The organism is Agromyces sp. GXQ0307 (genome assembly GCF_044769845.1).
Lineage (GTDB): Bacteria > Actinomycetota > Actinomycetes > Actinomycetales > Microbacteriaceae > Agromyces.
Window position 1 is genome coordinate 568,848 of the sequence record NZ_JBIZVY010000001.1, and the last position, 55,380, is coordinate 624,227.

General features: G+C 72.9%; 53 protein-coding genes (2 of these 53 running past the window's edge). 23 read left to right on the forward strand and 30 right to left on the reverse strand.

Annotation, left to right across the window (positions count from 1 at the left end; genetic code table 11):
* The 7 genes in view from pucL to aceB are tightly spaced (at most 59 nt apart) and all read right to left on the reverse strand, a layout consistent with a single transcriptional unit that may run on beyond the window.
* A protein-coding gene (gene pucL, locus ACIQH8_RS02635; RefSeq protein WP_400994421.1) for a factor-independent urate hydroxylase crosses the window boundary here: on the reverse strand, positions 1-735 show its 5' portion. It extends 165 nt beyond the left edge of the window; the window shows 735 of its 900 coding nt (coding positions 1-735); it begins with the start codon at positions 733-735; its stop codon lies beyond the left edge, outside the window.
* A 2-nt stretch (positions 736-737) separates the two neighbouring features.
* Positions 738-1,103 carry a hydroxyisourate hydrolase gene (gene uraH, locus ACIQH8_RS02640; RefSeq protein ID WP_400994424.1) on the reverse strand — a complete coding sequence of 122 codons (366 nt, stop codon included), beginning with the start codon at positions 1,101-1,103 and terminating at the stop codon, positions 738-740.
* The gene (gene uraD, locus ACIQH8_RS02645; RefSeq protein ID WP_400994427.1) at positions 1,100-1,594 is read right to left on the reverse strand and encodes a 2-oxo-4-hydroxy-4-carboxy-5-ureidoimidazoline decarboxylase; all 495 of its coding nucleotides are present in this window, start codon (positions 1,592-1,594) and stop codon (positions 1,100-1,102) included. The genes uraH and uraD overlap by 4 nt, the downstream gene beginning before the upstream one ends.
* The gene (gene allB / locus ACIQH8_RS02650; RefSeq protein ID WP_400995683.1) at positions 1,591-3,024 is read right to left on the reverse strand and encodes an allantoinase AllB; all 1,434 of its coding nucleotides are present in this window, start codon (positions 3,022-3,024) and stop codon (positions 1,591-1,593) included. Before allB ends, uraD begins: the two co-directional genes overlap by 4 nt.
* Before the next feature lie 14 nt (positions 3,025-3,038).
* Complete coding sequence (locus ACIQH8_RS02655) at positions 3,039-3,914, reverse strand: bifunctional allantoicase/(S)-ureidoglycine aminohydrolase (protein WP_400994429.1); 876 nt, start codon at positions 3,912-3,914, stop codon at positions 3,039-3,041.
* A gap of 59 nt (positions 3,915-3,973) precedes the next feature.
* Positions 3,974-5,230, reverse strand: coding sequence for a DUF6986 family protein (locus tag ACIQH8_RS02660; protein WP_400994431.1), 1,257 nt, complete (start codon positions 5,228-5,230; stop codon positions 3,974-3,976).
* Positions 5,231-5,233: 3 nt separating this feature from the next.
* Entirely contained in the window at positions 5,234-6,829 is a 1,596-nt protein-coding gene (aceB, locus tag ACIQH8_RS02665; protein ID WP_400994434.1) for a malate synthase A, read from the reverse strand.
* A 157-nt stretch (positions 6,830-6,986) separates the two neighbouring features.
* Between aceB and ACIQH8_RS02670 the strand changes: the two genes are divergently transcribed.
* The 3 genes from ACIQH8_RS02670 to xdhC are packed head-to-tail and all read left to right on the forward strand — an operon-like array spanning position 6,987 to position 11,686.
* Entirely contained in the window at positions 6,987-8,396 is a 1,410-nt protein-coding gene (locus ACIQH8_RS02670) for a xanthine dehydrogenase small subunit (protein WP_400994436.1), read from the forward strand.
* Positions 8,393-10,834 carry a xanthine dehydrogenase molybdopterin binding subunit gene (gene xdhB / locus ACIQH8_RS02675; RefSeq protein WP_400994438.1) on the forward strand — a complete coding sequence of 814 codons (2,442 nt, stop codon included), beginning with the start codon at positions 8,393-8,395 and terminating at the stop codon, positions 10,832-10,834. The genes ACIQH8_RS02670 and xdhB overlap by 4 nt, the downstream gene beginning before the upstream one ends.
* Positions 10,835-10,846: 12 nt before the next feature.
* Positions 10,847-11,686: a xanthine dehydrogenase accessory protein XdhC gene (xdhC, locus tag ACIQH8_RS02680; protein ID WP_400994440.1), complete on the forward strand. Its 840-nt coding sequence runs from the start codon at positions 10,847-10,849 to the stop codon at positions 11,684-11,686.
* 64 nt (positions 11,687-11,750) lie between these two features.
* Here the strand turns inward: xdhC and ACIQH8_RS02685 are convergent, their stop codons facing one another.
* The 3 genes from ACIQH8_RS02685 to ACIQH8_RS02695 all read right to left on the reverse strand — a co-directional run bounded on the left by ACIQH8_RS02685 (position 11,751) and on the right by ACIQH8_RS02695 (position 15,309).
* Entirely contained in the window at positions 11,751-12,554 is an 804-nt protein-coding gene (locus ACIQH8_RS02685) for a phosphatase PAP2 family protein (protein WP_400994442.1), read from the reverse strand.
* 65 nt (positions 12,555-12,619) lie between these two features.
* A complete protein-coding gene (locus ACIQH8_RS02690; RefSeq protein WP_400994445.1) occupies positions 12,620-13,891 on the reverse strand; it encodes a multidrug effflux MFS transporter in 1,272 nt (423 codons plus the stop codon).
* A gap of 227 nt (positions 13,892-14,118) precedes the next feature.
* Complete coding sequence (locus ACIQH8_RS02695) at positions 14,119-15,309, reverse strand: ROK family protein (RefSeq protein ID WP_400994447.1); 1,191 nt, start codon at positions 15,307-15,309, stop codon at positions 14,119-14,121.
* A 144-nt stretch (positions 15,310-15,453) separates the two neighbouring features.
* Here ACIQH8_RS02695 and ACIQH8_RS02700 point away from each other — a divergent pair, with 144 nt between their 5' ends.
* The 6 genes from ACIQH8_RS02700 to ACIQH8_RS02725 all read left to right on the forward strand — a co-directional run bounded on the left by ACIQH8_RS02700 (position 15,454) and on the right by ACIQH8_RS02725 (position 22,033).
* A complete protein-coding gene (locus ACIQH8_RS02700; protein ID WP_400994449.1) occupies positions 15,454-16,749 on the forward strand; it encodes an ABC transporter substrate-binding protein in 1,296 nt (431 codons plus the stop codon).
* Positions 16,749-17,747: a carbohydrate ABC transporter permease gene (locus tag ACIQH8_RS02705; RefSeq protein WP_400994452.1), complete on the forward strand. Its 999-nt coding sequence runs from the start codon at positions 16,749-16,751 to the stop codon at positions 17,745-17,747. Before ACIQH8_RS02700 ends, ACIQH8_RS02705 begins: the two co-directional genes overlap by 1 nt.
* Positions 17,747-18,649, forward strand: coding sequence for a carbohydrate ABC transporter permease (locus ACIQH8_RS02710; protein ID WP_400994454.1), 903 nt, complete (start codon positions 17,747-17,749; stop codon positions 18,647-18,649). The genes ACIQH8_RS02705 and ACIQH8_RS02710 overlap by 1 nt, the downstream gene beginning before the upstream one ends.
* The gene (locus ACIQH8_RS02715) at positions 18,646-21,069 is read left to right on the forward strand and encodes a glycoside hydrolase family 3 N-terminal domain-containing protein (protein ID WP_400994456.1); all 2,424 of its coding nucleotides are present in this window, start codon (positions 18,646-18,648) and stop codon (positions 21,067-21,069) included. Before ACIQH8_RS02710 ends, ACIQH8_RS02715 begins: the two co-directional genes overlap by 4 nt.
* 77 nt (positions 21,070-21,146) lie before the next feature.
* Positions 21,147-21,551: a RidA family protein gene (locus ACIQH8_RS02720; RefSeq protein WP_400994459.1), complete on the forward strand. Its 405-nt coding sequence runs from the start codon at positions 21,147-21,149 to the stop codon at positions 21,549-21,551.
* Positions 21,548-22,033, forward strand: coding sequence for an SRPBCC domain-containing protein (locus ACIQH8_RS02725; RefSeq protein WP_400994461.1), 486 nt, complete (start codon positions 21,548-21,550; stop codon positions 22,031-22,033). The genes ACIQH8_RS02720 and ACIQH8_RS02725 overlap by 4 nt, the downstream gene beginning before the upstream one ends.
* A gap of 44 nt (positions 22,034-22,077) precedes the next feature.
* Here the strand turns inward: ACIQH8_RS02725 and ACIQH8_RS02730 are convergent, their stop codons facing one another.
* Positions 22,078-22,584 (reverse strand): MarR family winged helix-turn-helix transcriptional regulator, encoded by a 507-nt coding sequence (locus ACIQH8_RS02730; RefSeq protein ID WP_400994463.1) that lies wholly within the window; start codon positions 22,582-22,584, stop codon positions 22,078-22,080.
* 163 nt (positions 22,585-22,747) lie between these two features.
* Here ACIQH8_RS02730 and ACIQH8_RS02735 point away from each other — a divergent pair, with 163 nt between their 5' ends.
* Positions 22,748-23,998: an MFS transporter gene (locus ACIQH8_RS02735; RefSeq protein ID WP_400995685.1), complete on the forward strand. Its 1,251-nt coding sequence runs from the start codon at positions 22,748-22,750 to the stop codon at positions 23,996-23,998.
* 18 nt (positions 23,999-24,016) lie between these two features.
* On the opposite strand, the gene ACIQH8_RS02740 is transcribed toward ACIQH8_RS02735, so the two are convergent.
* Positions 24,017-24,301, reverse strand: coding sequence for a hypothetical protein (locus ACIQH8_RS02740; RefSeq protein WP_400994466.1), 285 nt, complete (start codon positions 24,299-24,301; stop codon positions 24,017-24,019).
* A gap of 71 nt (positions 24,302-24,372) precedes the next feature.
* Complete coding sequence (locus ACIQH8_RS02745) at positions 24,373-25,080, reverse strand: hypothetical protein (RefSeq protein WP_400994468.1); 708 nt, start codon at positions 25,078-25,080, stop codon at positions 24,373-24,375.
* 171 nt (positions 25,081-25,251) lie between these two features.
* On the opposite strand from ACIQH8_RS02745, the gene ACIQH8_RS02750 reads away from it, so the two are divergent.
* A complete protein-coding gene (locus ACIQH8_RS02750; protein WP_400994471.1) occupies positions 25,252-26,397 on the forward strand; it encodes a sensor histidine kinase in 1,146 nt (381 codons plus the stop codon).
* Complete coding sequence (locus ACIQH8_RS02755; RefSeq protein WP_400994474.1) at positions 26,394-27,113, forward strand: response regulator; 720 nt, start codon at positions 26,394-26,396, stop codon at positions 27,111-27,113. Before ACIQH8_RS02750 ends, ACIQH8_RS02755 begins: the two co-directional genes overlap by 4 nt.
* A gap of 27 nt (positions 27,114-27,140) precedes the next feature.
* Here the strand turns inward: ACIQH8_RS02755 and ACIQH8_RS02760 are convergent, their stop codons facing one another.
* Positions 27,141-28,175 (reverse strand): LacI family DNA-binding transcriptional regulator, encoded by a 1,035-nt coding sequence (locus tag ACIQH8_RS02760; protein WP_400994476.1) that lies wholly within the window; start codon positions 28,173-28,175, stop codon positions 27,141-27,143.
* Positions 28,176-28,299: 124 nt separating this feature from the next.
* On the opposite strand from ACIQH8_RS02760, the gene xylA reads away from it, so the two are divergent.
* A complete protein-coding gene (xylA, locus tag ACIQH8_RS02765) occupies positions 28,300-29,490 on the forward strand; it encodes a xylose isomerase (RefSeq protein WP_400994479.1) in 1,191 nt (396 codons plus the stop codon).
* A gap of 44 nt (positions 29,491-29,534) precedes the next feature.
* A complete protein-coding gene (xylB, locus tag ACIQH8_RS02770; protein WP_400994481.1) occupies positions 29,535-30,947 on the forward strand; it encodes a xylulokinase in 1,413 nt (470 codons plus the stop codon).
* A 103-nt stretch (positions 30,948-31,050) separates the two neighbouring features.
* On the opposite strand, the gene ACIQH8_RS02775 is transcribed toward xylB, so the two are convergent.
* Both ACIQH8_RS02775 and ACIQH8_RS02780 read right to left on the reverse strand, forming a co-directional pair.
* Positions 31,051-32,118 carry a DUF1648 domain-containing protein gene (locus ACIQH8_RS02775; RefSeq protein ID WP_400994483.1) on the reverse strand — a complete coding sequence of 356 codons (1,068 nt, stop codon included), beginning with the start codon at positions 32,116-32,118 and terminating at the stop codon, positions 31,051-31,053.
* Positions 32,115-32,468 carry a GntR family transcriptional regulator gene (locus ACIQH8_RS02780; protein ID WP_400994485.1) on the reverse strand — a complete coding sequence of 118 codons (354 nt, stop codon included), beginning with the start codon at positions 32,466-32,468 and terminating at the stop codon, positions 32,115-32,117. The genes ACIQH8_RS02775 and ACIQH8_RS02780 overlap by 4 nt, the downstream gene beginning before the upstream one ends.
* A 186-nt stretch (positions 32,469-32,654) precedes the next feature.
* Between ACIQH8_RS02780 and ACIQH8_RS02785 the strand changes: the two genes are divergently transcribed.
* Positions 32,655-32,924 carry a hypothetical protein gene (locus ACIQH8_RS02785; RefSeq protein ID WP_400994488.1) on the forward strand — a complete coding sequence of 90 codons (270 nt, stop codon included), beginning with the start codon at positions 32,655-32,657 and terminating at the stop codon, positions 32,922-32,924.
* Positions 32,925-32,997: 73 nt separating this feature from the next.
* Here ACIQH8_RS02785 and ACIQH8_RS02790 read toward each other — a convergent pair whose 3' ends face one another.
* The 12 genes from ACIQH8_RS02790 to ACIQH8_RS02845 all read right to left on the reverse strand — a co-directional run bounded on the left by ACIQH8_RS02790 (position 32,998) and on the right by ACIQH8_RS02845 (position 46,369).
* Entirely contained in the window at positions 32,998-34,095 is a 1,098-nt protein-coding gene (locus tag ACIQH8_RS02790; protein WP_400994490.1) for a glycerate kinase, read from the reverse strand.
* Positions 34,092-34,814 carry a ThuA domain-containing protein gene (locus ACIQH8_RS02795; protein WP_400994492.1) on the reverse strand — a complete coding sequence of 241 codons (723 nt, stop codon included), beginning with the start codon at positions 34,812-34,814 and terminating at the stop codon, positions 34,092-34,094. Before ACIQH8_RS02795 ends, ACIQH8_RS02790 begins: the two co-directional genes overlap by 4 nt.
* A gap of 34 nt (positions 34,815-34,848) precedes the next feature.
* Positions 34,849-36,882 carry a beta-galactosidase gene (locus ACIQH8_RS02800; RefSeq protein ID WP_400994494.1) on the reverse strand — a complete coding sequence of 678 codons (2,034 nt, stop codon included), beginning with the start codon at positions 36,880-36,882 and terminating at the stop codon, positions 34,849-34,851.
* A 133-nt stretch (positions 36,883-37,015) separates the two neighbouring features.
* The gene (locus ACIQH8_RS02805) at positions 37,016-38,305 is read right to left on the reverse strand and encodes an ABC transporter substrate-binding protein (protein ID WP_400994496.1); all 1,290 of its coding nucleotides are present in this window, start codon (positions 38,303-38,305) and stop codon (positions 37,016-37,018) included.
* Between the two features lie 134 nt (positions 38,306-38,439).
* Complete coding sequence (locus ACIQH8_RS02810; protein ID WP_400994498.1) at positions 38,440-39,111, reverse strand: hypothetical protein; 672 nt, start codon at positions 39,109-39,111, stop codon at positions 38,440-38,442.
* Between the two features lie 10 nt (positions 39,112-39,121).
* A complete protein-coding gene (locus ACIQH8_RS02815; RefSeq protein ID WP_400994500.1) occupies positions 39,122-40,045 on the reverse strand; it encodes a carbohydrate ABC transporter permease in 924 nt (307 codons plus the stop codon).
* The gene (locus ACIQH8_RS02820) at positions 40,042-41,037 is read right to left on the reverse strand and encodes a carbohydrate ABC transporter permease (RefSeq protein ID WP_400994502.1); all 996 of its coding nucleotides are present in this window, start codon (positions 41,035-41,037) and stop codon (positions 40,042-40,044) included. The genes ACIQH8_RS02815 and ACIQH8_RS02820 overlap by 4 nt, the downstream gene beginning before the upstream one ends.
* Positions 41,038-41,109: 72 nt before the next feature.
* Positions 41,110-42,411 (reverse strand): ABC transporter substrate-binding protein, encoded by a 1,302-nt coding sequence (locus ACIQH8_RS02825; RefSeq protein ID WP_400994504.1) that lies wholly within the window; start codon positions 42,409-42,411, stop codon positions 41,110-41,112.
* Positions 42,412-42,529: 118 nt separating this feature from the next.
* Positions 42,530-43,501: a hypothetical protein gene (locus tag ACIQH8_RS02830; protein WP_400994507.1), complete on the reverse strand. Its 972-nt coding sequence runs from the start codon at positions 43,499-43,501 to the stop codon at positions 42,530-42,532.
* Positions 43,498-44,604: a Gfo/Idh/MocA family protein gene (locus tag ACIQH8_RS02835; protein WP_400994509.1), complete on the reverse strand. Its 1,107-nt coding sequence runs from the start codon at positions 44,602-44,604 to the stop codon at positions 43,498-43,500. The genes ACIQH8_RS02830 and ACIQH8_RS02835 overlap by 4 nt, the downstream gene beginning before the upstream one ends.
* Positions 44,601-45,344 carry a cupin domain-containing protein gene (locus tag ACIQH8_RS02840; protein WP_400995688.1) on the reverse strand — a complete coding sequence of 248 codons (744 nt, stop codon included), beginning with the start codon at positions 45,342-45,344 and terminating at the stop codon, positions 44,601-44,603. Before ACIQH8_RS02840 ends, ACIQH8_RS02835 begins: the two co-directional genes overlap by 4 nt.
* Before the next feature lie 2 nt (positions 45,345-45,346).
* Positions 45,347-46,369 carry a PmoA family protein gene (locus ACIQH8_RS02845; RefSeq protein ID WP_400994512.1) on the reverse strand — a complete coding sequence of 341 codons (1,023 nt, stop codon included), beginning with the start codon at positions 46,367-46,369 and terminating at the stop codon, positions 45,347-45,349.
* Between the two features lie 226 nt (positions 46,370-46,595).
* Between ACIQH8_RS02845 and ACIQH8_RS02850 the strand changes: the two genes are divergently transcribed.
* From ACIQH8_RS02850 to arfB, 4 genes are all read left to right on the forward strand, one after another.
* On the forward strand, positions 46,596-47,264 hold the full coding sequence (locus ACIQH8_RS02850; protein ID WP_400994514.1) for a hypothetical protein: 669 nt from the start codon (positions 46,596-46,598) through the stop codon (positions 47,262-47,264).
* Positions 47,265-47,295: 31 nt separating this feature from the next.
* Positions 47,296-47,871: a helix-turn-helix domain-containing protein gene (locus ACIQH8_RS02855; RefSeq protein WP_400994516.1), complete on the forward strand. Its 576-nt coding sequence runs from the start codon at positions 47,296-47,298 to the stop codon at positions 47,869-47,871.
* Positions 47,868-48,398 carry an SRPBCC family protein gene (locus ACIQH8_RS02860; protein ID WP_400994519.1) on the forward strand — a complete coding sequence of 177 codons (531 nt, stop codon included), beginning with the start codon at positions 47,868-47,870 and terminating at the stop codon, positions 48,396-48,398. Before ACIQH8_RS02855 ends, ACIQH8_RS02860 begins: the two co-directional genes overlap by 4 nt.
* Positions 48,399-48,501: 103 nt before the next feature.
* Positions 48,502-48,939, forward strand: a complete 438-nt coding sequence (arfB, locus tag ACIQH8_RS02865) for an alternative ribosome rescue aminoacyl-tRNA hydrolase ArfB (RefSeq protein ID WP_400994522.1) — start codon at positions 48,502-48,504, stop codon at positions 48,937-48,939.
* A 358-nt stretch (positions 48,940-49,297) separates the two neighbouring features.
* Here the strand turns inward: arfB and ACIQH8_RS02870 are convergent, their stop codons facing one another.
* Positions 49,298-50,380: a M24 family metallopeptidase gene (locus ACIQH8_RS02870; protein ID WP_400994525.1), complete on the reverse strand. Its 1,083-nt coding sequence runs from the start codon at positions 50,378-50,380 to the stop codon at positions 49,298-49,300.
* Positions 50,377-51,405 (reverse strand): LacI family DNA-binding transcriptional regulator, encoded by a 1,029-nt coding sequence (locus ACIQH8_RS02875; RefSeq protein ID WP_400994527.1) that lies wholly within the window; start codon positions 51,403-51,405, stop codon positions 50,377-50,379. Before ACIQH8_RS02875 ends, ACIQH8_RS02870 begins: the two co-directional genes overlap by 4 nt.
* Positions 51,406-51,549: 144 nt before the next feature.
* Here ACIQH8_RS02875 and ACIQH8_RS02880 point away from each other — a divergent pair, with 144 nt between their 5' ends.
* The 4 genes in view from ACIQH8_RS02880 to ACIQH8_RS02895 are tightly spaced (each overlapping or abutting the next) and all read left to right on the forward strand, a layout consistent with a single transcriptional unit that may run on beyond the window.
* Positions 51,550-52,473 (forward strand): NAD-dependent epimerase/dehydratase family protein, encoded by a 924-nt coding sequence (locus ACIQH8_RS02880; protein WP_400994530.1) that lies wholly within the window; start codon positions 51,550-51,552, stop codon positions 52,471-52,473.
* Positions 52,470-53,468, forward strand: coding sequence for a 5-dehydro-4-deoxyglucarate dehydratase (locus ACIQH8_RS02885; protein ID WP_400994533.1), 999 nt, complete (start codon positions 52,470-52,472; stop codon positions 53,466-53,468). The genes ACIQH8_RS02880 and ACIQH8_RS02885 overlap by 4 nt, the downstream gene beginning before the upstream one ends.
* Complete coding sequence (locus tag ACIQH8_RS02890; protein WP_400994535.1) at positions 53,465-54,574, forward strand: mandelate racemase/muconate lactonizing enzyme family protein; 1,110 nt, start codon at positions 53,465-53,467, stop codon at positions 54,572-54,574. Before ACIQH8_RS02885 ends, ACIQH8_RS02890 begins: the two co-directional genes overlap by 4 nt.
* Positions 54,574-55,380, forward strand: the 5' portion of a protein-coding gene (locus tag ACIQH8_RS02895; RefSeq protein WP_400994538.1) for an aldehyde dehydrogenase (NADP(+)). It continues 753 nt past the right edge of the window; only the first 807 of its 1,560 coding nucleotides appear in the window; the start codon lies at positions 54,574-54,576; the stop codon falls past the right edge of the window. The genes ACIQH8_RS02890 and ACIQH8_RS02895 overlap by 1 nt, the downstream gene beginning before the upstream one ends.

Below are 55,380 nucleotides of genomic sequence, written 5' to 3' on the forward strand. Positions count from 1 at the left end.
CGGCATCGAGAAGCGGATCTCCGCGATGTCATCGTGCGCCTCCAGCACCCGACGCCCCATCGCGAAGAGCGTCGCCTGCAGCCCGGCCGAGTAGCCCTCGGCGAACGCCTCGAGCAACAGGGCCCGCACGCTCGCGTACCTGGCGTCGAAGTCGACGTCGGCGTGGGCGTAGCGCCAGCGAGCCGAGACATCCGTCGCCAGGATGCGGTCGTGGGTCTCGGCGAGCGTCGTGTACCGGTCGTGGGGGTAAGCCTCGAACCCGGAGCCCGTGGTCTTCATGACCGTGAGGTCCCGGAGCCCGGCGATGACATGACGGTCGGCGCCGTCCGCGACGACGACGGCGGTGCGCACCTCGTGACCCGACCGGACGAAGGCGTGGTCGTGTTCGGCGCCGTCGACCACGATGCGCTGCCAGGCGAAGCGTTCGGCGGCCCAGCGGCCGCCGGTGACCCATTCGAACGACGAGACGAAATGGTCGGCCAGTCGCAGCAGGAACGCCTCCGGCGAGCCGATGCCGTCGCGTGCGAACGCGAAGATCGTGTTCTTCTGCGTGTCGGTCGGCACGACGTGGGCGTTGTCGCCCTCGAGGTGGGCCGCGGCGAAGTCGCCGCGCAGCTGCGAGGTCACGTTCAGGTCGTCGATCTCATGACGTGCGCTGTCACGAGCGACCTTGACGACGCGCACCTCGGCCTTGCCGTACTGGTTCGCGCCGAGGACGATGGCGGGTTCGGACATGGTCAGCTCCCTCGATAGGTGGAGTAGGCGAACGGGCTGAGCAGCAGCGGGGCGTGCACGTGGCGGCCGTCGTCGTCGACGCGGAAGGTCAGGACGACCTCGGGATAGAACGTCGGCGTACCGCGACCGGCGAACCACGCCGCGGTGTCGAACCGCAGGCGGTAGTCGCCCGCTGCCGGTTCGTCGGGGCCGATGCGGGAGACCCGGCCGTCGGCATCCGTCACGGCGGTGTCGAGCTCGCGCCATCCGTCGCCGTCGTCGCGCACCGAGAGTGCGACGGCGACGCCCTCGGCGGGCCGGCCCGACGTGGCGTCGAGCACGTGGGTCGTGATGCGCGACCGCGAGGGCGCGGCGTCATGGCTGCTCATCGGAGGAGTCCCTTCAGTCGGAGGACGGCGATCTGGCGGAGCTGGTCGGCGACGACGGGCTGCTCCTCGGCGGGCGTGTGCCCGAGGCGCTCCGAGAGCGCGTCGAGGATCTCGCGCGACGAGCGTCCGGCGGCGCGGATCAGGAAGACCCGCCCGAACCGCTGCTCGTACGCGAGATTGCCCTCGGCGAGCGCGGCGGCGACCTCGGCATCGGTCGGGTCGACACCCGCCTGCTCGGCGCGCGACATCGCCGCGCCGGCGCCCGCACCGGACGGCCGCTCGCCGATCCGCGGATGGTGGGCGAGCGCAGCGTCGACCTCGGCGGGTGTGAGCGGGCTCGCTGCGACCTCCGCTCGCGCGAGGAGGTCGTCGACGGAGCCGTAGGGGCGGCCGTCGGCGAGTTCGGTGCACCACCGGTCGACGTCGAGGCAGGGCCGGAGGAAGGCGATCGCGTCGTCACGGCGAGCCCGGTTGAAGGCGTCGAGTGTCATCGCCCGGCTCTCCCGCCTGCCCCCGCCCGGCGCAGCAGCCGTCCGCGCGCCACCGTGCCGTCGACCTCGCGCCCGGCCAGGTAGGTCGCCCGCACGACGCCGACGAGCTCGCGTCCGGCGTACGGCGTGATCGGGTGCCGATGGTGCAGCGCCGCGGCATCCACCGTGAACGCGTCGTCGGGCGCGAGGATCGCGAGGTCGGCGTCCGCGCCCTCGGCGATGGCCCCCTTGCCCTCGCGCGCGAGGCCCACGAGTCGCGCGGGCGCCGCCGACATCCACTCGACGACGCGTTCGAGGCGGACGCCGCGACGGCGCGCCTCGGTCCACACGACGGGCAGGGCGAGCTGGAGGGACGCGATCCCGCCCCACGCGACGCCGAAGTCGCCGTCGCCCGCGAACTTGACGGCGGCGGGGGCCGGCGAGTGGTCGGAGACGATCATGTCGATCACGCCGGCCTCGAGCGCGCTCCAGAGCGCGTCGCGGTTCGCCGCTCCGCGGATCGGCGGGCAGCACTTGTAGGCCGTGGCGCCGTCGGGCACCTGCTCGGCCGTGAGCGCGAGGTAGTGCGGGCAGGTCTCGACCGTGAGCCGGACGCCGTCGGCGCGCGCGCGGGCGACCGCGTCGAGGGCGGCCGACGAGCTGAGATGGAGGATGTGCGCGCGCGTGCCGGTGCGGCGCGCGGCGTCGATCACGGCCGCGATCGCCGCGCCCTCGGCGGCGTCCGGCCGGGAGGCGAGGAAGTCGACGTACGCGCGGCCGTGCGGGTGCGGTGACGCGCCGATGACCGCGGCGTCCTCGGCGTGCACGATGACGAGCGGGTCGTCATCGGCGTCGCCCCCGGCGGAGCCCGCGCCGCGCGCGAGGACGCTCATCGCCCGCTCCATCTGCTCGGCCGTGACCGGGGGGAACTCCGCGACGCCCGAGTCGACGAGGAAGCACTTGAACCCGAACACGCCCTCGGCGGCGAGCGGCAGCAGGTCGCTCTCGTTGTCCGGCACGATCCCGCCCCAGAACCCGACGTCGACGAACACGCGCCCGGACGCCCTCGCCCGCTTCACGGCGAGCGCCGAGACCGACGTCGTCGGCGGGATGCTGTTGAGCGGCATGTCGACGATCGTCGTGACCCCGCCCGCCGCGGCGGCCCGTGTCGCGGTCTCGAACCCCTCCCAGTCGGTCCGACCGGGCTCGTTGACGTGTACGTGCGTGTCGACGAGTCCGGGGATGAGCACCTCGTCGTCGGCGAGGTGCACGCGGTGGGCCGCCCTGAGCGAGGCGCCCGGTTCGGCGATGCGCGCGATGCGCCCGTCGAGCACGGCGACCTGGGCGGGTGCGAACGCACCGTCGACGAGTACTCGGTCGCCGGTGAACACGAGGTCGAACACGACGGATGCCTCGGCGCCCCCGATGGAGGGGGCGTCGCCCGGCGGCATCCGCTCGCCCACGCTCAGCCGCCCGCCTGCGAGCCGCCGCCCGGCGCGCCCGCCGGCCAACCCGCGCCGCCACCCGGCCCGGTCAGCCGCACCTGTCGGTTGACGTCCTTGTACAGCAGGTAGCGGAAGGGTCCGGGCCCGCCGGCGACGCAGGCCTGCGGGCAGAACGCGCGGAGCCACATGAAGTCGCCCGCCTCGACCTCGACCCAGTCGCCGTTCAGTCGGTAGACGCCCTTGCCCTCGAGCACGAACAGCCCGTGCTCCATGACGTGGGTCTCGGCGAACGGGATCGACCCGCCCGGCTGGAACGTGACGATGTTGACGTGCATGTCGTGCGCGAGGTCGTCCGGGTCGACGAAGCGCGTGGTCGCCCAGGCGCCGTCGGTGTCGGGCATCGGCTGCGGTGCGACGTCCGCGTCGCTCGTGACGAACGACGCCGGTGCCGCGATGCCGGGCACCGGCTCGTACGCCTTGCGGATCCAGTGGAACGAGGTCGCCGATTCGCCCTCGTTCGCGATGGACCAGGTCTCGCCCGCCGCGAGGTACGCGTAGCCGCCTGGGCCGAGCGTGTGCCGCGCCCCGTCAAGCTCGAGACGCAGCGAACCGGAGGTGACGAAGACGACGCCCTCGACCCCCGCCTCCGCCTCGGGCCGTTCGGCACCCCCGCCCGGCGTGATCTCGACGATGAGCTGCGCGAACGTGGTCGCGAACCCCGCGATCGGCCGGGCGAGGATCCACGACCGGGTGCCCGTGAAGCCCGGCAGGTTGCTCGTGACGATGTCGCGCAGCACGCCCTTCGGAATCACCGTGTAGGCCTCGGTCACGATCGCGCGGTCGGTGAGCAGGTCGGTCTGCGCGGGCTGTCCTCCCGGCGGGGTGTAGTAGCTCATGGGACCTCCTCGTCCGTGGATGCCGGAAACGGAATGTGCGGGCCGTCGCCGGCATCCGCTCAGTTCGTCATGCGCCTCGGGTTCGCGAGCGCAGCGAGGGTCGACGCCTCGAGCCCGGTCGCGGTCGCCACCTCCTCGACGGTGATCGCGCCGCACCGCACGCCCCGCAGCACGAAGCCGGCCAGCGCCCGAACCGTGGCGGGCTCGTCGAGCACGGCACCCGCCGTGCGGTCGTGCACGTGCCGCAGTCGTGCGGACGCCTCGAACCAACCGTCGCGGTAGTGGGCGTAGGTCGCGAGGAACCGGGTGGGCAGCTGCGCCGGGTGCAGGTCCCAACCCTGCGGGAAGCCGCGTTCGAGTGATCGCCGCACGAGCCGCGCATGGAGGCGCCACGCCTCGTCGGCCCGGTCGCCGTTCGGCAGCACGTTCGACGAGCCGTCGGAGAGACGGATGCCGGTGCCGGCGACGGCGAGCTGCATGACCGCCTTGGCGTGGTCGGCGGACGGGTGGGCGAGCGACTGGTGCGGGGCGGCGATGCCGAGCGCCGCAGTGTAGTCGTAGGTGCCGAAGTGCAGGCCGCTCACCCGGCCCGGCGCCGCGTGCGCGATCCGGGCGACCGGGGCGAGTCCGTCGGCGCCGAGCACGAGTTGCGGGGTCTCGACCTGCACCTCGAACCGGAGCCGGCCGTCGGCCAGCCCGTGCACGCGCTCGAGCTCGGCCGCGACCTCGGCCATCGCCTCGACCTGCGCGAGGGTCGAGGCCTTCGGCAACGTGAGGGCGAGGCCGTCGGGCAGGTCGCCGTGCTCGACGAGCGCGGTCACGAACAGGTCGAGCGTGCGGATGGCGCGGGCCCGCGTCGCGGCCTCGAACGACTTGAACCGGATTCCGATGAACGGCGGCGCGGTGCCGGCATCCATCGCCGCGCCGACCTGCGCCGCTGCGCGCAGGACGTCGGCGTCCTCGACGGTGTCGCCGCGATCGCCGTATCCGTCCTCGAAGTCGATGCGGAGGTCCTCGACGGGTTCGACCTCGAGCTTCCGCTCGACGAGCCGGGCCACCGTCGCAGCGAGGTCGGGCCGGATGCCGACGCCGATCGCGAGCGCCTCCGCTCCCCCGGCCGAGTCCGCCGCCGCGAGCGCCTCCGCGCCCCACACGGCCGGCAGGTCGTGGGTGACGGTGTCGCCCGGCACGTACACCGTGTGCACCGGCTGGCGCGACCCGTCGTCGCCGGGATAGGCCGTCGCGAGGAGGCGATCGGTCTCGGCGAGCCGGTCGTCGATCGACGCCGACAGGGTGGGAGGCAGCGCGGTCCGCACGGGTCAGGCCAGCAGCTCGTAGGCGGGGAGGGTCAGGAAGTCGACGTACTCGTCGCCCTGGACGAGGTCGGCGACGAGGCGGGCCGCGGGCTCGTAGTGGGCGACGTACGGTGCGGGCGGCTCCGCGGCGCGCAGCGCCGCGACCTCCTCGTCGAGCACCTCGCGCACGAGGTCGCGGGTCATCGTGCGACCGGTGTCGGCGAGCACCACGTCGTGCCGCAGCTGCTGCCAGACCTGCGAGCGCGAGATCTCGGCCGTGGCGGCGTCCTCCATCAGGCTGTGCAGGGCGACCGCGCCGTTGCCGGCGAGCCATGCCGCCGTGTAGGCGACGCCGACGGAGAGGTTCGTGCGCAGGCCCGCCTCGGTGACCGAGCCGCCGGTCGAGGCGACGTCGAGCAGCTCGGCGGCCGTGACCTCGACCTCCGGCCGTTGCCGGTCGATCTGGTTCGGCCGGTCGCCGAGGACGCCGTCGAAGACCTCGCGGCACACCGCCACGAGGTCGGGGTGCGCGACCCACGAGCCGTCGAATCCGTCGCCCGCCTCACGGGTCTTGTCGGCGCGGACCTTCTCGAAGGCGACCGCCGTGGCCTCGGGGTCTGCGCGGTTCGGCACGAACGCGGCCATGCCGCCCATCGCGACGGCCCCGCGCCGGTGGCAGGTCTTGACGAGCAGTTCGGTGTAGGCGCGCATGAACGGCGCCGTCATCGCCACCGAGGCACGGTCGGGGACGATGAACTCGGGCCCGGCGTCGCGGAACACCTTGATGATGCTGAACAGGTAGTCCCAGCGGCCGGCGTTGAGCCCGGACGCGTGCTCGCGGAGCTCGTACAGGATCTCGTCCATCTCGAACGCGGCGGGGATCGTCTCGATGAGCACCGTGGCGCGAACGGTGCCCCGCGGGATCCCGAATCGCTCCTGCGCGAACAGGAACACGTCGTTCCACAGGCGCGCCTCGAGGTGCCCCTCGAGCTTCGGCAGGTAGTAGTACGGGCCGGCACCGCCCTCGATGAGGAGCGGGGCCGTGTGCGCGAAATGCAGTCCGAAGTCGACGAGGGAGCCCGACGCCCGCTCGCCGTCGACGAGGACGTGCTTCTCGGGCAGGTGCCACCCGCGCGGGCGGGTGACCACGGTCGGCCGCCGGACGTCGTCGCGGAGCGAATAGCCCTTGCCCTCGGGCGAGGTCCAGGCGAGGGTGCCCCGAGCCGCGTCCCGAAGGTTGCGCACACTGCCGACGACGTTCTCCCAGGTCGGGCTCGACGCGTCCTCGAGGTCGGCGAGCCAGACCCGTGCGCCGGAGTTCAAGGCGTTGATCGCCATCTTCGCCGGCGACGCCGGCCCGGTGATCTCGACTCGGCGGTCGGCGAGTGCCTCGGGCGGAGGCGGCACCCGCCAGTCCGCGTCGCGGACGTCCCGGGTCTCCACGAGGAAGTCGAGCGATCCCCCGCGCGCGATGCGCTCCCGACGGTCGCGTCGTGCGGCGAGCAGGCCGCGCCGTCGGGCGTCGAATCGGTGATGCAGCTCTTCGACGAATGCGAGCGCGTCCTCCGTGAGGATGTCGTCGCCGTCGACGCCGTCGGCATGGACGATCTCGATGGTCATGGGCTGCCGCTCCCTTCCGCTCCCGTGCGGGGTGGTTGCTCCAGGCCTCGCCCTCATCTTGGCGCAGAAGCGCGCGAGTCGGAACCGTGCTGCGCGCATGAGCGCACCGGAGGCCCGGGCACGCGCGCGGCGTAGACTCCGGACAGAGGGAGCCAGCATGGACATCGTCGTCACCGTCAACGGCCGGCCGCGGGATGCCTCGGGCGTCGCGGCCCACACGACCGCGCTCGACTGGCTCAGGTCGATCGGCCTGACCGGCGCGAAGGAGGGCTGCGCCGAGGGCGAGTGCGGCGCATGCGCGGTCCTGCTCGCCACGCCCGACGGCGACGGCGGCACCGCATGGACGGCGGTGAACGCCTGCCTCATGCCCGCGGCGGCGCTCGACGGCCAGGAGGTGGTGACGGCCGAGGGGCTCGGCACCCCCGAGCACATGCACCCGGTGCAGGCTGCGCTCGCGGAAGCCGGCGGTTCGCAGTGCGGCTACTGCACACCCGGCTTCGCCTGCAGCATGGCGGCCGAGTTCTACCGCGCGCCGACCTCGTTCGACCTGCACGCGCTGAGCGGCAACCTCTGCCGCTGCACGGGGTACCGGCCGATCCGCGACGCGGCGCTCGGAATCGACACGACGCCCGCCGCGGGCGACGCGCTGGCCGAGCGACGCACGCGGCCCGCACCCGCCGCCCGAGCGACCCGCCTCGCCGGCAACGGCGACGGCGGCCGATTCGTACGGCCCGAGACACTCGACGAGGCCCTCGCGCTGCTGCACGTCGAACCCGACGCCGTCGCGATCGCGGGCTGCACCGACTGGGGCGTCGAGGCGAACCTGCGCGGGCGCCGCGCGCCGCTCACGGTCGCGATCGACCGGCTCGACCTTCTGCGGAGCTTCGAGGAGGACGACGCCGGGATCGACCTCGGCGCCGCGCTCACGCTCACCGAGGTCGAGCGGGCCCTCGCCGGTCGGGTGCCGCTGCTCTCGGCGCTCTTCCCGCAGTTCGCGTCGCCGCTCATCCGGAATCGCGCCACCCTGGGCGGCAACCTCGGCACCGCCTCCCCCATCGGCGACGCGCCGCCGGCGCTGCTCGCCCTCGAGGCGCGGCTCGTGCTCGCCTCGCCCGACGGCGAACGCGAGGTCGACCTCGCCGACTACTTCACGGGCTACCGTGAGACGGTCCGCCGGCCGGGCGAACTCATCCGCACCATCCGGATCCCGCGGCCGACCGCGAACCTCACCGCCTTCCACAAGGTCGCCAAACGCCGGTACGACGACATCTCGAGCGTCGCGGTCGCCTTCGCGATCGACCTCGACGAGGAGCGCGGCACCGTGGCATCCGCGCGCATCGGGCTCGGCGGCGTCGCGGCGACACCCATCAGGGCCCGGGCGACGGAGGCCGCGCTCGTCGGCCGCGAGTGGAGCGAGGAGACCGTCCGGGAGGCGGCATCCGTGCTCGCCGGCGAGGGCACGCCGATGTCGGACCACCGAGCGAGCGCCGAGTACCGGTCCGCGATGCTCGGGCGGTCGCTCCTGCAGCTGCATCGGCGGTCCGCACGCGAGGGGGTGTCCGCATGAGCGACCTCAGCCGCCGCCCCGCCGGTGCCGTCGCGGGTTCACCCGTCCCGCACGAGAGCGCCCGGCTGCACGCGACCGGCACCGCCGTCTACACGGACGACCTCGCCGCCACGCGACGCGACGTGCTCACCGCGTGGCCGGTGACCTCGCTGCACGCCCACGCGCGCGTGCGGATCGACGTCGCGCCCGCGCTCGAGGTGCCCGGCGTCGTGCACGTGCTCACCGCCGACGACGTGCCGGGCGTCAACGACGCCGGTGCGAAGGGCGATGAGCCGCTCTTCCCCGACGAGGCGCAGTACCACGGCCACGCACTGGTGTGGGTGCTCGGCGAGACCGCGGAGGCGGCGCGGCTCGGCGCGGCCGCCGTCCGTGTCGACTACGAGGAGCTGCCCTCGATCGTGACCGTCGAGGAGGCCATCGCGGCGGGGTCGTACCAGGGCATCGCCCCGACCGTGCGGCGCGGCGACGTGGCATCCGCACTCGCCTCGGCCCCGCACGTGTTCGAGGGCGTCAGCGTCGTCGGCGGGCAGGAGCACTTCTACCTCGAGACGCACGCCTCGTTCGCACACGTCGACTCCGAGGGGCAGGTGTTCGTCGAATCGAGCACCCAGCACCCGTCGGAGACGCAGGAGATCGTCGCGCACGTGCTCGGCGTGCCGAATCACCGTGTGACCGTGCAGTCGCTGCGCCTCGGCGGCGGGTTCGGCGGCAAGGAGATGCAGCCGCACGGCCTCGCCGCGGTCGCGGCGCTCGGTGCCGTGCGCACCGGCCGGCCCGTGCGGCTGCGGCTCACCCGGGCGCAGGACATGACGATGACCGGCAAGCGGCACCCGTTCCACGCGACCTGGCGGGCCGGCTTCGCCGACGACGGGCGCATCCTCGGCCTCGAGGCGACGCTGACCTCGAACGGCGGCTGGAGCCTCGACCTCTCCGACCCCGTGCTCGGGCGCGCGCTCTGCCACGTCGACAACGCGTACTGGATCCCCGACCTCGAGGTGCACGGGCGCATCGCACGCACGAACGTCACCTCGCAGACGGCGTTCCGCGGGTTCGGCGGCCCGCAGGGCATGTTCGTGATCGAGGACATCCTCGGGCGGGTCGCGCCGCTCCTCGACATCGACGCGGCGGTGCTGCGCGAGCGCAACCTGTACCGTCCGGGGCAGACGACGCCCTACGGCATGGAGGTGCGTCACGCCGAACGCATCGGCGCCGCCTGGTCGCAGGTGCTCGAGGGGTCCGAGTTCGCCCGTCGTCGCGACGAGATCGCGGCCGCCAACGCCGCCGATCCCGACGTCAAGCGCGGCCTGGCGATCACGCCCGTGAAGTTCGGCATCTCGTTCACGTTCACCGCCTACAACCAGGCCGGCGCGCTCGTGCACGTCTACCGCGACGGCTCCGTGCTCGTGAACCACGGCGGCACCGAGCTCGGGCAGGGCCTGCACACCAAGATGCTGCAGGTCGCGGCGACCGCGCTCGGCGTGCCCCTCGCACAGGTGCGGCTCGCGCCGACGCGCACCGACAAGGTGCCGAACACGTCGGCGACCGCGGCCTCGTCGGGCGCCGACCTCAACGGCGCGGCCGTGAAGGACGCGTGCGACCAGATCATCGCCCGGCTGCGCCCGGTCGCCGCGAACGTGCTCGGGGTCGACCCGACCGCGGTGCGGTTCGAGGACGGCCGGGTGCACGGCGGCGACCCCGCGGCATCCGTGCTCTTCGGCGAGCTCGCGGCGACCGCGTACGCCGAGCGCGTGCAGCTCTTCGCCGCCGGCTACTACCGCACCGAGGGGCTCGGCTGGGACCCCGCGACGATGACGGGCACCCCGTTCAAGTACTTCGCGTGCGGCGTCGCCGCGAGCGAGGTCGAGGTCGACGGCTTCACGGGTGCGACCCGGCTGCGGCGCGTCGACATCGTGCACGACGTCGGCGACTCCCTCTCGCCGCTGATCGACCTCGGGCAGGTCGAGGGCGCGTTCATGCAGGGCGTCGGATGGCTCACGCTCGAGGAGCTGCGATGGGACGAGACCGACGGTCCCGGCCGGGGGCGCCTGCTCACGCCGTCGGCCAGCACGTACAAGCTGCCGAGCTTCTCCGAGCTACCCGACGAGCTCAACGTGCACTTCCTCGAGCGTGCGCACGAGGACGGCGCGGTCTACGGCTCGAAGGCCGTCGGCGAGCCGCCGTTCATGCTCGCCTTCAGCGTGCGCGAGGCGATCCGCGACGCCGTCGCCGCGTTCGGCCCGCCCGGCCACTCGGTCGAGCTCACGGCGCCATCGACGCCCGAGGCCGTGTTCTGGGCGATCGAGGCGGCGCGCGACGCCCGCCGGACGGCGTCGGCCGCGAACCGGGCAGCGAATGCCGCGGCCGAGCCGGTCGAGACCCCTGCGACGGATGCCGCGTCCCGCGCCGCGCACGCCGGGCGCGTCTCAGCCGAACGCTGACGGGCGGTGCCGATGGACTGGGTCGACGCCGTGCAGCGCCTCCGGGCGGCGCGGACCCCGGCGGTGCTCGTGACGCTCGCGATGGTGCGCGGTCATGCTCCGCGCAACGGCGGGGCGAAGATGGTCGTCGCGCCCGACGAGGTCGTGGGGACGGTGGGCGGCGGCAACCTCGAGCAGACCGCGCTTGCACGGGCGCGCGAGATGCTCGGCGCGGGGGCGGCGGAGCCCGAGCTGCTGACGCTCACGCTGAGCGACCGCGCCGCGGTCGACTACGGCGTGCAGTGCTGCGGAGGAGAGGTCACGATGCTGCTGGAACCCCTGCCGGTCGTGCCGGCGGTCGCGATCTTCGGCCTCGGCCACGTCGGCCTCGAGCTCGCGCGGATCCTGGCGCGGCATCCGCTCGAACTCGACCTCGTCGACTCGCGCGAGACCATGCTCTCGCCGGACCGCCTCGGGAATCCCGGCATCTCGGGGCCGCTCGCCGACGCGGTCGCCTCGATCCGGGTCCACCACCTCCCCGTGCCCGAGGCGGCGCTCGCCGAGCTGCCGACGGGGGCGCACGTGCTCGTGATGACGCACGACCACGCCGAGGACCTCGCGATCTGCGACACCGCCCTGCGCACGGCCGGGCTCGCGTCGATCGGCCTCATCGGCTCGCGTTCGAAGTGGGCGCGGTTCCGCACGCAGCTCGCCTCGGCGGGCCACGACGAGGCGGCGCTCGACCGGATCGAGACCCCGATCGGCATCGACGGCATCCGGTCGAAGGAGCCCGCGGCGATCGCGGTGAGCGTCGCGGCCGAGCTGCTGCAGCGCGTCGAGCAGACCGCGCAGGCCCGCCGCAACGGCCCCTGAACATCGCCGGGCGCAATCGGCCCGGCATGCGCGAGCCCGCGCCGGCGACCTCGCTCGGGGCCGGCTACTCGCGCGGACGCGCGGGCGGGGTGACGTGCGACTGCGCGAACGCGCGGTTGTGCTCGGCGATGATCGCCGCGCGGGCGAGGCGCTCGCGCTCCATCCGCTGTGCGAAGACCGTCCAGACCAGCAACGCGGAGCCCGCGCCGACGAGGGCGCCGCCGATCGTGTCGGTGATCCAGTGGGCACCGAGGTAGGTGCGGCTGATCGCCATGAGCACGGTGTAGACCACGCCCCAGAACCACACCCAGCCGCGCGGCACGATGATGCCGATCGTCACCGCGATCGTCGCGGCGTTCGCGACGTGCCCGGACGGGAAGGAGCCGAAGTCGGAGAGCACGATGATGTCCTCGGGGCGGGCCCGCCCGAACAGGTTCTTCAACACCTGCACGACGAGAGCGCTCGCGGCCGACGCCGTGATGAAGTACAGCGCCGCCCACGGCCTTCGGATCACGAGCAGGATCACCGCGATCGTGATCGGCACGACGAAGACGCCGATGATCCCCCCGCCGAGCGCGTTCATGCCGAAGGCGAAGACGTCGCCGATCGGCCCGCGGAGCGTGAAGATGTCCTCCGCCCACTCCTCGTCGATCTCGAAGACGGTCTCGGCGCGAAGCAGGATCACGATGCCGAGGACCACGGCGATGACGAGCGCTGCGATGCCGGCGGCGAACGGCACGAATCGGCCGACGTGCTCGGTGCGCTCCTCGCGGGTGCCCGCGTCCCGGCTGACGTCCGGGGCGCTCACTGGTCCGCGACCGTCGACCGTCGCGTCGCGGGCGGCCTCGGTACCGTCGGGTTCGCTCATGTCGACACGCTAGCCGCGCCGACGCCAGCGCCCGGTGCACCGCCGCCGCGTGGCCCGAACCCCGGTCAGTCGGAGAGCGGGGGCACCGTCTTCGGTCGGACGAGCAGCCACACCGAGGCGATGGCGATGACGGCCGCGCCGAGCATGAACGCGGCCATCGGCACGGCGCTGTCGACACCGAACAGTCCGATGAGCGGCGAGATCGCGCCCGCGAGGCCGAAGTTCAGCGCGCCGAGCAGCGATGCGGCGGTGCCGGCCTCCGCGCCGTGGTGCGCGAGCGCGAGGACCTGCACTGCGGGGAACGTGAAACCGCACGCCAGGATGTAGATCCACAGCGGGATCGCCGTGCCCCAGAACCCGGCGCCCGAGGAATCGAGGACGACGATCGCGATCGCCATCGCGGCGTGCACGATCGTGGTGCCGGCGAGCACGTACTGCGGCGGGATGGGGCCGCGGATCAGGCGCGACGACGTCTGCACGCCGATGATCACGCCGACCGAGTTGACCGCGAAGAGCAGGCCGTACTCCTGGGCGCTGAACTGGTACACCTGCTGGAACAGGAACGACGAGGTCGTCAGGTACGAGAACAGCCCCGTGAAGGTCATGCCGCCGATGATCGCGGCGCCGAGGTAGATGCGGTCGCGGAACAGCGCGCGGTAGCGCTCGCGCATCGACGAGTGCCCCGCGACGTGACGCCGCGACTCGGGCAGCGTCTCGACGATGAGGAAGCCGACGGAGAGCACGACGAGGACGCCGTAGCCGGCGAGCACCCAGAACACGCCGCGCCAGTCCATGAACGCGAGCAGCTGCGATCCGATGACCGGGGCGAGCACGGGCGCGAGGCCGTTCACGAGCGCGAGGCGCGAGAGCATGCGGACGAGCGGCTTGCCGCCGAACAGGTCGCGGACCATGGCCATCGCGACGACGCCGCCCGCGGCGGCACCGAATCCCTGCATGAGGCGGAAGAACGCGAGCCACGCGATGTCGGGTGCCAGCGCGGCGGCGATCGAGGCGGCGATGTGCAGCGCCGTGGCGAGGATGAGCGGCAGACGGCGGCCGACCTTGTCGCTCCACGGGCCGACGATGAGCTGGCCGAGGCCGAAGCCGATCATGGTGCCGGTCAGCGTGATCTGGACGGCGGCGGCGCCGACGCCGAACTCGGACTCGAGCGCCGGGAACGCCGGCAGGTAGAGGTCGACCGTGAACGGACCGAGCGCCGTGAGCGCGCCGAGCACGAGGACGTAGACCAGGCGCTGGCGGCGGCTGAGCAGGTCGCCGGGGTGGCGGGGTGCGGTGTAGTCGTCCGGTCGGACGATGGGGATGGATGCGGTGGACATAGGCGTTCCCGAGGCGTGCGTGAGTGTGGTCGTGCGGAGGCGGCTGTGCTGGCGCACGCCGTCGGGCGCCGGGCGAACAGGAACGGCGCCCCGTGGGGCGCCGCCGGGGGCGATCTCGGCCGTCGTGGCCTCGAATCGATTCGACTGAGGTTCGATTGTAACGGGTCGACCCCCGGTCGACGCAAGCCGAGCAGCGTTCGGATTCTGCTCGCAGGTCCCGGCGTCGGTCAGCCGGCGACCGAGAGCGGGTCGTCGAGGAGCCTCCCGAACGCGAGTTCGGCGGCGCCGATCATGAGGCGGTCCTCGCCCAGCGCGGCGATCACGACGTCGACGTCCTCCATCGCCGCGGGCATCGCCTGGGCGGCCACCGCGGCGCGCAGCGCGTCGGGGTCCTGCTCGGCGAGCGTCGCGAGGAACCCGCCGAGGATCACGAGCGACGGGTTCAGCACGTTCACGGCGTTCGCGAGCGCGGTCGCGAGGATCCGCCGCTGCCGGTCGAGCTCGGCGACGATGGCCGGGTCCCCTGCATCGACGGCCCCGCGGATGGCGCCGGCGAGCGTGGGCTCGTCGGACGACCGCAACCCGACGGCGTCGAGCAGCCGCGCCCGTCCCACCTCGTCCTCGAGCACCCCGCCGTCGGCGCGCCGGTCCTCCGGAGCGGCGATGCCGGGCCGGTTCTGTCCGAACTCGCCCGCGTAGCCGCTGTGGCCTCCGACCGCGCGACCGTGCACGACCAGTCCGCCGCCGATGCCGCTCGCGCCGCCGTTCAGGTAGACGAGGTCGTCGACGCCGCGGCCGGCGCCGAACAGGTGCTCGGCGAGGGCCCCGAGGCTCGCGTCGTTGCCGACCGAGGCCGGAAGCCCCGTCGCCTCCTCGACGAACTCGCGCACGGGCGCGTCGCGCCATTCGAGGTGCGGTGCGAATCGCACGAGGCCGTCTGAGGCGCGCACGAGCCCCGGCACGGCGAGCCCGACGCCCGCGAACCGCGCGTGGGCGAGTTCGCCCTCGCGCCATCGACGGATCGCGTCGGCCACGAGCAGCGCGGCGCGCTCGGGCGTCACCAACTCGTCGACCTCGATGCGCTCCCGGGCGTCGATGCGCCCGCCGAGCCCGACGGCGGCGAGCGTGACGGCGTCGACCTCCGGGTTCACCGCGACGGCGACGACGCCCGGGTGGGCCGCAACGACGGGCGACGGACGGCCGACGCGGTTGGTCGGGTCGGGCGCCCGCTCCTCGACGAGGCCCAGGTCGACGAGCTCGCCCGCGAGCGAGGCGACGGTCGAGCGATTGAGTCCCGTGAGGGCCGTGATGCGCGCACGCGACAGCGGGCCCTCCAGGTGTGCGAGCCCGAGGATCCTCGCGAGGTTGCGTCGATGCACCCCGTCGAAACTCCCGGTGCTGCCGTTGCGGTCGGTCACGCGCACCACTCTAGGTTCGCCGCGGCGGAAACGTACCGCGCCGCACCGAATATGTTGCGCTTGACCGCATATGGGTCACGGCGTATCCTCGTCACGTCCAGATCACTTTCGACATTGTTGTCGAAATTTTCGAGAGGTTCGATGATGAACAGACGCAGCACCACGCGGCTCGTCACCTTCGCCGCGGCGACCGGGCTCGCCGTCGCCTCCCTCACCGGCTGCGCCGGCGGCGGTGGCGACGAGGGCGGCGACGGCGAGGTCACCCTCACCTGGTGGCACAACGGCACGACCGGCCCGCTCCCCGAGGTCTGGGAGGAGGTCGCCACCGAGTTCGAGGAAGCGCACCCCGGCATCACCGTCGAGCAGACCGGCTACCAGAACGAGGACCTGCAGCGCACGCTCATCCCCAACGCCCTCGCGGCCGGCGACCCGCCCGACCTCTTCCAGGTGTGGCCGGGCGGCGAGCTGCGCGACCAGGTCGAGAACGGCTACCTCATGCCGCTCGACGACGAGATCCCCGACACGATCGACAGCGTCGGTGCAACGGTCAACCCGTGGCAGGTCGAGGGCGCCACCTACGGCATCCCCTTCACGTTCGGCATCGAGGGCTTCTGGTACAACACCGAGCTCTTCGAGGAGGCCGGCATCGACGCGCCCCCCTCCACGCTCGACGAGCTGATCGACGCCGTCGGCGCGCTCCGCGACGCGGGCATCACGCCCATCGCCGTCGGCGCCGGCGACAAGTGGCCGGCCGCGCACTGGTGGTATCAGTTCGCGCTGCACTCCTGCTCCCCCGAGACGCTCCAGGCCGCCGAGACCGAGTTCGACTTCAGCGACGACTGCTGGGTCGAGGCTGGCGAGCAGCTCGAGGAGTTCCTCGGCATCGACCCGTTCCAGGAGGGCTTCCTCGGCACGCCCGCCCAGCAGGGCGCCGGCAGCTCGGCCGGCCTCGTCGCGAACGGCCAGGCCGCCATGGAACTCATGGGCCACTGGAACGCCGGCGTCATCGGCGGCCTCACGCCCGACCAGCAGGTGCCCGAGTTCCTCGGCTGGTTCCCCTTCCCCGGCATCGAGGGTGCGGCCGGCGACCCGACCGCCGCACTCGGCGGCGGGGACGGCTTCGCCTGCTCGGCCGAGGCGCCGCCGGAGTGCGCCGAGCTGCTCGAGTACATCATGAGCGAGGACGTCCAGGCGAAGTTCGCCGCGAGCGGCGCCGGCATTCCCACGGTCCCCGCCGCGACCAGCTCGCTCGAGGACCCGAACCTGACGCTCGTCGCCGAGGGCCTCGCGGCCTCGTCGTTCGTGCAGCTCTGGTTCGACACGGCGTTCGGCACGACCGTCGGCAACGCCATGAACGACGGCATCGTCAACCTCTTCGGCGGCAACGGCACGCCCGAGGAGATCGTCACGAAGATGCAGGACGCTGCGGCGACGCTCTGATGACCGCAACGCTCCAGCCGGCCGGGCCCGCGACCACCGCGGGCCCGGCCCCCACCCCGGGACGGCGGCGACCGCGATCGAACGCGGCACGTCAGCGGATCGAGATCGTCCTGCTCGTGGGCCCCGCCCTCATCCTGTTCCTCGGCTTCGTGATCCTGCCGGTGATCCTCGCCGCGGTCTACAGCCTGTACAACCTGCCGCCGGCGTTCCGCTGGGAGCAGCTCGCCGAGCCCGACCGGTTCGTCGGCCTCGCCAACTACCAGCGGGCGTTCGACTCCCCCGAGTTCGTCCGGGCGATCGGGAACAACTTCATCATCCTGTTCGCGTCCCTGCTCATCCAGGGCCCGCTCGCGATCGGCATCGCGCTGCTGCTGAACCGCCCGCTGCGCGGCCGCACGGCGCTCCGACTGCTCATCTTCGTGCCCTACGTGCTCGCCGAGGTCATCGCCGGTCTCGCCTGGAAGCTCCTGCTCCAGCCCGAGGGCGGCGTCAACGCCATGCTCGAGTCGCTCGGGCTCGGATTCCTCCAGCAGAACTGGCTCGCCGACCCGAGCATCGCGCTCTGGACCCTCTTCTGGATCCTCACGTGGAAGTACCTCGGCTTCGCGATCATCCTCATGCTCGCCGGCCTCCAGGGCGTTCCGGAGGAGCTCGCCGAGGCCGCCGCGATCGACGGCGCGAGCTGGTGGCAGATCCAGCGTCACATCACGATCCCGCTGCTCGGCCCGACCATCCGGATCTGGGCGTTCCTGTCGATGATCGGCGCGCTCCAGCTCTTCGACATGGTGTGGGTCACCGTCGCCCCGACCGTGCGCGGAATGGCGACCGAGACCATGGCGACCTACATGGTCCAGCAGGGGCAGTTCGCCGGCCAGCCAGGCTACGGCAGCGCCATCGCCGTCATCCTCTTCTTCATCTCCCTCGCCGTGGCGCTGATCTACCAGCGCCTGGCCCTCCGCCGCGACCTCGCCGGCGCCGTCACCCGAGGAGTGCGCTGATGTCCGCGACGACCTCCATCACGACGGGCCGTCCCGTCGACGACCTGCCGCCGCGGCGCGCCGCCGGCCGCAGCATCGACTGGGGCCAGCCCTTCGTCTACCTCGTCGCGCTCGTCGTGGCGGCGGTCGCGATCGGCCCGGTGCTCTACGTCTTCCTCGGCGGGTTCCGCACGACGGCCGACCTCAACGCCGACCCGGCGGGCCTGCCCGACCCGTGGACGCTGCAGAACTGGGCGAACGTGCTCGGGTCGGAGCGCTTCTGGGGCAACGTGCTCGCGAGCGTCATTCTGGCCGTCGGCACGACCGCGGGCGTCGTCATCGTCGGCATCATGGCCGCGTTCGTGATCGCGCGGTACGACTTCCGCGGGCGGCAGGGCCTCTACACCCTCTTCACCGCGGGGCTCATGTTCCCGCTCACGGTCGCGGCGCTGCCGCTCACACTGCTGCTGCGCACGCTCGGGCTGCACGGGTCGTACCTCGGCGTGATCATCCCGTCGATCGCGTTCGCGCTGCCGACGACGATCATCATCCTCGTGCCGTTCCTCCGCGCCATCCCGGACGAACTGGAGGAGGCGGCCTCGATCGACGGGACGAGCCGCATAGGATTCTTCTGGCGGATCCTGCTGCCGCTGTCGATGCCCGGGCTCGTCACGGTCGGAGTCCTGGCGTTCGTGGGCAGCTGGAACGGCTACCTGCTGCCGCTGCTCGTCATCTCGACGGGCACGCTGCCGCAGGAGCTCTGGCCGCTCCCCCTCGGCGTCACGCAGTTCTCGACGCAGTACTCGCAGGACACCGCCGCGGTGCTCGCGTACACGTCGCTCGCGATGATCCCGGCGCTGGCGTTCTTCCTCGTCGCCGAGCGCCGCATCGTCGGCGGCCTGCAGGGGGCGGTGAAAGGATGACCGCGCTCGACCCGCAGACCCCGGTGACGGATGCCGCGTGGCGTGACGCCGCCCGACCGATCGACGAGCGCGTGGCCGCGCTCATGGCCGAGATGACGCTCGACGAGAAGCTCGCGCAGCTGTACGGCGTGTGGGTGGGCGCGGCCGACGACGGCGGCGGCGACGTCGCCCCCCACCAGCACGACCTGAACGACGACGTCGACCTCGACGCGCTGCTGCCGTCCGGGCTCGGCCAGGTGACCCGCCCGTTCGGCACGGCGCCCGTCGACGCAGCGGTCGGCGCGCTCTCGCTCGCGCGCATGCAGCAGCGCATCGCCGGGGCGAACCGCCACGGCATCCCGGCGGTCGCGCACGACGAGTGCCTCGCGGGTTTCGCCGCGTGGGGCGCGACGGCCTACCCGGTCCCCCTCTCGTGGGGCGCCTCCTTCGATCCGGTGCTCGTCGAGCGGATGGCACGGCGCATCGGCGCCGACATGCGGGCCGTCGGCGTGCACCAGGGCCTCGCGCCCGTGCTCGATGTCGTCCGCGACGCGCGCTGGGGCCGCGTCGAGGAGACCATCGGCGAGGACCCGTACCTCGTCGGGACGGTCGGCACCGCGTACGTGCGCGGGCTCGAGGCATCGGGCGTGGTCGCGACGCTGAAGCACTTCGTCGGGTACTCCGCGTCGAAGGCGGGCCGGAACCTCGCGCCCGTGTCGATCGGGCCGCGCGAGCTCGGCGACGTGCTGCTGCCGCCGTTCGAGATGGCGATCCGCGAGGGCGGGGCGCGCAGCGTCATGAACTCGTACTCCGACCTCGACGGCGTGCCGTCGGCGGCCGATCGGTGGCTGCTCACCGAGCTGCTGCGCGAGACCTGGGGCTTCGACGGCACGGTCGTCGCGGACTACTTCGCGGTGGCGTTCCTGAAGCTGCTGCACGGCGTCGCCGACACGTGGGCGGATGCCGCAGCCGCGGCGCTCGAGGCCGGCATCGACGTCGAGCTGCCGACGGTCAAGGCCTTCGGCGAGCCGTTGCGCGCGGCCGTCGCGGCCGGTGCGGTGCCGATGGACCTCGTCGACACGGCGCTGCGGCGGGTGCTGCGGCAGAAGGCCGAGCTCGGCCTGCTCGACGCCGACTGGTCGCCCGTTCCGCCCGCGCTCGCGGGGCTCGGGCTCGCGGACGCCGACCTCGCCGATGCGGACGCGGCCCACGCGGACCGGCTGCGCGGACGCATCGACCTCGACTCCCCGGGCAATCGCGCGCTCGCGCGCGAGCTCGCCGAGCGGGCGGTCGTGCTGGTCAGGAACGACGGCACGCTGCCGCTCGCCGCCGGCGGCGCGGACGCTCCCCCGGTCATCGCGGTCATCGGCCCGAACGCCGACGACCCGTACGCGATGCTCGGCTGCTATTCGTTCCCGACGCACGTCGTCACGCAGCATCCGGGCGTGCAGATGGGCATCCGCATCCCGACGCTGCTCGACGCGCTCCGTGCGGAGTTCCCGGGCAGCGAGATCCGGCATGCGGTCGGCACGAGCGTGGACGGCGGCGAGACCGACGGTTTCGACGACGCGCGCGAGCTCGCGGCATCCGCCGACGTCGTCGTGCTCGCGCTCGGCGACCGGGCGGGGCTCTTCGGCCGCGGAACCAGCGGCGAGGGCTGCGACGCCGAGTCGCTCGCCCTCCCGGGCGCGCAGCAGGCGCTCGTCGACGCGGTGCTCGACACCGGGACGCCCGCCGTGCTGACCCTGCTCTCCGGGCGGCCGTACGCACTCGGCCGTGCGGCGTCCGAGTCGGCGGGAATCGTGCAGGCGTTCTTCGCGGGCGAGGAGGGAGCCGGCGCGATCGCCGGCGTGCTGAGCGGGCGCGTGAACCCGAGCGGGCGCCTGCCGGTGTCGATCTCGGCGACGCCGGGCGCGCAGCCGACGACGTACCTCGCCCCGCCGCTCGCGCGGGCGAGCGATGTGTCGAACATCGACCCGACGCCGGCGTTCGCGTTCGGGCACGGGCTCGGCTACGCGACGTTCGACTGGTCGAAGTTCGCGGGCGACGAGACGTCGATCCCGACGGACGGCGCCGTCTCGGTCCACCTGCGCGTGCGGAACGCGTCCGACCGGGCGGGCGCCGAGGTCGTGCAGCTCTACCTGCACGACCCGGTCGCGTCGGTCGTGCGGCCGGTGCAGCGGCTCGTCGGCTTCGCACGGGTCGAACTCCCGCCGGGCGCCGCCGCCGACGTGCGGTTCACGGTGCCGGCCGATCTCGCGTCGTTCACCTCGCGCTCCGGCGAGCGCATCGTCGAGCCGGGCGAGGTCGTGCTCTCGCTCGGCCGGTCGAGCGGGGACCTGGTGCACGCGCACCCGGTGCGGCTCGAGGGGCCGGTCCGCCCCGTGGACCACCGACGGGCGATGCACCCGGTGGTCGCGATCGACCGGGTGAGCGGATGATCGTCTGAGCGGCCGGGGTCGGCCGGCGCCGTGTCGGAGGTGCGAGGCACACTCGGAGTCATCCGAGAGGAGCTTCCATGACGCACGTGACGCCGGTCGATCCCGACGAGCTGCCCACGAGCCCGGCCTTCGCGCAGGGCATGATCGCCCCGGCGGGTCCGCTGCTCTTCGTCGGCGGCCAGAACGGCACGGATGGCTCGGGCACCCTTCTGAAGGGACTCCGCGCGCAGACCGAGCAGGCGCTCCGCAACGTGCTCGCAGTGCTGGCCGCCGCCGGCACCGGGCCCGAGCACGTGGTGAAGCTCACGATCCACCTCGCGCCCGGCATCGACCCCGCCGACGGCTTCGCCGCGAGCGCGGCGGTGTGGGGCGCGCACCGCACCGCCGTGACCGTCCTCACGGTCGCTCCGGCCCGCCCGGGTGCGCTCGTCGAGGTCGACGCGATCGCCGCGATCCCGGTCGGCGTCGAGGTCGGGCGGTGACGGCCGGGCCGGAGGGGTCGGTCGGCAGCCGCGCGGTCCTCCGAGACGAGTTCGAGCTGCCGCTGGCGCGGCGTGCCGCGTTCCGGCTCTTCACCGCGCGCGGCGAGGAACACTGGGTGCCGGGGTGGGTGCCGAGCTTCTTCGTCCACGACGCCGACGACCTCGAGGTCGGCACGGTGTGGCAGACCCGCGACGACCGCGACCGCCCGACGACGTGGATCGTGCTCGACTGCGAGCCGGGTCGGGGCGTGCGGTACGCGCGCGTCGCCGAGCGGTGGACGGCCGGCACCGTGACGGTCGAGCTCGACGACACCGAGGGCGGGTGCCGCGTGCGCGTCGCGTACGACCTCACCGCGACGACGACGGATGCCGCGGCCGACCTCGAGCGCTTCGCCGACGGCTACGCTGCGTACATCGCCGAGTGGCGCTCGACGATCCTCGACCACCTCGCGGCGGGCGGGGAGCTGCCGGAGCCCGTCTGACGATCGGAGCGGGGGGCGGGCGTCGCGGCCGCGCGCGTCGCGACTCAGGCCTCGACGTCGTCGAGCCTGGCGATCACGACCTCGAGCAGGCGCGCGAGCTCTTCGCGCTCGACGTCACCCAGGTCCTGCAGCACGTCGGACTCGACGACGTCGGAGCCGCGGATCGCGAGACTGAAGAACTCCCAGCCGGGTTCGGTGAGCTTCACGAGGACACGCGTGCGGTTCTCGGCGTCGGGCGTGCGCTCCACGAAGCCGCGCTCGACGAGCTTGTCGAGCCGATGGGTCATCGACGAGGGTGCCACGTTGGTGAGGTCGGCGAGCTGGCTCGGGGTGAGCGCACCGCCGTCCTTGGCGAGTGTCGCCACCACGGCCCACTCGCCCGCGGTGATGTCGAGGTCGGCGAGCTGCCGCGCGTACCACTGGTCGAGCTTGCGTGAGAGCCCCTGCACCGCGGTGATCACGCGCTGCACCGACTCCTCGCCGCCGGCGGCCACGTAGGCCGCGACGGCCCTGCGGTGCTGCTCGGCCGCACTCGGCCCGCGTCTCGCCATGCGGGAATTCTCGCACACCTCTTTCGGTTGCTAAGATTTCGACATCGAAGTATTCGACACCGAAGCCACGAGTCGGGCCGGTGTCACCGCGGCGATCCGCCGCGGCATCCGTCATCGATCGTTCGGCGATCGACCACACGAAAGGGGTGCGCCCGTGCGCGCGATGCTGCTCGTCCTCGCTTCGAGCATCGGTTCTCTGGGATGGGGCGGGATCCTGCCCTACCAGTACGCCTATGCCGCGGAGACGAGGGACTGGGGCGCACTCGTCGCCGCGGGTGCGGCCTCCCTCTTCTCGGTCGGCGCGCTCGTCGCCGCACCCCTCGCCGGCCGCCTGAGCGACCGGTTCCCACCTGTCCGCGTCGCCGTCGCCGCGCAGCTGATCGGTGCCGCCGCCGCGGCCTCGCTCATCGTCGCCGACGAGCCGGGCGCGTTCCTCGCGGGCATGCTCGTATTCGGCATGGGCCTGTCCGCCGCCGCGCCCGCGAAGCAGGTGCTGGCGCTGCAGTGGTCCTCGAGCGACGACCGCCGGAAGGTGTTCGCCTACAAGTTCACCGGAGAGGCCCTCGGCATGGCCGCGGGCGCGTTCATCGCCGGGCTGCTCGTCGACCTCGACCGGCACGACGGCCTCGACGTCGGATTCCTCATGGCCGCCGCGGGCTTCGCCGTGTCATCCGCCATCATCTGGGTCGCGGGCCGCGGCGCCACGGTGCCGACCGACTTCGCCGCCGACCCCACCGGCTCGATCCGCGCCGTCGAGGCGCGCTCGCGCGGCATCCTGCGCACCATCTTCGCCACCCCGGCCCTGCGCTGGACCGCCATCGTGACGATCACCCTCGCGCTCGGCTTCTACGCGCAGTTCGAGTCGGGACTTCCGGCGTACGGCATCACCGTGCTCGGCGTCGACCCGACCGTGATCGGCACCGCGGCCGCCGTGAACTGCCTCGTGATCGTCGCGATCCAGGTCGTCATGGTGCGTCTCACGGCCAAGCGAAGCGCACCCGTGCTGCTCATGGGCGTCGGCGCGATCTGGGTCATCGCGTGGCTCGGGCTGTCGGCGGCGCAGCTCGCCCCCGGCCTCGCCGCGGCGATCTTCGTCACGACCTACGGCATCTTCGCGGTCGGCGAGACGATCTACAGCCCAGTGCTGAACCCGCTCACCGCGTCGCTCGCGCCGAAGGGCATGGTCGGGCAGACGCTCGGCACCATGGCGGCGCTCCAGACGGCGTTCACCGCTGCGGGTCCGCTCGTCGCGGGCGTGCTGCTCGGTGCGGGACTCGTCGACGGCTTCCTCTGGATGCACCTCGGCGTGAGCCTGCTCGCGGTGTTCGCCGCCTGGCGTGTGCACCGCGCACTCGTGGCATCGCGGCGCGTGGCCGAGCCGCCGCTCACCCGACCGATCCCGGTCGCCGGGTGAGTCGACCACCCACGAGCGCTACGAGGCTCGGCGCAGCCCGCTGATCCGGATCACCGGCTCGCGCAGGCCGTCGTCGGTCTCCTCGGAGCCGCGATCGAAGGCGAGGTCCGTGACGTCGTAGCGCTTCTCGAGCTTCGCGCGGATCGCCGCCTCGTCGCCGTCGGCGCCGATCTCCCTCGGGTGCACGACCTCGACGTCGAGCACGCGCCCGTCGCCGGCCGTGACCGCGATCGACCAGCCCGAGTTCTGGACGGTGTCGCTCAGGTGCGGCCGTGCGACCGCGTGCAGTGTGTTCTCCCCCATGGCTCGACTCTACGTCGGCCCTGCCGTCGTCGGCAGGGCGCCCGGTCGGAACCCGGGCGCCCTGCCGTGCATCAGGCGGCGGATGTCGCGGCCGCGCGCCGCGCGACCGACTCCGCCGCGATCGCCCATCCCCACATGAGCGGAAGCATCGCACTGCCCATCGAGGTGACCTCGGTGATGACGAAGAAGAACGGCAGCATCACGATCAGCAGCCATGCGGTCGTGCGCGGACGGAACGCGCGCCGCAGGAGCACGAGGCCGAGCGGGATGCCGCCGAGGCCGATGACCGCGAAGGCGACGAGCCCGACCAGGAAGAACGCGTCGGTCCACGGCGTGTAGTAGTCGCCGGCGAGCGCGAGCGCGAGCAGTCCGTAGGCGCCGAGCTGCACCCACCACAGCACCCGCTCGCCGCCGACCGGCCCGCGAGCGCGGTAGGCCAGGCCTGCTGCGGCGAGGAAGGCGAGGGCCACCGGGAGCCAGATCTTGCCGTAGGTCCAGTAGACGAGGGTCGGGTCGCCCCAATCGAGCAGCGGACGGAGGGCGTCGATCGCGGGCGGCGCCCACGCCGCGACCAGGGGCGATTCGAGGTCCTCGGGGTGCGCGGCGATGCGGCTCAGTGCGTGGAGCTGGCCGGCGACCGTGCCGAACGCGGCCATCGCCCAGGCGATGACGGCGATCAGGCGGGCGCGCCGGGGCGACACGGGCGGCGCGGCGGTGCCGCGCGCAGCGTGGGTGGCGGGCGCTGCGTCGCGCGGGGCGGTCGTGGTGCGTTCGCTCATGGTCGATCTCCTTCGAATCCGGTGCGGTGAGCTGCGGTCGGCGTCGACGGTAGGGGCGAGCGGATGCCGCGGCGTCGCGCTCGGGCACGAATCGGGTGGACCACGGGACGATGCGGCGCGTCCTCCCGCGGGAGGATGCCCCGGAGGCGCCGACGGGCGTAGCATCCCCACGTGCAGGCGAGGATCCGGGCATTCGACATCGCGGTCGCCGCGCTCGTGTTCGTGATCGCGCAGCTCGAGGTCTGGGCGGGCGTCGGCTCGCTGAACGCCGCGGGCCCGGCGTGGGCCCGCTCGCTCGCGTTCGGTGTCGCCGCGGGACTGCTCGTCCTGCGGAGACGGCATCCGCTCGGCACCCTCGCCGGGGTCGCCGGCGTCCTCGCCCTCGAGTTCGCGGTGTTCGGGGCGCCCGAGGGGTACTCGGTGCTGCTCGCCCCGCTCGTCGCGGTGTACACGGTCGGCCGCCTGACGCCGATGCCCCGTTCGCTGTGGGGTCTCGCGCTCGGAGCGGGCTTCTGGGCGGTGTGGGCCTGGTCCGATCCGCTCAACGCGAGCCTCGAGGACCACATCCTCGCGCTCGTGTGGCTCGCGCCATGGGTGATCGGATGGCTCGTCGGCGCCCTCGTGCGCACGACGGTCCAGGTTCGCGAGCAGCGACGGGCGGCGATCGCGCAGCGCGAGTCGCGGGCGATCGCAGAGGAACGCAACCGCATCGCACGGGAGCTGCACGACATCGTCGGGCACAGCCTCTCGGTGATGACCGTGCAGGCGGCGGCGGTCCGTCGTCGCCTGGCTCCCGAGCAGGAGGTCGAGCGGGCGGCGCTCGAATCGGTCGAATCCACCGGTCGCGAGGCGCTCGGCGAGATGCGCCGACTCGTCGGCGTGCTGCGCACCGACGAGGCCGCCGACCGGGCTCCGGCACCGGGGCTGGGCGATCTCGATCGGCTCGCCGAGCGCGTCACCGCTGCCGGTCTCCCGGTCTCCGTGTCGATCACGGGCGAGGCCCGCGACCTCCCCGCTGCGCTCGACGTGACCGCGTACCGGCTCGTGCAGGAGGGTCTGACGAACGCGCTGCGCCACGCGGAGGGGGCGACCGGGGCGCGAGTCGACGTCGACTACGGCGACACCGCGCTCCGGCTCCGGGTGCGCGACGACGGCGCCGGGCTCGACACGGTGGCAGCCACGCGCTCGGACTCGGGCGGGAGCGGACTCGCCGGCCTGCGCGAGCGCGTGGCGCTCTACGGCGGCTCGCTCCTCGTCCGGCCGCACGAGGGCGGCGGCTGCGAACTGTCCGCCGAGTTGCCGTGGGAGGCCGCATGAGCGAGGTCGAGCCGGAGCCGCGTCCGGCGGGGGTGGCTGCCTCGACCGACGGCGCCGTCCGCGTGCTCGTCGTCGACGACCAGGCGCTCGTGCGCACCGGGTTCCGCATGATCCTCGAGATCGAGCCCGACATCGAGGTCGTCGGCGAGGTCGGCGACGGCGAGCAGGCGGTCGAGGCGGTACGGGACCTCAGCCCGGACGTCGTCCTGATGGACGTGCGGATGCCCCGCACCGACGGCATCGAGGCGACGCGCCGGATCGTCGCCGAGCACGGCCCGGCCGTCCGGGTCGTCATGCTGACGACGTTCGACCTCGACGAGTACGTCTACGACGCGCTGCACGCGGGAGCGAGCGGGTTCCTGCTGAAGGACGTGCAGGCCGAACTGCTCGTCGCCGGCATCCGCGCCGTGCACGAGGGCGACTCGCTGCTCGCTCCGACCGTGACCCGGCGCATGATCGAGAACTTCGTCGGTCGACCGCGTGCGGCGGTGGCGTCCGCCCCCTCGGGCCTCGTCGCGTCACTCACCGACCGCGAGCGCGAGGTGCTGGCGCTCATGGCGCAGGGGCGCACGAACGGCGAGATCGCGGCGCAGCTCTTCATCTCGGAGACCACCGTGAAGACCCACGTCGGGCGATTGCTCGCGAAGCTCGGCGCGCGCGACCGGGTGCACGCGGTGATCATGGCGTACGAGTCCGGACTCGCGGGCGCCGGGTAGCGCGCGACTCGGACGGTCGATCGAGACTCAGGCGGGCGGGGCCGCCGTACTGTCGCGCACGACGAGGCTCGTCGCGAGGTCCATCCGCGGCGTCGGCGCGCCGGGGTCGAGCGGCTCCTCGGCGAGGCGGATGGCGAGGCGCGCCGCCTCCTCGCCCATGCGGCGGAGCGGCTGGTGCACGGTCGTGAGCTTCGGCGTGAGCCACCGCGCGAGCGGGATGTCGTCGTAGCCGACGACCGAGAGGTCCTCGGGCACGCGGATGCCGCGCTCGCGCGCCGCCTCGAGCACTCCGAGCGCCTGCATGTCGCTGCCGGCGAAGATCGCGGTGGGGCGGATGTCGCGGTCGAGCAGTTCGCGTGCGCGGTCGCGCCCTCCGGAGACGTGGAAGTCGCCGAACCGGATCCACTCCTCGTCGATCGGGAGCCCCGCGGAGTTCATCGCGGAGCGGTAGCCGTCGATGCGGGCGAGCGAGCACATCATGTCGGCCGGCCCGGTGATCGCGGCGATGCGCTCGTGGCCGAGCTCGATCAGGTGCCGCGTCGCGGCGAGCCCGCCCGACCAGTTGGCCGAGCCCACGGACGGCGCATCGGGCGAGGGGTCGCCGGCCGGGTCGACGATGACGAACGGGATCGCCCGCGACAGGAGTTGCTCGTGGTACTCGGGCGCGAGGTCGCTGAAGACGAGCACGACGCCGACCGGACGCCGTCGCATGACGCCCTCGACCCAGTCGGGGTCCGGCGAGTGGCGGGTGCCGCTCACCGTGAGGACCACCGAGAGCCCGTGCTGCTTCGCGACCGACTCGACGCCGTCGATGACCTCCATCGACCAGATGGGGTCGAGCTCGTGGAACACGAGCTCGACGAGCTCCGCGCGAGCCTCCGAGCGGCCGCCGCCCCGGCGCCGGTAGCCGCGTTCGGCGAGGACGTGCTCGACGCGTGCCCTGGTCGAGGCCGCGACATCCGATCGGCCGTTCAGCACCTTCGAGATCGTCGCGAGCGAGACGCCCGCCTCGGCGGCGATGTCGGCGAGCGTGACGCGCCCGGGCGCGGCATCCGTTGTCATGTTTCGAAGTCTAGCGTCGAAACTTTCTACAGAGCCACTCCGTGCATGTGTTGCGCGACGGAGTGCCTCCGGTTATGTTTCTCTTGCCAACAAATCATCGATGACGCTGAAAGGCGGATCACCCATGGCCAGCGCGCCCACCCGCGACGACAAGTTCTCCTTCGGCCTCTGGACCGTCGGCTACAACGGCACCGACCCGTTCGGCGGGCCGACCCGCAACGCGCTCGACGTCGTGCACGTGGTCGAGCAGCTCGCCGAACTCGGCGCCTACGGCCTCACCTTCCACGACGACGACCTCTTCGCCTTCGGCTCGACCGACGCCGAGCGCCAGAAGCAGATCGACCGACTGAAGGACGTGCTCGCCGACACCGGTCTCATCGTGCCGATGGTCACCACCAACCTCTTCTCGGCGCCCGTCTTCAAGGACGGCGGCTTCACCTCGAACGACCGCCAGGTGCGCCGCTTCGCGCTCCGCAAGGTGTTCCGCCAGCTCGACCTCGGCGCAGAGCTCGGCGCGAAGACGTTCGTCATGTGGGGCGGCCGCGAGGGCGCCGAGTACGACTCGGCCAAGGACATCCGCGCCGCGCTCGAGCGCTACCGCGAGGCCGTCAACCTGCTCGGCGACTACGTGACCGACAAGGGCTACGACATCCGCTTCGCCATCGAGCCGAAGCCGAACGAGCCGCGCGGTGACATCCTGCTGCCGACCCTCGGCCACGCCATCGCGTTCATCGACTCGCTCGAGCGCCCCGAACTCGTCGGCCTCAACCCCGAGGTCGGCCACGAGCAGATGGCGGGCCTCAACTTCGCCGCCGGCATCGCACAGGCGCTGTACCACGGCAAGCTCTTCCACATCGACCTGAACGGCCAGCGCGGCATCAAGTACGACCAGGACCTCGTGTTCGGCCACGGCGACCTGCACAACGCGTTCGCGCTCGTCGACCTGCTCGAGAACGGCGGCCCCGGCGGCGTTCCCGCCTACGACGGCCCGCGTCACTTCGACTACAAGCCGAGCCGCACCGAGGACGAGACGGGCGTCTGGGAGTCGGCCGCGGCGAACATGCGGACCTACCTGCTGCTCAAGGAGCGTGCCGCGGCCTTCCGCGCCGACCCCGAGGTGCAGGAGGCGCTCGCGGCCGCCCGCGTCGACGAGCTCTCGCAGCCGACGCTCGGTGAGGGCGAGACCTACGACGACTTCCTCGCCGACCGCTCGGCGTTCGAGGACTTCGACGCGAACGCCTACCTCGGCGGCAAGGGCTTCGGGTTCGTGCGCCTGCAGCAGCTCGCGACCGAGCACCTGCTCGGCGCGCGCTGAGGGTCGGCACGGCGGAACGCAAGACCAACGCTGAGGAGAACGCGATGACCCTCGTCGCCGGCGTCGATTCATCGACCCAGTCGTGCAAGGTCGTGATCCGGGATGCGGCGACCGGGGCGCTCGTGCGCTCCGGTCGCGCCGCGCACCCCGACGGTACCGAGGTCGACCCCGCCGCCTGGTGGGGCGCCCTCCTCACCGCGGTGGCCGATGCCGGCGGGTTCGACGGCGTCGAGGCGATCTCGGTCGGCGGCCAGCAGCACGGCATGGTCGTACTCGACGACGAGGGCCGCGTCATCCGCGACGCCCTGCTCTGGAACGACACCCGCTCGGCGCAGGCCGCGCGCGACCTGATCGACGAGGTCGGCGCCGCCGCGTACGCGGAGCGCACGGGCGTCGTGCCGGTCGCGTCGTTCACGGCGACGAAGCTCCGCTGGCTGCGCGATGCCGAACCGGATGCCGCGGCTCGCGTCGCGGCGGTGGCGCTCCCCCACGACTGGTTGACCTGGCGGCTGCGCGGGTACGGCCCGGCCGGCGAGTCGCCGCTCGGCCCCGTGCTGGAGGAACTCGCCACCGACCGGTCCGACGCCAGCGGCACGGCGTACTGGGGAGCCGACGGGTACGACCGCGAACTCCTGGTCCGCGCGCTCGGGCATGACGCGATCCTCCCCCGCGTGCTCGGCCCCGGTGAGGCGGCCGGCCGCACGCCCGATGGGATCCTCGTCGGCCCCGGCGCCGGCGACAACGCCGCGGCGGCGCTCGGGCTCGACGCGGCCCCTGGCGACGTCGTCGTGTCCATCGGCACGAGCGGCACGGTCTTCGCCGTGACGGATGCCCCGGTGGCCGATGCCTCGGGGACCGTCGCCGGGTTCGCCGACGCGTCCGGGTCGTGGCTGCCGCTCATCGCGACGCTGAACGCCGCCCAGGTGCTCGACGTCGTCGCCCGCGCGCTCGACGTCGACCACGCCGAGCTCGGCCGGCTCGCCCTCGAGGCGTCGCCGGGCGCCGGCGGCGCGGTGCTCGTGCCGTACTTCGCCGGCGAGCGCACCCCGAACCTGCCGGATGCCACGGCCTCCCTCACCGGCCTGACGCTCGCGAACACGACCCGCGCGAATCTCGCGCGCGCCGCCGTCGAGGGCATGTTGTGCGGACTCGCGGACGGCCTCGACGCGGTGCGCTCGCAGGGCGTCGAGGCGACGCGCGTGCTGCTCATCGGCGGGGCCGCGCAGAACCCAGCGGTGCGGGCGGTCGCCGCCCAGGTGCTCGACGCGCCCGTCGTGGTGCCCGAGCCGGGCGAGTACGTCGCCGACGGCGCAGCGCGGCAGGCGGCATGGGTGCTCACGGGCTCGCGGCCGGGCTGGCCGGTCGCGGTGGCCGCGGAGCTCGCGCCCGACACGCGCCCGGTGATCCGGGAGCAGTATGCGGCAGCGGCCGCCGGGGCCCGCACGAACCCCGCCTGAACTCCGGCCGGCCGTGCGGCGGGGGTGGAGCCCGCCGCCGGCCCGCCGGCCCCGGGGCGCGCGCCGCTCCCCGGCCTCCGACCTCACGGGCCCGGATGCACGGTCACCCGGCGGGTCGGGCGCCTGCCGCGAGCGCGTTCAGCAACGCCGCACCGGTCCGCGCATCGGGCACGGTGACGACGAGCGGAGGGGAATCCGTGCGCTGCACCTCGATGCCCGACCCCTGGCGCATGATGATGCCGCGGCGCCCGCGGACGTCGAGTCGGAACCCCCAGCCGCCGAACTCGGCGGACAGCACCTCGACGTCGGCGGCCGACACCACCTCGTCGAGCGCAACGCGGGTGAGGCGGAGTCCGAGCAGCGTCCGTACGGTGAGGCCGCGGCGATCGACCGTGACCCGCACGCCGGTCGTGGTCGCGAGCACTATCACGACCAGGAGCAGGACGCCCCACAGCCACCAGGCGGCGGGAGCGACGACCAGCGGCACCACGAGGAACGCGGCCGCGGACCCGACGATCACGATGACGATCCACGGCGCCGACAGCGACGCCGACCAGACCGCCCGCTCTCCGGGAGCGAGGGTGAGCGCCGGCGTCGCCGCGGGCGCCGCCTGAGGTTCCGGCGCGGGAAGCAGCCGCCAGGTGATCCATCCGACGAGGGCACCGGACAGGATTCCCCCGCCGACCGCGACCGGTGCCGCCCATGAGGGCGGCGTCGCGTCGTCGAGTTGCACTCCGGTGAGCGCGAGCGTGACGAACGCGATCAGCACGCTCGTCGCCGGCGCGAAGACGGCGGTGGGACGCACCCGCGGGAGCAGCCGGGGGCGGGCCCCGTCGGCGGGCCGCACGGCCGATCGCCGACCGGCGAGGGTCGCGAGCGCCAGGCTCACGCCGACGGCGAGCGAGATCGCGAGGTAGGCGAGCACCGCCCGGATCGGGGTCGCCCAGCGGTCGGGCTCGCCCGACGCGTCGAAATGGACGGCCACCTCGGCGGGAAGCCGCGGGATCCAGAGGAGGAGGACCGTCGTGGCGACGGCGATCACCGCGAGCGGGAACCAGACGACCACGGCCAGGAGCACGCGGAGGTCACGGCGGTCCCGCTCGTCGGCGGTGCCGCGGGCGTCCGACATCTCCGGTCGGTCGGATGCGCCGTCGCGGGCCGGGTCGGTCATCGGTCGAACTCCTCTCGGATCAGGGCGAGCACGGCGTCGGCGCCGATGCCGTGCCGGCGGGCGACTGCGACCAGCTCGGCGGCGTGGTCCCGGACGGCGGCGAGGGCTCCGGCTTCGGCCGTGACCACGGCACCGCGCCCTCGACGCAGCTCGATGATGCCCTCGTCGCGCAGCACCTGGTACGCGTGCAGCACGGTGTGCTGATTCACCTCGAGCGAGTCGGCGAGGTCGCGCGCCGCCGGCAGCCGCTCGCCGGCCGAGACGCGCCCGCCGAGCACTTCGGTGCGGACCGCGCTGGCGAGCTGCGCGAAGAGCGGCACGTCCGACGCGGCGTCGATGCGGATGATCACGCGTTCATTGTTCTATTTGTCGCTATAACTATGCAAGTTTTATCGCGGGCTCACTCCCGCCGACGAACGTCGACGTGAATGGCGATCTGCGTGGGGAACCCCTGTGCAGCATCGGCGGCTCGGCTTACCATGGCGAATGGACGTCGCCCGTCGGCGACGCCTCGCCGACGAGGTAGGAGGACCACGATGATGTCCGAATCCGATGAGGTCCGCGGACCCGATCCCGACGACGTCGAGGGCACGTACACCGAGGTCGACGGCGAGTCGGCCCAGCCACGCACGGTCGAGGGCGAGTACACCCGCACGAACGGCGTCGACGACGACGAGAGCGTCGTCGGCGACTACACCTCGACGGAGGAGCACCCCGAGACGCACCCCGCGTCCGAGGAGCACGGCGACTACGCCCGATCCGAGGGGAGCCACCCGAAGCCGCATCCGGGCCCGCACCGGGTCTGACCCTCGCGCGGGGAGCCGGTCGGACGCGCCGATATCGCATCGCGCCGAGGATCCGACCTGCGCCGCACGCGTGTCAGCGGAACGAACGCGCGAGTTCCGCTCCCGCTGCCTCGAGCCAGCGCCGCGGATCGGCCATCGCGGGCGCTCCGCCGCCGGCCAGGTCCGTGAGCGAGGCGGATGCCGCGAAACCCGACACGTCGGCGTCGATCACGCCGGCCACGAGCGCGACGTGGACGCCCGCGGCATCCGCTCGCGCGCCGACCTCGCTCGGCACCTTGCCCGCCGCGGACTGCCCGTCGAAGCGCCCTTCCCCGGTGATGACGAGCGAGGCACCCTCGAGGGCGGCGGACAACCCGATCGCCTCGGCGACCGCCGCCGACCCGCCGGCCATGTGCGCACCCCAGGCGAGCAGTCCGAATCCGGTGCCGCCGGCCGCGCCCGCTCCCGCGGCGTCCGCGAACGCCGCCCGGTCCGGCATCGCGCGCACGAGCCGCGCGAGGTTGCGCTCCATCGGCTCGATCAGTTCGGGGGTCGCACCCTTCTGCGGTCCGAAGATCGCTGCCGCCCCGAACGGCCCGAACAGCGGATTCGTGACGTCGCTGAGGATCGCCGCGCCACCCGTCGGCCGCTCGCGGAGCCCCGACAGGTCGACCCTCGTGATCGCACCGAGCCCGCGGTTGCCGTTCGGCACCGGCCACCCGTCGGCGTCGAGGAACCGGGCGCCGAGCGCCGCGAGCGCGCCGACGCCGCCGTCGGTCGACGAACTCCCGCCGATCGCGAGCAGCAGTCGTGTCGCGCCGCCGTCGAGCGCCGCGGCGATCGCCTGGCCGAAGCCGACCGTGTGCGCGTCGAGCGGGCGGAGCGGGTCGCAGAGCGTGATGCCGCTCGCGAGGGCGAGCTCGACGAGCGCACCGCCGTCGGGCAGTCGCAGCCACGCGGCATCCACCGGTCGGTCGTCGGGCCCCCGCACGGTGACGGGCACGCGCTCGGCACCGGGCACGGCGGCCTCGAACGCCTCGAGCGTGCCCTCACCACCGTCGGCCATGGGCTTCACGACGACCTCGTCGCCGGGTGCGACCGAACGCCAGCCGCGCGCGAGCGCCTCGGCGGCCTCGGCCGCGCTCGCGGTGCCCTTGAACGAGTCGGGCGCGAGGACGACGCGGCGTGTCATGCAGCGCCGCCGACGGGCGGGATGGCGCGGTCGGCCCGGCTCGGCGCGGGAACGTGCGAGAGCCAGTCGAGCGCGCTCGCGATGAGTGCGCGGTGCCCCGGGGACTCGTACGAACGGGTGTCGTGTCCGAGCGCGTCGTACACCAGCCGGGACCGTCCGATCTCACGTGCCCAGACGATCGGGTGGCGGATGCCGTCCTCCTCGTGCTCGGCGATCGGTTCGATGACGTCGTGCAGCACCAGCCCGCTGTAGCGCTCGTCCTCGACGGTGAAGTCGTCGAGCCCCTCGCGCACCGGATGATGACCGACGAGGTGCACGGTCGCTTCACCGAACGGCGGATGCCACGACACGTCGTGCTCCCACCGGCCGCCGATCGCACGGTCGAACGCGTCGTAGTCGCGCAGGCTCGAGGCGCCGGAGTGCACGACCAGGATGCCGATCCCCCGGTCGAGCGCCGCGTCGAGGGCGGCGGGGTCGACGGCGGACGCGTCGACCGCGGGATCGCCGTCGCTCGACCCGGGGCGGTCGGGATCCCCCGCGTTCACCACGAGCAGCCGCACGTCGTCGCCGAGCCCCGCGATCGCGGCATCCACGTCCTCGCGCACGTCGACCTCGTACCCGGCCTCGGCCACGAGGTCGGCGAGCCGCGCGCTCGTCTCCGGGAACCGGTGCCACGGCTCGGCGTACCGCCCGGCCCCACTCAGGATCAGCGCACGCATGCGGACCTCCTCGCTCGGCTGCATCGTACGGCGCTCAGTCGGCGACCACCATGGCCCAGTCGAACGCCTCGAGCTCGACCCGCTCGACGCGGTCGCCGGTCACGGCGTCGGTGCCGACGACGTCGACGGATGCCGCGGGGCCGCCGTGGTTCACGACCGTGACGAGGCGTCCGCGCCGGGCGACCTCGACGTGTTCGGGAAGCCCGGCGAGCACGGGTTCGACGCCCGTCGCGGAGAGCAGGTGGTCGACGACGGACTGCACGCCGGCCTCGTCGGGCACGGTCGCGAGGTACCGCGCGGTTCCACCCGCGGCGCCGACCCGCCGCACGGTGAGCGCCGGGTCGCCGGCGCGGCGGCCCTCGGTGAAGGAGGCCTCGCGGCGGGCGTCGTCGCCCACGACGTGGACCTCCTCGGCGAGGAGCGTGCCCGCGCCGGCGAGCGCCGGACTCGCGGCATCCGCCCCCGCCTGTGCATCGGCCGCGAACGGCGCGACCCGCTCCCCCGGCGACGCGGCCGCGGCATCCGGCGCGACGAGCGCCCCGAAGTCCTCGATGCGGATGCCGCAGAGCGGGCCGAGCTGCGTGGCGAACCCACCGACGCGGAACCGGTCGAACTCGTCGACGACGTCGCTGAACGGGCCGACGAGCAGGTGCCCGCCGCCCTCGACGAACGCGGCGAGCACGGCGGCATCCGTCTCGCGGACGAGGTACAGGAGCGGCGCGATCGCGACGTCGTAGCCCTCGCCGACGCGCGCGGCCGGCACCACATCGACCTGCACGTGCCGTCGGTGCAGCGCGCGGTACCAGCGCTGGATCACGGCGAGGTAGTCGATCGCGTTCTGCGGGTGGTCGGACGCCTCCACGGCCCACCAGTTCTCCCAGTCGAACACGAGGGCGACCCTGGCGTCGCGGGCGGTCGCCTCGCCGCTCGGAAGCTCGGGAAGCGCCGCGAGCGTCTCGCCGAGCGCGACGACCTCGCGCCAGGTGCGCGTCTCGGTCCCCGCATGCGGCAGCATCGCCGAGTGGAACTTCTCGGCGCCCGCGCGGGACTGCCGCCACTGGAAGAACAGGATGCCGTCGGCGCCGCGCCCGATCGCCTGCGCGCTGAGCGCCGCCATCTGCCCGGGCGCCTTCGGCGCGTTCGTCGGCCGCCAGTTCAGGGCGTTCGTCGACTGCTCCATGAGGATCCACGGCACCTCAGGCTTCAGCGACCGGGCGAGGTCGCGTTGGAAGGCCGCCGCGCGGAACGACTCGGGATCGTTCGGGTCGGGGTAGCAGTCATCGCTGATCACGTCCATGTGCTCGGCCCACTCGACGTAGTTCGCGGGCTTGAACGCGCCCATGAAGTTCGTCGTGATCGGCTGCGTCGCGCCCGCGGCGCGGATGATCTCGCGCTCCATCAGGTAGCACTCGAGCAGCATGTCGCTCGTGAACCGGCGGAAGTCGAGTTCCTGGCCCGGGTTGCGCGAGTACGGCGCCTTGCGCGGTGGGAACACCTCGTCGAAGGACTGGTACCGCTGCGACCAGAAGGTCGTGCCCCAGGCGTCGTTCAGCGCCCGGATCTCGCCGTAGCGGCCGGCGAGCCAGCGACGGAACGCGTCGCGCGCGGCATCCGCGTAGTCGGCGTTCAGGTGGCAGCCGTACTCGTTGTTCACGTGCCACATGACGACGGCGGGATGCCGCGCGTAGCGCTCGGCGATGGCGGCCACGAGCTCGCCCGCGAGGCGCCGGTAGACCGGCGACGACGGCGCGAACTGCTGCCGGCTGCCGGGCCAGTAGGTCGCGCCGTTCTCGTCCTGCGGGAGCATCTCGGGGTAGGCGGCCGTCGCCCAGGGCGGCGGCGACGCGGTCGCGGTGGCCAGGTCGACCGCGATCCCGCCCTCGTGCAGCAGATCGATGACCCGGTCGAGCCACTCGAAGTCGAACTCGCCGTCGCGCGGCTGGATGCGCGACCACGAGAAGATGCCGAGGCTCACCATCGTGACGCCCGCCTCGCGCATGCGCGCGACGTCCTCGGGCCAGAGCTCCTCGGGCCACTGCTCGGGGTTGTAGTCGGCGCCGTAGTGCACGGATGCTCCTCGCTGGTGGTTGTCGCGGTACTCGTCGGGGAATCATGCCGCGCGGGGGTCGCTTCGCGACATCCGCTCGCCCTCATCGGGCTCGCGGTGTCGCGGAACGACCCCCGCGGCGACGTCCGGTCGATCAGCCGAGGATGACGCCCGCCTCCTGGAAGAACTGCTCGACCGCCTCGTCGACGGTGATCGCGCCGAGGCCGATCGACTTGCCGAGGTCCCAGAAGGTCTGCTCGAGCGAGCCGTAGCCGACGACGGGCACGGGCGGGGCGTCGCCGATGCGGTCGGCGACCGAGTCGAGGTAGTCGGCGACCTGCGCGTCGACGCCCTCGAGGGTCGTGCCGGCGAGCTTCGTCTCCGACGCCGGGAAGCCGAGCGTGGTGCCGAAGATCTCGCCGGCCTCCTCGCTGTTCACGACGAAGTCGAGCCACATGGCCGCCGCCTCGGGGTGCTCCGTGTCGGCCGAGATCGCCATCTGCAGGCCGGCCTGACGGTAGAGGTCCTTCCCGCCGGCCTCGTCGATGGGCGGCGCGACGAGGGTCACGGACTCGGCGCCCGAGTCGGCGAGGTAGCCGCCGAGGAAGTTGCTCCAGCTCGCCTCGCTCGCGGTGCGGTTCGAGCCGAAGCCCGAGATCGGGGCGATCTCCTCGAGCTGCTGCTGCGGGATCGCGACACCGTCGCGCGCCTCGGCGCCCGAGTTCCAGAAGTCGGCGAGCTCGTCCTCGGTGAAGCCGAGTTCGCCGTCGTCGGTGTAGAGGTTGCCGCCCTGCGCGCGCAGCACGTTCTCGAACGTCTGGATGCGCTGGGTCATGTCGGTGCCGCCGTACACCTCGCCGCCGGTGGCCTCCGTCACCTCCGCCATCCACTCGGTGTACTCGTCGTACGACGTGCCGCCCTCGTAGGGCTCGACGCCCGCGTCGGCGATGAGCTGGTCGTTGAGGAACACCGCCCACGCCGAGTAGCCGGTCGGGAGCGAGTACTGCGTGCCCTCGAGCTGGCCGGTCTGCTTGAGGCCGTCGTCGAACGCGTCGAAGTCGATGTACTCGCCGACCGTCTCGAGGTCGAGCAGCAGGCCCGGCTCGGCGTACTCGCGGAGGTACGAGTCGGAGAACTGCCACACGTCGGGCAGGCCGCCGCCGGCCGCCTCGGTCTTGCGCTTCTCCCAGTACGAGGGGAAGTCGGTGAAGGTGCCGTCGATCGTGATGTTGGGGTGCTCGGCCTCGAATGCCTCGATGAGCTGGCCGTAGCGGTCGGCACGGTCGTCGTTGCCCCACCAGGTGAAGTTCAGCGTCACCTCCTCGTCGGGGTCGTACTCGCCGCCGGCGTCGCCGCCGCCCGCGCAACCCGTCAGGGCGAGGGCCGCGGCCCCCGTGATCGCCGCGGCGGTGAGCCGGTGCCGGCCGTTCTTCCTCGTGAACATCGTCGTCCTCCGTGCTGGGGGTGTGGGGGTGGCGCCGTCCCTCGGGAGAACCAATTGGGAAAGCGCTTCCCCGCAGAGTAGCGTGCAACGATTCAATCGTCAATAGGCGCGCGGCGCGCAGTCGACGGTGACTCTCAGCCGGCGTGGGTGCCGCGTCGCCGCGGGCGCTCCGGCACGGCGACGATCGCGAGCGCGACACAGCCGAGCGCGGGCACGACGAGCGGGAACAGCTGCCAGGTCACGACGACCGCGAACACCGCCGAGGCCACGAGGTACGCCGCCCCGACCGGGTCGCCGGCGACGGCCCGCGGCACCGCCCGCAGTGCGCCGAGCCAACCGAGTTCCGGCGTCCAACGACCCGCCGCGGTGAACAGCGCCAGCGCGACGGCGGCGAGGCCGAGCCATCCGACCGCCGCGACGACCGGCCCGCCGGGCAGGGCGCCGCTGTTCGCGAGGTCGATGTCGAGCAGCAGCACGAGCACGAGCACGACGGATGCCGCGCCCACGCCGATCCCGCCGAGGAGCCCGGCCCGCAGGTCGGCCCAGAACAGTCCGAGCCGCGAGCCCTCCGCGAGGAGGTACCGCCGCAGGTGCCGCACGCCCGCCGCCAGCGCGGCCGGCAGCGTCACGACGGGGATCGACACGAGCGCGACGAGCACGCCGACGAGGAGCACCTCGCCGAGCAGCGCGAACGCGCTCGTGGCGCCCGGGAAGCGCGCGGGCGCCACGCCCGAGCGGACCGGGCCGGAGCCCGACCGCTCGGCGCGGCGCGCGGCACGATCCGTACGACCGCCTGCCCGTGGCATCCGCTCGCCCCTAGCCCTTGAGCCCCTGGGTCGCGACGCCGTCGACCAGGAAGCGCTGGAAGACGATGAAGAAGATCAGGATCGGCAGCAGCGCGAGGAAGGACACCGCGACCGTGGCGCCGTAGTCGGACGTGGAGGTCTGGTCGTTGTAGAGCCGCAGCGCGACGGGCAGCGGGTACTGCTCGGGGCTGTTGACGTAGAGCAGCGGGCCGAGGAAGTCGTTCCAGGTCCAGATGAACGTGAAGATCGCACTCGTGATCAGGGCGGGCTTGATCAGCGGCAGGATGATCGAGAAGAAGGTGCGCCAGTGGCCGGCGCCGTCGATGCGGGCCGCCTCGTCCATGTCGCGCGGGATGTTGCGGATGAACTGCACGATCAGGAACACGAAGAACGCCTCGGTTGCGAGGAACTTCGGCAGGATCAGCGGCCAGTACGTGTCCACGAGTTCGAGCTTCTGGAACATGATGTACTGCGGGATGATCACGACGTGGAACGGCAGCAGCAGCGTGCCGATCATCGCGGCGAAGAGGATCCCGACGCCCTTGAACTGCACGCGGGCGAACGCGTACGCGGCCAGCGCGGAGGAGAACAGGGTGCCGATGACCGCCATCACGGCGATGAAGGTCGAGTTCGCGAAGAACCGCCACAGTGGCACGCCGGCGATGCCCTCGAGGACCTTGAAGTAGTTCTCGATCGTGGGGTTGTCGGGAATCAGGCCCGGGTTCTGGCCGAACTCGCTGGAGGGCTTGAACGTGGCGATGAAGAGCCACACGAGCGGGTAGAGCACGATCGCGGTGAGGGCGGCGAGCACCACGAACCAGATGATCGTGTTGACCGTCTTGCGCTTGATGCGACGGCGGCCGCCGCCGCCGCGCTCCTGGAGTTCGACCTCGAGGAACTCGGCCCGGGGCTGCTCGATGGTGGAGGTGCTCATCGGTTGTCTCCCGCGTAGTGGACCCACGACTTCTGGGTCTTGAAGAGGATGGCGGCGATGATCGCGACCACGATCACGAGGACCCAGGCCATCGCGGCCGCGTAGCCCATCTGCAGGTCGGCGAAGCCGCGCTTGTAGAGGTAGACGGTGTAGAAGTTCGTCATGCCGGCCGGGCCGCCGGAGCCGTTGGAGATGATGTAGGCCGACGCGAACACCTGGAACGCGTTGATCAGCTCGAGCAGCAGGTTGAAGAAGATCACGCTGGAGAGCATCGGGAAGGTCACCGACCGGAATTTGCGGATCGGGCCCGCACCGTCGACCTCTGCGGCCTCGTAGAGCTCGCGCGGCACCTGCTTCAGGCCGGCGAGGAAGATCACCATCGGGGCGCCGAACTGCCACACCGCGAGCAGGATCATCATCGGCAGCACCAGGGCGACGTTGCCGACCCAGCCGCCGATCTCGATCCCGAAGAACGAGAGCGTGTTGTCGACCGGCCCGTCGGTGGAGAACATCGCCCGCCACACGATCGCGACCGACACCGACGCGCCGATCAGCGACGGGGCGTAGAACGACGAGCGGAAGAACGTCGAGCCCCGGTCGCGGTAGTTCAGCAGCATCGCGACGCCGAGCGCGGCGGCCAGCTTGATCGGGGTGCCGACGAGCACGTACACCAGCGTGATCTGCACCGACTGGATGTACTGCGGATCCTCCGTGAACATCCGCACGAAGTTGTCGAAGCCGATCCACTCGGGCTCGGTGAAGAGGTTGTACTTCGTGAACGCCAGGTACAGCGAGTAGATCATCGGCCCCAAGGTCAGGCCGAGGAACCCGATCATCCACGGGAGGAGGAAGGTGTAGCCCGTCGCCGTCTCCCGGCGGTTGCGGACCTTCAGTCCGTGCCGGTTCGGGGTGTCGGGGCCGCGACGGCCGAGGAGGCGCGGACGCTTCTCCTGGTCGGCCGTGACGATCGCTCTCGTCAGGGTGGTGCTCATGGTCTCTCTCCCGGGTTCCGTGCCGAGGGTACTCGGGTCCGAGCCGCGCGGCGGCTCGGACCCGAGCGACTCCTACTGGTTGAGGACGACGTCCATCTCCGCGAAGAACTGGCTCACGGCCTCGTCGACGGTGAGGGTCCCGAAGCCGAGCTCGGTGCCGAGCTGGCGGAACTTCTCCTCGAGGGTGCCGTAGCCGACGATCGGCACGGGCGGCGCGTCGCCGAGGCGGTCGCTGATCGACTCCTCGTAGGCGCGGATCTGCTCGCCCAGCGGGTCGAGCTCAGCGCCCTCGAGCATGGTCTCCGACGCGGGCAGTCCGCGGTTGGTGCCGAAGATGGCACCCGCCTCGGGGCTGTTCACGAGGAAGTTCACGAGCGTCGCGGCCGCCTCGGGGTGGTCGGTCGTCGCGGCGATCGAGTGCAGCATCGAGGGCTTCAGGTAGAGGTCCTTCGCGCCCTCCTCGGTGACCGGCGGGGCGATGAGGCCGAGCTCGGTGTAGCCCTCGCCGAGGTTGCCGAGGTAGCCGGCGCCGAAGTTGTCCCAGGTGAGCTCGCTCGCGGTCTTCGCCGCGTCGAAGCCCGAGACCGGGTAGATCTCCTCGAGCTGCTGCTGGCTGATGACGCTGCCGTCCTCGCGGATCGCGTCGCCCTGCGACCAGAACGCGGCGAGGTCCTCCTCGGTGAAGTTCGGCTCGCCCTCGTCGGTGAAGAGGTCTTCACCGGCGGCGCGCTGCTGGATCTCGAAGTTCTGGATGCGGCCGGTCCAGTCGGTGCCGCCGTACACCTCGCCGCCGGACGCCTCGGTGACCTCGGCCATCCAGTCGTTGTAGTCCTCCCAGCTGCCGCCCGTGAACTCGTCGACGCCGGCCTGCTCGAGCAGCACCGGGTTCGTGAACATGCCCCACGCGTTGGTCGAGGTCGGGATGCCGGTGGTCTCGCCGTTCACGACGCCGATGCCGAGGATGTTCTCGCTGAGCGGCTCGGTGTCGATGATGTTGCCGAGGTAGGGCTCGAGGTCGAGCAGCAGCCCGTTCTCGGAGTACTGGCGAAGGTAGGAGTAGTCGAACTGCATGACGTCGGGGAGACCCCCGCCCGCCGCTTCGGTCTGCCGCTTCTCCCAGAACTCGGGGAAGCCGAGGAACGAGGAGTTGACCGTGATGTTCGGGTACTCCTCGTTGAACGCCGCGATCGCCTGGTCGTAGAGGTCGGCACGCACGTCGTTGCCCCAGAAGGCGAAGTTGAGGGTCACTTCCTCGTCGGGGTCGTACGTCGTGGCCGGCTCGGAACCGCCGGAGCAGCCCGTGAGCACGAGCGCCGCGCTCGCCGTGACCGCCGCAGCGGCCAGTGCCGCGCGTCGGGTGCGGATGTTGAACATCGTTGTCCTCCCGGAAACGTCTCTGTCTCTTCTGGTGCATTTCACGCTGGGGTGGGAAAGCGCTTCCCCAAATGTAGCCCCATCGGACCGCCTGGTCAATGCGATGGGAAAAATCGTTTCAATCCGTGATCGAACCGAGACGCACCGGGGCGTCGCGGTCGCAGGTCAGCACGCCGTCGACGACGTCGAGCGGTGCAGCGAAGATCGCACTGCGGCGCGCGGTCGCGGCATCCGTCGAGCCCAACTCGGAACCGCCCCAGTGCGGGTGCGTGAAGTAGAACAGGATGGCGCGGCCGCCGTCGACCACGACGTCGCCGTGCCGTCCGAAGGTCGCGTCGCCGCGCCGCGCGCCGGGCTCGCCGAGGATCACGTCGTCGGGTCCGCCCTGCCGTTCCCACTGGATCGCATCGGCCGACCGGTGCACGCCCATCCCGCGCCACTCGTCGACGAGCATCCACCACCAGCCGCCGAGCTCGAACACGTTCGGCCCCTCATGCGGGCGACCCCCGACCGCGCGGCCCTCGACGCGCCAGGAGCCGGGAGCGAGATCGGCGCTGGCCGCAACCCACGTGGTCGAGCCGTCCGCCTCGTCCTTGACCCACATGCGCCAGAGACCGTCGGGGCACCGCGCCACGCACGCGTCGATCACGCGGTCGGAGCCCAGCGGCACCTCGCCGATGAGCCGCCAGCGCGCGAGGTCGTCGCTCGCGTACTCGACGATCCGACGCGCGTGGCCCTCCCACCGGTCGGGGATGCCGTCGATCACCGTGAGGTACATGCGGTAGCGCTCGCCGTCGAAGATCACCTCCGGCGCCCAGTGCGTCTCGCGCCATCCGCCCGCCGGGTCGCCGAGCTGCAGGTCGTCGAGCGTGCCGGCGTAGCGCCACTGCGCGCCGCCGCTCGAGCGCGCGACGCCGATGCGGCTGCCGTGCACCCACGCGACGCCCGGCTCCTCGACCGACGCGCGGCGTTGGGTGTAGTACATCCACCACTCCCCCGTGGCGTGGTGCCGGATCACCGTCGGATCGGTCGCGCCGTCGTGGACGGGATCGTGGAAGAGGGCGTCGTCGTGGGGCGAGCCCGCCGTCATCGCCGCAGGTCCGTCACCGGGCTCTCGAGGCTCCGCATGCGGTCGGCGTCGTCGCGCAGCGCTTCGCGCGTGACCGTTCGGCGGCTCGTCGCCGACGAGTAGATCGCCGTGACGATCTCGAACGAGCGCGCGGGGTCGGTCGCGGTCGACGGGAGCGGCGCGCCCGACCGCAGCGCGGAGTAGATGTCGCGCACGAGCGGGTCGTGGCCGCTCGGCTCCTCGTCGGCGGGGAGCGCCGCCCACTCGTCGACGATCGCCGGATCGACGCCCGGTGCCGGCGTGATGCGCCAGTGCTCGTGTCCGTGTCCGTACAGGTGGTCGACCGTGATCGTCGCGAGCTCGGTGTCGATGCGGATCGAGCTCGTCTCGCGGGGCGAGAGCGCGCTCGTGATCACCGAGGCGACGACGCCGCTCTCGAACGCGACGGTCGCGGTCGAGACGTCCTCCATCTCGGTCTCGCGCGCGAGCCGCCAGAGCTGGCCGTTCACGCTCGACCAGTCGCCGAGCAACCAGGCGAGCAGGTCGATCTGGTGGATGCCGAGGCCGAGCGTCGGCCCGCCGCCCTCGGTCGCCCACTTGCCGCGCCACGGCACCGCGAAGTACTCGGGAGCCCGGTACCAGAGCGTCTGGCAGGTCGCGACGAGCGGGCGCCCGAGCGCGCCGGACTCGAGCAGCCCCTTCACGTGCGCCGCGGCCGTGCCGGTGCGCTGCTGGAACACGACGGCCAAGCGCCGGTCGTTGCGGGAGGCGGCATCCGTCATCGCGTCGAGCTCGTCGAGCGCGAGCGCCGCGGGCTTCTCGCAGACCACGTGCACGCCCGCGTCGAGCGCGGCGATCGCCTGCCCGGCGTGCACGCCGGGCGGGGTGCACACGTGCAGCACGTCGATGGCACCGGTCTGCAGCAGTTCGTCGAGCGAGTCGGCGACGGCCGGGCCGTCCCAGCGGTCGGCGAACGCCTGCGCACGCGAGAGGTCGCGGTCGATCACCGCGACGAGCTCGCCGTCGGGTGTCGCGCGCAGCGCCTGCGCGTGTGCATCGGCGATCGCGCCGGTGCCGACGATCGCGGCGCGGAGCGGGGTGGTCGGGCGTTCGGGGGTCGTCATCGTGCTCCCTCGGGGTGATCGTTCGTGGTGTCGTAGCGCTGCAGCCGCCCGCACATGCCGAAGGCGGGGGCGACGGATGCCTCGGCCGCGCGCGCCTCGGCGAGGCCCGGGTCGCCGCCCCTCTCGAGCGCGTCGAGGCGGTGGCCGGTCTCGCGGGCGACGGCGAGCGCTCCCGCCTGCCAGCGGGCGCGCCAGTCGGGGACGCGCGGGCGCACGAGCGCCGCCGCGCGGGCGTGCAGGCGCCCGAGCCGGTCGGGGTCGACCGCGCCGTCGTCGCCGTCGTCGCCGAAGAGCGCGAGGTACCCAGCTACGGCGAGGTCGCGACGCGCGTGCGCGGCGGCGAGCCGGTCGGCGTCGGATGCCTCGGGGCCCGGCAGCGCCGCGGCATCCGCATATCGCTCGGGGTCGGCGAGCACGTCGTCGGGGAAGGTCATGACCGCGTCGCCCGCCTCGGGGAGCCCGGCGTTCTGCATGATGACGTGCACCTCGAGTCCGCCGTCGTTGATCGCGCGGTGGATGACGCCGGGCGCGAACCAGACGACGTCGCCCGGCGCCAGCGCGCGCTCGGCGAAGGTGCGGGCGCCGTCGATCGTGTGCAGGCGGCCGCGGCCGCCGACGACGAGGTACGCCTCCGCCGAGACGAGGTGGACGTGCGGCGTGCCGCCCGCGAGGCCGTCGGGTGCGACGCCGTCGTACACCTCGAGCGCGCTGACCGAGGTGGCGCCGGGGAAGGCGGGCATGGTCACGGCCCGACCCGGGTCCTCGCGACCTCGGGCGTGGCCGGGACGCCGACCGGTCCCTCGTCCGCGACCGTCGCGGTCGCCGGACCGAGCAGAGTGGGCAGGCGCTCGCCGGCGTGCGCCGCGAGCTCGGCCGCCCGCTCGGGGCCGGATGCGCCATCCGCGATCACCACGCCGTACCGGAGCGTCATGGTCGCGCCGGGCTCGATGACGCGCTCGTCGCTGAAGAACGGCGCGGGGCAGAGGCACGCGAACTCCTCGCTGCGGGCGAACCATTGCGTCGGGTGCTGGAGGTTGCCGGGGTCGTCGACCATGACGACCGTCGACGCCGTGCCGGTCTCGTCGTGACTACCCGTGAAGCCCATCCACGGCGCGCGGGTACCGCGCAGCTCGTCGCCGCCGGCGACGCCGGGCGCGAGGACCTGCCCGCCTGTGAACGAGCGGGGGCCCCGCCAGAACAGACCGCCGTAGCCCGCGTTCTCGCGGCCGCGCGTCGTGGGCGAGCCGATCGGGATTGCGCGGCCGCTCGTGTTGGTGAGCGCGGTGGCGAAGCCGAGCAGCCAGGCGTCATCGGTCAGCACGGATGCCGCGAGCGTGCGCTCCTCGGCGAGGATCGTCTCGCCGGCCTGGGTGACCCAGTCGAGGCGCTCGCGCATGCGGGCGATGCCGTCCGTCGAGGTGCCGCCGGCCGCGGCATCCGTCTCGCCGCTCTCGAACGCGACGTGCCGCTGCTCGCCGTTGTTCGGCAGCTGCACGTAGCCCTCGCCGCGCACGAACGTCGGGCCGCCCCAGAAGTTCTCGTCGCCGACGACCGGGAGCGACCACGCGATGCCCTTGTGCCAGACGTGGTCGTGCGGGCGGTAGAGGCTCACGGTCTCGCCGCCGAGGGTGCGGATCGGGCTGAAGTAGGGGCGAGGCGACTCGAAGGTCGGGTGGTCCGGGCGGAACACGTACTCGGCGAGCACCTCGCCGTCGGCGTGGATCATGAGCCGGTCGTCGTCGCCGGCGATGCGGAGGTCGGGCATCGGGCTCCTTCGGGGTCGTCGTCGATCCGGGTGCGGTGCTGGGTTGCCGCGCCGTCCTGCGTGGGGATCGGAAAGCGCTATCCAAAGCGTACACCGTCACCCCGGATCACGCACGAACGCCCGGAAGCCGGCCGACCGGGGCCCCTCGGGTCAGTGTCGCACGGTCGTCGGCTCCGGCGGGACCATCGACCCCAGCGAGGAGGCCGGCACCGACGAGACTCGGCCCATGCCGTCGCCTCGTCGCATCGCACTCGCCGTCGCGGTTCCGCTGCTCGCCGGGTTCGCCGCATTGCAGTGGTACGGCCGCACCTCCGGTTCGACCGCGGCGGAACGCTCGGAGCGACTCCCCGGCGACGAGATCGTCGACCGCCCGCAGATCGTCGCGACGCACGCGGCAACGATCGAGGCACCGCCCCCCGAGGTCTGGCCCTGGCTCGTTCAGGTCGGATGGCATCGCGGCGGCTGGTACACGCCGAGGTGGGTCGACGTGCTGCTCTTCCCCGCGAACCGCCCGAGTGCGGGCGGCATCCATCCGGAGTTCCAGGGACTCGCCGCGGGCGACTTCATCCCCGACGGCCCCCCGGAGACCGAGTGCGGGTTCATCGTGCGCGAGATCGCACCCGGCGAACTGCTGCTCCTCGAGTCGACGACCCACCTGCCCCTGTCGTGGCGGCAGCGCAGGCTCGCCCGGCTGCGCTGGACGTGGTGCTTCCGACTGGCCCCGGTCGACGGCGGTCGCACGACGCGCCTCGTGTTCCGCTGGCGTGCGCGCACTGCGCCGTGGTGGCTGACGCTCGGCGCGCACCTGTTCATCGTGCCGGCCGACTTCGTGATGTCGCGGGGGATGCTGCGGGGCCTGCGGGCGCGGGTCGGCGACGAGTCGCGCCACGCTTGACAGTTTTTCTTGTCAAGCGTACGGTGGCCCCATGCAGGAGCTTCGAGTGCTTGCGGACCGCGACGTCGTGGAGGTCGCGCTCGACCCGATCCGGGTGTCGATCCTCGACGCGCTGGCGGAGCCGGGGTCGGCCACGACGGTCGCCGCGAGGATCGGGTCGACCCGGCAGAAGGTGAACTACCACCTGAAGTCGCTCGAAGCGCACGGGCTCGTCGAGCCGGTCGAGACGCGCGCGTGGGGCGGGATCAGCGAACGCGTCGTGCGTCGCTCCGCTCGCCATCTCGTCGTCTCGCCGAGCGTGCTCCAGCCCACGGTGGGCGATCCCGACGCGGTCGCCGATCGCCTCTCCGCCGCGTACCTGATCGCGGTGAATGCCCGGGCCGTCTCTGAGGTCGGGGCGATCGTGGGCGACTCGGTGCCCGAGACGCGCGTGCCCACCCTCACCGTCGACACGGTGATCGGGTTCACGTCGCCTGACGACCGGGCCGCGTTCGCCGCCGAACTGCAGTCGGCGCTCGCCGCCCTCGTCGCGAAATACCACCACGACGACGGCCGACCGCACCGCCTGACCATCTCGTCCTACCCACGACCGAAGGAGTCGTCATGAACTCGCCCGATCGACCCGACCGCGTCGAACACCGGATGGAACGCACGTACGAGGTCGCCGCCACGCCCGAACAGGTGTGGGAGACGATCGCGACCGCCCAGGGGATCTCGTCGTGGTTGGCACCGGCGCAGTTGGAACCGCGCGTCGGCGGTGAGGTCTCGCTCGACCTGGGCGGCTTCACCTCGACCGGCCGGGTCACCGAGTACGCCCCGAACCGACGGTTCGCCTACGAGGAGCCCTGGCCGATCGGCACGAGGCCCGAGGAACTGCCGCCCGGCATGGCGCAGTGGTTCGAGTCGATCGGCGCGCCGCTCTCGGAGGTCTACGCAGGCCTCGACCGAGTGACGCCGATCGCCACCGAGTTCCTCATCGAGGCGGCGTCCGGCGGCACGTGCGTGATCCGCGTCGTCACGAGCGCGTACGGCAGCGGAGCCGACTGGGAGAACGAGTTCTTCGACCAGATGGTCCGCGACCTCGTCCCGATCCTCGACCGGCTCGCGACCCGCTTCCCGGTCGCAGCGGGCTGATGAGGGAGGTCTCGTCATGTCGGCTTCCACCCCGATCGCCATCAGGGGCGGCTGCTCATCCACTCGCCGCCCTGGCAGCCGCGCGCACGGGCATGATGTATCCATGCCTGCCGTCCACCGTCCCGGCCTTCGGGTCGATGCCGGACTCATCATCCCCGAGTCAGAGCTGACGTGGCGGTTCTCACGTTCATCCGGTCCGGGCGGGCAGGGCGTGAACACCGCCGACTCGCGGGCAGAGCTCGTGTGGGATGTGGCATCGTCGGATGCGCTTTCCGTGCTCCAGCGGGAACGCCTGCTCACCCGCCTGAGCAGCCGCCTGGTCGATGGTGTCCTGACGGTCACGGCCTCCGAACATCGATCCCAACTGCGCAACCGGGATGCCGCGCGAGCACGTCTCACCACCGTGGTGGCCGATGCACTTCGTCCGCCGTCACCGGCACGGCGACCGACCAAACCCGGCCGCGGGGCGAAGGAGCGCCGCCTCGAAGCCAAGAAGCGGCGCACCGACGTCAAGCGGCTGCGCCGCCCACCGGGCGACTGATCAGCGGTCGCCCCCGCATGGGTTCCCGGCGCTGGATCACGCACGGGGGCGCAGCTGTGGGTGTGTTCCTTCTGAGCGTCCAGGGAGAACCGGACCACTGTTCTCCCGCTCTCCAGGTGGGATCCCGCAGAGGCGAGCCCGCCACGCGGTTGTCGTCAGGATTGGCGGGTGCGGACGACGCTGCACCCGCCAATCCTGACGACGACCACATCCGGGCCACGTGCGGCGGCGCCCGGTAGCCGGTCATTGAATGAATGCGCTGTGCTCGAAGCAGCCGCAGGCGCGCATTCCAAGGTTCTCAATTGACCTGCCCGGAAATGGTGCCCGGTGAGGGGGCGCTCAACGCGACATCGCCGCATCAGACGCGCCGCAGCTCAGCAGGCCGCTCGCGACCCGCGACGCAAACCGTCGGCCAGCGCGGGTCGAGCGTGAGCACCTCGATTCCGGCGGCTCCGACGAGCACCGTGTCCTCGACCTTCGCGCCGGGCGCGGTCGGGTTCCACGCGAAGGGCTGGCTGAGCTGCACGACGTCGTCGATGCCGGGCACGGCGCGCGGGTCGCGGCCGGCGTAGCCGGCCGCGCCGCCCTGGTGGTGCCGGGTCCATTCGTGCGGGTCGAAGCCGTGCGACGCGTAGGCGGCGGTGCCGACGGCGAACACGTCGCCGAGCGTCGCGCCGGGCACGGTGGCGTCGAGGAACGCGGCCTCGACGTCGAGGATGCGGCGCGCGGCATCCGCCTCGGTCGGGTCGGGGTCGCCGAAGCGCAGCCACCGGGTCGCGTTCGCGATGAGGCCGTGGCGTCGGCCGCAGACGACGAGCATCGCGCGGTCGCCGAGCGGCGCATCGGTGGGCAGCGGATGGCGGTGTGCCAGCCGGGAGCGTCCGGCGACGAGCGTCACGAGCGGGTCGATCCCTCGCGCGGCGAGGTCGCCCGACAGGTGCGCGGCCACGGCGCGCTCGGAGTCGGCGGGCGACGCGGCGAGCGCGGCATCCGTCATCACCTCGGCGACCTCGCGGCAGAGGGCTCGATACCGGGCGAGCTCGGCAGGCAGCAGCGATGCGCGCGCCGCGCGCAGGTCGGCCGCGGCATCCGCCTCGTCGAGGGCCGTCGCGTCGAGGGTCGCCGGCAGCAGCGGTTCGTGCCACGGCACGCGCACCACCTCGAGGTCGGACGCATCGCCGAGCTCCTCGGCGAGCATCCGATCGGCTTCGTTCGCGAAGACGAACACCGAGTCGCCGCCCGGTCGGACGACGACCGCGGCGATCGGGTCGCCCGCGAGCGACACATGCGTGCGCGCGCCGTCGAGGTACCACGACACTGCGGCGTACGAGCGCAGCACCAGGGCCGACGCCCCACGGCGCCCGACCACGTCGAGCACACGGGCGCGCTTGGCCGCGCGATCGGTGCCGAGAGCGGATGCCTCGGGCGCGCCCCGGATCACGCCCGCGCCCCGACGGCCGCCGGCGCCGCCGTGCTCTCCCGCGCCTCGAGCCGCGGGCGGTAGAGCACCGTGTGCTCGGCCGGTCCGCCGGCGATGAGGGTGCGCAGCCGCGCCCACACCTGCGCGCCGAGCTCGGCGCGCGGCACCGACATGCTCGTCAGGCGCGGCGTCGCGTACCGCGCCATGGGCACGTCGTCGAAGCCCGCGACCGACAGCTCGCCCGGCACGTCGACGCCGAGTTCGCGGAGCCGCGCGAGCAGCCCGAGCGCGACGAGGTCGTTGAACGCGAGCACCGCGGTCGCGCCGGCCCGATGCGCGTCGATCACGGAGCCCGCCACCGCCTCGCCGTCCTCCGGCCGCGACCCGCCGGGGATGCGGTCGATGCGCACGCCGGGGTGCATCGCGAGCGCCTCGTCGACCCCGCGGAGGCGCTCGGCGTTCGACGCGCTCGTCTCGGGACCGGTGACGTACGCGAGGTGGCGGTGCCCGAGCCCGACGAGGTGGTCGACGAGGTCGCGGATGCCGCGGACGTAGTCGACGCCCACGATCGGCACGGCGAGGTCGGGCAGCATGCGGTTCACGACGACGACGGGCGCGACGCGCTCGACGAGTCGGCGCAGCTTCGCCTCGGGCATACGCGGCGCGCCGAGCACGAGCGCGTCGCAGCGCTGGCGCGCCTCGATCGCGGTGGCCTCCTCGTCGTCGACGCGCTCGGCGGTGTCGGCCACCAGCACGCGGTACCCGTCGTCGGCCGCCGCCAGGCTGAGCCCCTTGAGGATGCCCTGGAACAGCGGGTTCTCCAGGTCGGGCACGACCATCGCGACGGTCGTGTTGCGCCCGCTCACGAGGCTGCGGGCGGTCGCGCTCGGTGCGTAGCCGAGCGTCGCGATCGACGCCTGCACGCGACGCACGATGTCGGGGTCGACGCTCGCGCGGCCATTCAGCACGCGCGACACCGACGCGGGCGAGACCCCGGCGTGCGCAGCGACGTCCGAGATCGTCACTCCCCTGCTGCGGTCGCCCATGCGTCCCCTTCCGGATGCCGCGGCGCGCGTCCGCGAGCCGGGGAAATCGGTTCCTCAGTGTAGCGCCTGACTTGTCGATCAGCCCATGCCTCGCATAGGCTGAATTCCAGAAACCGATTTCTCTGGGATTCGACAGGAGCAACGATGCGCGTGGTCGTCACCGGATCGTCCGGCCGCCTCGGGCGTTCGCTCGCGACCGGTCTCGCCGACGCCGGGCACGAGGTGGTCGGCCTCGACCGCGCCTCGGCCGGCCTCGACGGCGTCTCGGAACGGACCGTCGACCTCGCCGTCCCGAGTGCCGCGGCCGACGCACTCGCCGACCTTCGCCCCGACGCGCTCGTGCACCTCGCCGGCATCGCCGTGCCGTTCAGCGCGCCCGAGCGCGACATCCTGCTCACGAACACCGCGCTCGCGCACGACGTGCTCGCCGCCGCGGCATCCGCTCGGGTCGGTCGCGTGCTCGCGGCGTCGAGCCCGACGCCCGTCGGATACTCCTCCCCCGCGTGGCGCGCAGCGGCCGTGCCGATCGACGAGACGCACCCGCTCGCGCCCGCGAACGCGTACGCGCTCTCCAAGGTCGTCATCGAGGAGACCGTGCGGATGTTCTCGCGCACGGCGACCGGCGCGTACGGCTTCTTCCGGCCCTGCTACGTGATCTCGCCGGAGGAGTGGCCCGGCGCCCCCACCCAGCAGGGCCATACCGTGTCCGAGCGGCTCGCCGACCCCGCGCTCGCGGCGGTCAGCCTCTTCAACTACGTCGACGCGCGCGACGTCGCCGGGTTCGTCGACGCCTGGCTCGCCGCGCCCGCCGACGCGATCGACGGCGAGGGGTTCTTCGTCGGGGCCGCCGACGCACTCGCCGAACGGCCCGTCGCCGAGCTGTGGCGCGAGTTCGCGCCCGCACTGGGCCCTGCCGCGGACGCACTCACCGGCACGGCCCCGGTCTTCTCGATCGCGAAGGCCCGCGACCGCCTCGGCTGGACCCCCGCGCGCGACTGGCGCACCGAACTCGCCGCCTCCGCCGCCGTGTCCGCCGCCCCCGCCACCACCGGAACGAGGACCGCATGACCAGCCCCGACCGACGCCTCGACTTCGACGGCGTGCTCTTCTTCCCCGTCACCCCGTTCGATGAGGCCGGCCGCGTCGACTTCGACGTGCTCGGCGAGCACCTCGAGACGCGCCTGCCGTTCGGCCCGGGCGGCGTCTTCCCGGCCTGCGGGACGGGCGAGTTCCACGCGCTCTCGGCGCGCGAGGCGATCGACGTCGTCCGCACGAGCGTCGACGCGGTGGCCGGGCGCGTCCCGGTGATCGCGGGCGCCGGCGGCCCGCTCGGCCACGCGATCGAGCTCGCCCGTGGCGCGGCCGACGCGGGCGCCGACGGCCTGCTGCTCCTGCCGCCCTACCTCGTGTCGGGCACCACCGACGGACTCGTCGCCTGGGTCGAGGCGGTCGCCGCGGCATCCGACCTGCCCGTCATCGTCTACCACCGCGGCACCGCGCGCTACACGGCCGACGCCGTCACCCGGCTCGCCGCGAACCCGAAGGTCGTCGGCTTCAAGGACGGCACGGGCGACATCGGCCTCGCACAGGAGATCGTGCTCGCCGCCGAGGCGGCCGGCCGCGACGACTGGGCGTTCTTCAACGGCCTGCTCACCGCCGAGCTCAGCCAGGGCGCGTACCGCGGCATCGGCATCCCGCTGTACTCGTCGGCGGCGTTCGCGATGATCCCCGAGCTCGCCGGACTGCACTACCGCGCCTACGTCGACGGCGACGAGACGACGCGGATGTCGCTGCTCCGCGAGTTCTACACGCCCCTCGTGCGCCTGCGCGACGAGACACCGGGCTTCGGGGTGTCGCTCATCAAGGCCGGCCTGCGCCTTCGCGGCCTGCCCGTGGGGTCGGTTCGCCCGCCGCTCGTCGACCCGACGCCCGAGCAGGAGCGGCGGCTCGGCGCGATCCTCGACTGCGGGCTCGAGCTGGCCGAACTCGGCGGCGCCCGACCCGAGGGTGCGACGTGCCCGTCGAGCGAGCGAGCGGATGCCGCGGAGGTCGCCGCCCGGTGACCGCCGCCATCACGCGCATCGCGACGCGCCCCATCCGCATCCCGCTGCTGCGCCCGTGGGCCGCCGACGTGCGCGACCTCTCGGTGATCGAGGTCGAGGTCGAGGACTCCGACGGCGCGATCGGCTGGGGCTTCTCGTGGACGCCGTCGATCGGCGCCGCGGCCGTGCGGGCACACCTCGAGCACGACATCCGGAGCTTCGCGCTGGGGCGCGAGGCCGAGGCATCCGCCCTCTGGGAGCCGCTGTGGACGCATCTGCACGAGGGCGGCAGCGGCGGCATCACGACGATCGCAATGGCGGGCCTCGACCTCGCGCTGTGGGACCTCGCCGGCCGGCGCGCCGGGCGCACGCTCACCGACCTCATCGGGCGCCGGCACGAAACCGCGACCGTCTACGGCAGCGGCGTGAACCTGCACTACCCGCTCGATGAGCTCGTCGCGCAGGCCGGCCGGTGGGTCGACGCCGGGTTCGACGCCGTCAAGGTCAAGGTCGGCAGCCCCGACCTCGCACGTGACGTCGAACGCATCGCAGCCGTCCGCGACGTGCTCGGCCCCGACCGCGCGCTCATGATCGACGCGAACCAGCGCTGGAGCCTCGAGCAGGCCGAGCGAGCGATCGGCGAACTGGGCGCGTTCGACCTCGCCTGGATCGAGGAACCGCTCCGCGCCGACGACCTCGCCGCGCACGTCGAGCTGCGCCGGCGCATCGAGGTGCCCGTCGCGCTCGGCGAGAACCTGCACACCCGCTACCGCTTCGCCGAGTTCATCGACGCCGGCGCGGTCGACCTCGTGCAGCCGAACGTCGTGCGCGTCGGCGGCATCACGCCGTTTCTCCGTATCGCCGACCTCGCCGCCGACCGCGGGGTGGATCTCGCGCCGCACCTGCTGCTCGAGGTCTCCGCGCAGCTCGCGCTCGCGCTGCCCGGCGAGCACCTCGTCGAGTCGGTCGAGGACGCCTCCTTCGAGGCGCTCGGCGCACTCGCCGCGCCGTCGCCCGTGCGCGTCTCGGGCGCCACGGTGTCCACGACCGGGCGACCCGGCCTCGGCGTACGCTTCTCGAACGAGCTGACGGATGCCGCGGCATCCGTCTCACCCACGGAGGACTAGTGACCCACACCGCCGCACCCGACCGCACCGACGCCGCGCCCGCCGACACGACGCGCGAGGAGCTCGACGCGGTGGCCGCCGCAGCACGCCGTGCGTTCGCCGTCACGGTCGCCTCGACCGCCGCCGAGCGGGCGACCTGGATCCGTGCGGCCGCCGACGCGCTCGACGCGGCACGGGACGAGCTCGTGCCGATCGCCGATGAGGAGACCCACCTCGGCACCGCGCGCCTCACCGGCGAGGTGGCCCGCACGACCGCCCAGCTGCGGCTCTTCGCCGACGCGATCCTCGAGGGTTCGTACCTCGAGGCGACGATCGACCACCCCGACGCCACGACGATCCCGCCGCGGCCGAACCTGCGCCGCATGCTGCGCCCCCTCGGCCCGGTCGCCGTGTTCGGCGCGTCGAACTTCCCGTTCGCGTTCTCCGTCGCGGGCGGCGACACCGCCTCGGCCCTCGCCGCGGGCTGCCCGGTGATCGTCAAGGGCCACCCCGCGCACCCGCGCCTGTCCGCGCGCACGGCCGAGATCGTCGCCGGCGCGCTCGACGCCGCCGGCGCGCCCGAGGGGATCTTCGCGCACGTCACGGGCCACGAGACCGGCGTCGCGCTCGTGCAGCACGCCGAGATCCGCGCCGTGGGGTTCACGGGCTCGCTCGGCGGCGGGCGGGCGCTCTTCGACCTCGCTCAGCGGCGCCCCGACCCGATCCCGTTCTACGGCGAACTCAGCGCCGTGAACCCCGTGCTCATCACGCCCGCCGCGGACGCGGCCCGCGCCGACGAGCTCGCCGCCGGCCTCGCCGGGTCGTTC

Bases quoted from the DNA above. Each gene is read 5' to 3' on its own strand.
- ACIQH8_RS02850 (WP_400994514.1), top strand. From the start codon at position 46,596: ATGCCGTCGCCTCGTCGCATCGCACTCGCCGTCGCGGTTCCGCTGCTC.
- ACIQH8_RS02825 (WP_400994504.1), bottom strand. From the start codon at position 42,411: ATGTTCAACATCCGCACCCGACGCGCGGCACTGGCCGCTGCGGCGGTC.
- ACIQH8_RS02700 (WP_400994449.1), top strand. From the start codon at position 15,454: ATGAACAGACGCAGCACCACGCGGCTCGTCACCTTCGCCGCGGCGACC.
- ACIQH8_RS02880 (WP_400994530.1), top strand. From the start codon at position 51,550: ATGCGCGTGGTCGTCACCGGATCGTCCGGCCGCCTCGGGCGTTCGCTC.
- arfB (WP_400994522.1), top strand. From the start codon at position 48,502: ATGCCTGCCGTCCACCGTCCCGGCCTTCGGGTCGATGCCGGACTCATC.
- xylB (WP_400994481.1), top strand. From the start codon at position 29,535: ATGACCCTCGTCGCCGGCGTCGATTCATCGACCCAGTCGTGCAAGGTC.
- allB (WP_400995683.1), bottom strand. From the start codon at position 3,024: ATGCCGCCGGGCGACGCCCCCTCCATCGGGGGCGCCGAGGCATCCGTC.
- ACIQH8_RS02830 (WP_400994507.1), bottom strand. From the start codon at position 43,501: ATGACGGCGGGCTCGCCCCACGACGACGCCCTCTTCCACGATCCCGTC.
- ACIQH8_RS02745 (WP_400994468.1), bottom strand. From the start codon at position 25,080: ATGAGCGAACGCACCACGACCGCCCCGCGCGACGCAGCGCCCGCCACC.
- uraD (WP_400994427.1), bottom strand. From the start codon at position 1,594: ATGACACTCGACGCCTTCAACCGGGCTCGCCGTGACGACGCGATCGCC.
- ACIQH8_RS02710 (WP_400994454.1), top strand. From the start codon at position 17,747: ATGTCCGCGACGACCTCCATCACGACGGGCCGTCCCGTCGACGACCTG.
- ACIQH8_RS02860 (WP_400994519.1), top strand. From the start codon at position 47,868: ATGAACTCGCCCGATCGACCCGACCGCGTCGAACACCGGATGGAACGC.
- ACIQH8_RS02795 (WP_400994492.1), bottom strand. From the start codon at position 34,814: ATGCGTGCGCTGATCCTGAGTGGGGCCGGGCGGTACGCCGAGCCGTGG.
- ACIQH8_RS02790 (WP_400994490.1), bottom strand. From the start codon at position 34,095: ATGACACGCCGCGTCGTCCTCGCGCCCGACTCGTTCAAGGGCACCGCG.
- ACIQH8_RS02885 (WP_400994533.1), top strand. From the start codon at position 52,470: ATGACCAGCCCCGACCGACGCCTCGACTTCGACGGCGTGCTCTTCTTC.
- aceB (WP_400994434.1), bottom strand. From the start codon at position 6,829: ATGACCATCGAGATCGTCCATGCCGACGGCGTCGACGGCGACGACATC.
- ACIQH8_RS02845 (WP_400994512.1), bottom strand. From the start codon at position 46,369: ATGCCCGACCTCCGCATCGCCGGCGACGACGACCGGCTCATGATCCAC.
- ACIQH8_RS02775 (WP_400994483.1), bottom strand. From the start codon at position 32,118: ATGACCGACCCGGCCCGCGACGGCGCATCCGACCGACCGGAGATGTCG.
- ACIQH8_RS02720 (WP_400994459.1), top strand. From the start codon at position 21,147: ATGACGCACGTGACGCCGGTCGATCCCGACGAGCTGCCCACGAGCCCG.
- xdhC (WP_400994440.1), top strand. From the start codon at position 10,847: ATGGACTGGGTCGACGCCGTGCAGCGCCTCCGGGCGGCGCGGACCCCG.
- ACIQH8_RS02835 (WP_400994509.1), bottom strand. From the start codon at position 44,604: ATGACGACCCCCGAACGCCCGACCACCCCGCTCCGCGCCGCGATCGTC.
- ACIQH8_RS02785 (WP_400994488.1), top strand. From the start codon at position 32,655: ATGATGTCCGAATCCGATGAGGTCCGCGGACCCGATCCCGACGACGTC.
- ACIQH8_RS02735 (WP_400995685.1), top strand. From the start codon at position 22,748: ATGCTGCTCGTCCTCGCTTCGAGCATCGGTTCTCTGGGATGGGGCGGG.
- ACIQH8_RS02705 (WP_400994452.1), top strand. From the start codon at position 16,749: ATGACCGCAACGCTCCAGCCGGCCGGGCCCGCGACCACCGCGGGCCCG.
- uraH (WP_400994424.1), bottom strand. From the start codon at position 1,103: ATGAGCAGCCATGACGCCGCGCCCTCGCGGTCGCGCATCACGACCCAC.
- xylA (WP_400994479.1), top strand. From the start codon at position 28,300: ATGGCCAGCGCGCCCACCCGCGACGACAAGTTCTCCTTCGGCCTCTGG.
- ACIQH8_RS02755 (WP_400994474.1), top strand. From the start codon at position 26,394: ATGAGCGAGGTCGAGCCGGAGCCGCGTCCGGCGGGGGTGGCTGCCTCG.
- ACIQH8_RS02715 (WP_400994456.1), top strand. From the start codon at position 18,646: ATGACCGCGCTCGACCCGCAGACCCCGGTGACGGATGCCGCGTGGCGT.
- ACIQH8_RS02805 (WP_400994496.1), bottom strand. From the start codon at position 38,305: ATGTTCACGAGGAAGAACGGCCGGCACCGGCTCACCGCCGCGGCGATC.
- ACIQH8_RS02740 (WP_400994466.1), bottom strand. From the start codon at position 24,301: ATGGGGGAGAACACACTGCACGCGGTCGCACGGCCGCACCTGAGCGAC.
- ACIQH8_RS02685 (WP_400994442.1), bottom strand. From the start codon at position 12,554: ATGAGCGAACCCGACGGTACCGAGGCCGCCCGCGACGCGACGGTCGAC.
- xdhB (WP_400994438.1), top strand. From the start codon at position 8,393: ATGAGCGACCTCAGCCGCCGCCCCGCCGGTGCCGTCGCGGGTTCACCC.
- ACIQH8_RS02875 (WP_400994527.1), bottom strand. From the start codon at position 51,405: ATGGGCGACCGCAGCAGGGGAGTGACGATCTCGGACGTCGCTGCGCAC.
- ACIQH8_RS02815 (WP_400994500.1), bottom strand. From the start codon at position 40,045: ATGAGCACCTCCACCATCGAGCAGCCCCGGGCCGAGTTCCTCGAGGTC.
- ACIQH8_RS02690 (WP_400994445.1), bottom strand. From the start codon at position 13,891: ATGTCCACCGCATCCATCCCCATCGTCCGACCGGACGACTACACCGCA.
- ACIQH8_RS02840 (WP_400995688.1), bottom strand. From the start codon at position 45,344: ATGCCCGCCTTCCCCGGCGCCACCTCGGTCAGCGCGCTCGAGGTGTAC.
- ACIQH8_RS02810 (WP_400994498.1), bottom strand. From the start codon at position 39,111: ATGCCACGGGCAGGCGGTCGTACGGATCGTGCCGCGCGCCGCGCCGAG.
- ACIQH8_RS02730 (WP_400994463.1), bottom strand. From the start codon at position 22,584: ATGGCGAGACGCGGGCCGAGTGCGGCCGAGCAGCACCGCAGGGCCGTC.
- ACIQH8_RS02855 (WP_400994516.1), top strand. From the start codon at position 47,296: ATGCAGGAGCTTCGAGTGCTTGCGGACCGCGACGTCGTGGAGGTCGCG.
- ACIQH8_RS02760 (WP_400994476.1), bottom strand. From the start codon at position 28,175: ATGACAACGGATGCCGCGCCCGGGCGCGTCACGCTCGCCGACATCGCC.
- ACIQH8_RS02655 (WP_400994429.1), bottom strand. From the start codon at position 3,914: ATGAGCTACTACACCCCGCCGGGAGGACAGCCCGCGCAGACCGACCTG.
- ACIQH8_RS02670 (WP_400994436.1), top strand. From the start codon at position 6,987: ATGGACATCGTCGTCACCGTCAACGGCCGGCCGCGGGATGCCTCGGGC.
- ACIQH8_RS02820 (WP_400994502.1), bottom strand. From the start codon at position 41,037: ATGAGCACCACCCTGACGAGAGCGATCGTCACGGCCGACCAGGAGAAG.